61 protein-coding genes and 1 tRNA gene (1 of these 62 cut by a window edge) are annotated in these 55,741 nt (G+C 62.1%); 8 read left to right on the top strand and 54 right to left on the bottom strand.

Translation table 11 applies throughout. The features are described from left to right. The 8 genes from Q0602_RS18020 to Q0602_RS17985 all read right to left on the bottom strand — a co-directional run. Positions 1-1,195: the 5' portion of a nuclease-related domain-containing protein gene (locus Q0602_RS18020; protein WP_298846208.1), read on the bottom strand. 248 nt of this gene lie to the left of the window's left edge; the window shows 1,195 of its 1,443 coding nt (coding positions 1-1,195); the start codon lies at positions 1,193-1,195; its stop codon lies beyond the left edge, outside the window. A gap of 53 nt (positions 1,196-1,248) precedes the next feature. Then, a complete protein-coding gene (locus Q0602_RS18015; protein ID WP_298846205.1) occupies positions 1,249-1,767 on the bottom strand; it encodes a hypothetical protein in 519 nt (172 codons plus the stop codon). Positions 1,768-1,822: 55 nt separating this feature from the next. Then, complete coding sequence (locus tag Q0602_RS18010; protein ID WP_298846203.1) at positions 1,823-2,065, bottom strand: hypothetical protein; 243 nt, start codon at positions 2,063-2,065, stop codon at positions 1,823-1,825. Next, the gene (locus Q0602_RS18005; protein ID WP_298846201.1) at positions 2,062-3,426 is read right to left on the bottom strand and encodes a hypothetical protein; all 1,365 of its coding nucleotides are present in this window, start codon (positions 3,424-3,426) and stop codon (positions 2,062-2,064) included. Before Q0602_RS18005 ends, Q0602_RS18010 begins: the two co-directional genes overlap by 4 nt. Positions 3,427-3,471: 45 nt before the next feature. Next, positions 3,472-5,016 (bottom strand): hypothetical protein, encoded by a 1,545-nt coding sequence (locus tag Q0602_RS18000; RefSeq protein WP_298846199.1) that lies wholly within the window; start codon positions 5,014-5,016, stop codon positions 3,472-3,474. A gap of 138 nt (positions 5,017-5,154) precedes the next feature. Further along, the gene (locus Q0602_RS17995) at positions 5,155-5,472 is read right to left on the bottom strand and encodes a hypothetical protein (RefSeq protein WP_298846196.1); all 318 of its coding nucleotides are present in this window, start codon (positions 5,470-5,472) and stop codon (positions 5,155-5,157) included. A 66-nt stretch (positions 5,473-5,538) separates the two neighbouring features. Further along, positions 5,539-6,327: a hypothetical protein gene (locus Q0602_RS17990; protein ID WP_298846193.1), complete on the bottom strand. Its 789-nt coding sequence runs from the start codon at positions 6,325-6,327 to the stop codon at positions 5,539-5,541. A 1-nt stretch (position 6,328) separates the two neighbouring features. Continuing rightward, positions 6,329-6,964, bottom strand: a complete 636-nt coding sequence (locus Q0602_RS17985; RefSeq protein ID WP_298846190.1) for a hypothetical protein — start codon at positions 6,962-6,964, stop codon at positions 6,329-6,331. A 234-nt stretch (positions 6,965-7,198) separates the two neighbouring features. Here Q0602_RS17985 and Q0602_RS17980 point away from each other — a divergent pair, with 234 nt between their 5' ends. Beyond that, a complete protein-coding gene (locus Q0602_RS17980) occupies positions 7,199-8,725 on the top strand; it encodes a hypothetical protein (protein ID WP_298846187.1) in 1,527 nt (508 codons plus the stop codon). Positions 8,726-8,770: 45 nt separating this feature from the next. On the opposite strand, the gene Q0602_RS17975 is transcribed toward Q0602_RS17980, so the two are convergent. The 7 genes from Q0602_RS17975 to Q0602_RS17945 form a co-directional block, all read right to left on the bottom strand. After that, positions 8,771-9,709, bottom strand: coding sequence for a hypothetical protein (locus Q0602_RS17975; RefSeq protein WP_298846185.1), 939 nt, complete (start codon positions 9,707-9,709; stop codon positions 8,771-8,773). A 222-nt stretch (positions 9,710-9,931) separates the two neighbouring features. Beyond that, entirely contained in the window at positions 9,932-10,519 is a 588-nt protein-coding gene (locus tag Q0602_RS17970) for a hypothetical protein (RefSeq protein WP_298846182.1), read from the bottom strand. Between the two features lie 46 nt (positions 10,520-10,565). Next, positions 10,566-11,186, bottom strand: coding sequence for a hypothetical protein (locus tag Q0602_RS17965; protein WP_298846179.1), 621 nt, complete (start codon positions 11,184-11,186; stop codon positions 10,566-10,568). Positions 11,187-11,196: 10 nt separating this feature from the next. After that, entirely contained in the window at positions 11,197-12,444 is a 1,248-nt protein-coding gene (locus Q0602_RS17960; protein ID WP_298846176.1) for a thrombospondin type-1 domain-containing protein, read from the bottom strand. A 77-nt stretch (positions 12,445-12,521) separates the two neighbouring features. Further along, on the bottom strand, positions 12,522-12,998 hold the full coding sequence (locus Q0602_RS17955) for a hypothetical protein (RefSeq protein ID WP_298846172.1): 477 nt from the start codon (positions 12,996-12,998) through the stop codon (positions 12,522-12,524). Positions 12,999-13,006: 8 nt separating this feature from the next. After that, the gene (locus Q0602_RS17950; protein ID WP_298846169.1) at positions 13,007-13,228 is read right to left on the bottom strand and encodes a PadR family transcriptional regulator; all 222 of its coding nucleotides are present in this window, start codon (positions 13,226-13,228) and stop codon (positions 13,007-13,009) included. Beyond that, positions 13,225-13,401, bottom strand: coding sequence for a hypothetical protein (locus tag Q0602_RS17945; protein WP_298846167.1), 177 nt, complete (start codon positions 13,399-13,401; stop codon positions 13,225-13,227). Before Q0602_RS17945 ends, Q0602_RS17950 begins: the two co-directional genes overlap by 4 nt. Before the next feature lie 67 nt (positions 13,402-13,468). Between Q0602_RS17945 and Q0602_RS17940 the strand changes: the two genes are divergently transcribed. Next, positions 13,469-13,951 (top strand): hypothetical protein, encoded by a 483-nt coding sequence (locus tag Q0602_RS17940; RefSeq protein ID WP_298846164.1) that lies wholly within the window; start codon positions 13,469-13,471, stop codon positions 13,949-13,951. A 24-nt stretch (positions 13,952-13,975) separates the two neighbouring features. Here Q0602_RS17940 and Q0602_RS17935 read toward each other — a convergent pair whose 3' ends face one another. From Q0602_RS17935 to Q0602_RS17810, 26 genes are all read right to left on the bottom strand, one after another. After that, entirely contained in the window at positions 13,976-14,641 is a 666-nt protein-coding gene (locus tag Q0602_RS17935; protein WP_298846161.1) for a hypothetical protein, read from the bottom strand. 121 nt (positions 14,642-14,762) lie between these two features. Further along, entirely contained in the window at positions 14,763-15,707 is a 945-nt protein-coding gene (locus Q0602_RS17930; RefSeq protein WP_298846158.1) for a hypothetical protein, read from the bottom strand. A 178-nt stretch (positions 15,708-15,885) separates the two neighbouring features. After that, entirely contained in the window at positions 15,886-16,452 is a 567-nt protein-coding gene (locus Q0602_RS17925) for a hypothetical protein (RefSeq protein ID WP_298846153.1), read from the bottom strand. A gap of 109 nt (positions 16,453-16,561) precedes the next feature. Beyond that, entirely contained in the window at positions 16,562-17,452 is an 891-nt protein-coding gene (locus Q0602_RS17920) for a hypothetical protein (protein ID WP_298846148.1), read from the bottom strand. Between the two features lie 49 nt (positions 17,453-17,501). Then, positions 17,502-18,320, bottom strand: coding sequence for an alpha/beta fold hydrolase (locus tag Q0602_RS17915; RefSeq protein WP_298846145.1), 819 nt, complete (start codon positions 18,318-18,320; stop codon positions 17,502-17,504). Positions 18,321-18,351: 31 nt separating this feature from the next. After that, positions 18,352-19,227, bottom strand: coding sequence for a hypothetical protein (locus Q0602_RS17910; RefSeq protein WP_298846142.1), 876 nt, complete (start codon positions 19,225-19,227; stop codon positions 18,352-18,354). Continuing rightward, on the bottom strand, positions 19,227-19,940 hold the full coding sequence (locus Q0602_RS17905) for a DUF4145 domain-containing protein (protein ID WP_298846139.1): 714 nt from the start codon (positions 19,938-19,940) through the stop codon (positions 19,227-19,229). The genes Q0602_RS17910 and Q0602_RS17905 overlap by 1 nt, the downstream gene beginning before the upstream one ends. 138 nt (positions 19,941-20,078) lie before the next feature. Continuing rightward, positions 20,079-20,810, bottom strand: a complete 732-nt coding sequence (locus Q0602_RS17900) for a hypothetical protein (RefSeq protein ID WP_298846137.1) — start codon at positions 20,808-20,810, stop codon at positions 20,079-20,081. Between the two features lie 173 nt (positions 20,811-20,983). Then, positions 20,984-21,481, bottom strand: coding sequence for a hypothetical protein (locus tag Q0602_RS17895; RefSeq protein WP_298846134.1), 498 nt, complete (start codon positions 21,479-21,481; stop codon positions 20,984-20,986). After that, entirely contained in the window at positions 21,478-23,103 is a 1,626-nt protein-coding gene (locus Q0602_RS17890; RefSeq protein WP_298846131.1) for an SDR family oxidoreductase, read from the bottom strand. The genes Q0602_RS17895 and Q0602_RS17890 overlap by 4 nt, the downstream gene beginning before the upstream one ends. Then, positions 23,100-23,519, bottom strand: coding sequence for a thiol-disulfide oxidoreductase DCC family protein (locus Q0602_RS17885; protein ID WP_298846128.1), 420 nt, complete (start codon positions 23,517-23,519; stop codon positions 23,100-23,102). The genes Q0602_RS17890 and Q0602_RS17885 overlap by 4 nt, the downstream gene beginning before the upstream one ends. A 37-nt stretch (positions 23,520-23,556) precedes the next feature. Further along, positions 23,557-24,873, bottom strand: a complete 1,317-nt coding sequence (locus Q0602_RS17880; RefSeq protein WP_298846125.1) for a hypothetical protein — start codon at positions 24,871-24,873, stop codon at positions 23,557-23,559. An 81-nt stretch (positions 24,874-24,954) separates the two neighbouring features. Then, positions 24,955-25,842, bottom strand: a complete 888-nt coding sequence (locus Q0602_RS17875) for an ADP-ribosylglycohydrolase family protein (RefSeq protein ID WP_298846122.1) — start codon at positions 25,840-25,842, stop codon at positions 24,955-24,957. Beyond that, positions 25,839-26,654, bottom strand: coding sequence for a hypothetical protein (locus Q0602_RS17870; protein WP_298846119.1), 816 nt, complete (start codon positions 26,652-26,654; stop codon positions 25,839-25,841). Before Q0602_RS17870 ends, Q0602_RS17875 begins: the two co-directional genes overlap by 4 nt. 32 nt (positions 26,655-26,686) lie before the next feature. After that, entirely contained in the window at positions 26,687-27,355 is a 669-nt protein-coding gene (locus Q0602_RS17865) for an RNA methyltransferase (RefSeq protein ID WP_298846116.1), read from the bottom strand. A gap of 23 nt (positions 27,356-27,378) precedes the next feature. Further along, positions 27,379-27,999, bottom strand: coding sequence for a DUF3841 domain-containing protein (locus Q0602_RS17860; protein ID WP_298846114.1), 621 nt, complete (start codon positions 27,997-27,999; stop codon positions 27,379-27,381). Positions 28,000-28,042: 43 nt separating this feature from the next. After that, positions 28,043-28,261: a hypothetical protein gene (locus Q0602_RS17855; RefSeq protein ID WP_298846110.1), complete on the bottom strand. Its 219-nt coding sequence runs from the start codon at positions 28,259-28,261 to the stop codon at positions 28,043-28,045. Between the two features lie 34 nt (positions 28,262-28,295). Then, positions 28,296-28,895, bottom strand: coding sequence for a GcrA family cell cycle regulator (locus Q0602_RS17850; RefSeq protein WP_298846107.1), 600 nt, complete (start codon positions 28,893-28,895; stop codon positions 28,296-28,298). A 64-nt stretch (positions 28,896-28,959) separates the two neighbouring features. Beyond that, a complete protein-coding gene (locus Q0602_RS17845) occupies positions 28,960-29,244 on the bottom strand; it encodes a hypothetical protein (RefSeq protein WP_298846104.1) in 285 nt (94 codons plus the stop codon). Between the two features lie 23 nt (positions 29,245-29,267). Continuing rightward, the gene (locus Q0602_RS17840; protein ID WP_298846101.1) at positions 29,268-29,477 is read right to left on the bottom strand and encodes a hypothetical protein; all 210 of its coding nucleotides are present in this window, start codon (positions 29,475-29,477) and stop codon (positions 29,268-29,270) included. 65 nt (positions 29,478-29,542) lie between these two features. Further along, the gene (locus Q0602_RS17835; protein WP_298846098.1) at positions 29,543-29,773 is read right to left on the bottom strand and encodes a hypothetical protein; all 231 of its coding nucleotides are present in this window, start codon (positions 29,771-29,773) and stop codon (positions 29,543-29,545) included. Beyond that, positions 29,773-31,053 (bottom strand): helix-turn-helix transcriptional regulator, encoded by a 1,281-nt coding sequence (locus Q0602_RS17830; RefSeq protein ID WP_298846095.1) that lies wholly within the window; start codon positions 31,051-31,053, stop codon positions 29,773-29,775. Before Q0602_RS17830 ends, Q0602_RS17835 begins: the two co-directional genes overlap by 1 nt. Positions 31,054-31,186: 133 nt before the next feature. Next, complete coding sequence (locus tag Q0602_RS17825; protein ID WP_298846092.1) at positions 31,187-33,610, bottom strand: hypothetical protein; 2,424 nt, start codon at positions 33,608-33,610, stop codon at positions 31,187-31,189. Between the two features lie 141 nt (positions 33,611-33,751). Beyond that, a complete protein-coding gene (locus tag Q0602_RS17820; protein ID WP_298846089.1) occupies positions 33,752-34,972 on the bottom strand; it encodes a hypothetical protein in 1,221 nt (406 codons plus the stop codon). Between the two features lie 170 nt (positions 34,973-35,142). Then, complete coding sequence (locus tag Q0602_RS17815) at positions 35,143-37,047, bottom strand: PEP/pyruvate-binding domain-containing protein (protein ID WP_298846086.1); 1,905 nt, start codon at positions 37,045-37,047, stop codon at positions 35,143-35,145. Further along, positions 37,047-37,403 (bottom strand): hypothetical protein, encoded by a 357-nt coding sequence (locus Q0602_RS17810; RefSeq protein WP_298846083.1) that lies wholly within the window; start codon positions 37,401-37,403, stop codon positions 37,047-37,049. Before Q0602_RS17810 ends, Q0602_RS17815 begins: the two co-directional genes overlap by 1 nt. Positions 37,404-37,633: 230 nt before the next feature. Between Q0602_RS17810 and Q0602_RS17805 the strand changes: the two genes are divergently transcribed. Beyond that, a tRNA-Asn gene (locus tag Q0602_RS17805) sits at positions 37,634-37,708 on the top strand. Here the strand turns inward: Q0602_RS17805 and Q0602_RS17800 are convergent. From Q0602_RS17800 to Q0602_RS17785, 4 genes are all read right to left on the bottom strand, one after another. After that, entirely contained in the window at positions 37,687-38,634 is a 948-nt protein-coding gene (locus tag Q0602_RS17800) for an alpha/beta fold hydrolase (RefSeq protein ID WP_298846080.1), read from the bottom strand. The two genes, Q0602_RS17805 and Q0602_RS17800, sit on opposite strands and share 22 nt — an antisense overlap. 57 nt (positions 38,635-38,691) lie before the next feature. Continuing rightward, entirely contained in the window at positions 38,692-39,420 is a 729-nt protein-coding gene (locus tag Q0602_RS17795; protein ID WP_298846077.1) for a hypothetical protein, read from the bottom strand. 65 nt (positions 39,421-39,485) lie between these two features. Further along, entirely contained in the window at positions 39,486-39,863 is a 378-nt protein-coding gene (locus tag Q0602_RS17790; RefSeq protein WP_298846074.1) for a hypothetical protein, read from the bottom strand. Positions 39,864-39,943: 80 nt separating this feature from the next. Next, positions 39,944-40,561 carry a TetR/AcrR family transcriptional regulator gene (locus Q0602_RS17785; RefSeq protein WP_298846071.1) on the bottom strand — a complete coding sequence of 206 codons (618 nt, stop codon included), beginning with the start codon at positions 40,559-40,561 and terminating at the stop codon, positions 39,944-39,946. Positions 40,562-40,679: 118 nt separating this feature from the next. Between Q0602_RS17785 and Q0602_RS17780 the strand changes: the two genes are divergently transcribed. From Q0602_RS17780 to Q0602_RS17770, 3 genes are read left to right on the top strand one after another with little or no spacing between them, the layout of a single operon-like run. Then, positions 40,680-43,223 (top strand): DUF2339 domain-containing protein, encoded by a 2,544-nt coding sequence (locus Q0602_RS17780; RefSeq protein ID WP_298846068.1) that lies wholly within the window; start codon positions 40,680-40,682, stop codon positions 43,221-43,223. Positions 43,224-43,277: 54 nt separating this feature from the next. Next, positions 43,278-46,697 (top strand): acyl-[ACP]--phospholipid O-acyltransferase, encoded by a 3,420-nt coding sequence (locus tag Q0602_RS17775; protein WP_298846065.1) that lies wholly within the window; start codon positions 43,278-43,280, stop codon positions 46,695-46,697. 44 nt (positions 46,698-46,741) lie between these two features. Next, entirely contained in the window at positions 46,742-47,383 is a 642-nt protein-coding gene (locus tag Q0602_RS17770) for a hypothetical protein (protein ID WP_298846062.1), read from the top strand. On the opposite strand, the gene Q0602_RS17765 is transcribed toward Q0602_RS17770, so the two are convergent. From Q0602_RS17765 to Q0602_RS17735, 7 genes are all read right to left on the bottom strand, one after another. Next, the gene (locus Q0602_RS17765; RefSeq protein WP_298846059.1) at positions 47,384-47,632 is read right to left on the bottom strand and encodes a hypothetical protein; all 249 of its coding nucleotides are present in this window, start codon (positions 47,630-47,632) and stop codon (positions 47,384-47,386) included. A gap of 98 nt (positions 47,633-47,730) precedes the next feature. Further along, positions 47,731-47,988 carry a hypothetical protein gene (locus Q0602_RS17760; protein ID WP_298846057.1) on the bottom strand — a complete coding sequence of 86 codons (258 nt, stop codon included), beginning with the start codon at positions 47,986-47,988 and terminating at the stop codon, positions 47,731-47,733. 32 nt (positions 47,989-48,020) lie between these two features. Then, the gene (locus Q0602_RS17755; protein WP_298846054.1) at positions 48,021-49,988 is read right to left on the bottom strand and encodes an ATP-dependent helicase; all 1,968 of its coding nucleotides are present in this window, start codon (positions 49,986-49,988) and stop codon (positions 48,021-48,023) included. A gap of 100 nt (positions 49,989-50,088) precedes the next feature. Next, positions 50,089-50,730: a uracil-DNA glycosylase family protein gene (locus Q0602_RS17750; protein ID WP_298846051.1), complete on the bottom strand. Its 642-nt coding sequence runs from the start codon at positions 50,728-50,730 to the stop codon at positions 50,089-50,091. A gap of 51 nt (positions 50,731-50,781) precedes the next feature. Further along, positions 50,782-51,528: a peroxide stress protein YaaA gene (locus Q0602_RS17745; protein WP_298846045.1), complete on the bottom strand. Its 747-nt coding sequence runs from the start codon at positions 51,526-51,528 to the stop codon at positions 50,782-50,784. Between the two features lie 43 nt (positions 51,529-51,571). Continuing rightward, positions 51,572-52,540 carry a hypothetical protein gene (locus tag Q0602_RS17740; RefSeq protein ID WP_298846042.1) on the bottom strand — a complete coding sequence of 323 codons (969 nt, stop codon included), beginning with the start codon at positions 52,538-52,540 and terminating at the stop codon, positions 51,572-51,574. A gap of 8 nt (positions 52,541-52,548) precedes the next feature. Beyond that, positions 52,549-52,926, bottom strand: coding sequence for a VVA0879 family protein (locus tag Q0602_RS17735; RefSeq protein ID WP_298846039.1), 378 nt, complete (start codon positions 52,924-52,926; stop codon positions 52,549-52,551). Between the two features lie 56 nt (positions 52,927-52,982). Between Q0602_RS17735 and Q0602_RS17730 the strand changes: the two genes are divergently transcribed. Both Q0602_RS17730 and Q0602_RS17725 read left to right on the top strand, forming a co-directional pair. Next, complete coding sequence (locus tag Q0602_RS17730; RefSeq protein WP_298846035.1) at positions 52,983-53,288, top strand: hypothetical protein; 306 nt, start codon at positions 52,983-52,985, stop codon at positions 53,286-53,288. Next, on the top strand, positions 53,225-53,449 hold the full coding sequence (locus tag Q0602_RS17725) for a DUF805 domain-containing protein (protein WP_367276989.1): 225 nt from the start codon (positions 53,225-53,227) through the stop codon (positions 53,447-53,449). Before Q0602_RS17730 ends, Q0602_RS17725 begins: the two co-directional genes overlap by 64 nt. A 14-nt stretch (positions 53,450-53,463) precedes the next feature. Here Q0602_RS17725 and Q0602_RS17720 read toward each other — a convergent pair whose 3' ends face one another. After that, on the bottom strand, positions 53,464-54,075 hold the full coding sequence (locus Q0602_RS17720; RefSeq protein ID WP_298846028.1) for a hypothetical protein: 612 nt from the start codon (positions 54,073-54,075) through the stop codon (positions 53,464-53,466). Between the two features lie 131 nt (positions 54,076-54,206). Beyond that, positions 54,207-55,741 (bottom strand): hypothetical protein (locus Q0602_RS17715; protein WP_298846025.1); only part of this gene is annotated, 1,535 nt, incomplete at its 5' end.

Here is a 55,741-nt window from a genome sequence, read left to right as displayed (position 1 = left end):
CCCACAGGTTGTGCTTGCTCGGAACCTTGCGCAGGATGGATTCGCCGCCGGCCTTGGGCAGCGTGCCCATCGCCTTGTCGGAGATCGCGATGGGCGCCTGGGTCCTGCCCCTGATCCTGTTCACCACCTCGGCGCACTGCTCGTAGGTCAGGAGCCAGAACCTGCCCGGAGGATTCCATTCGCCTCCTGCATCCTTGCACAGCGACGAGATGTGCCGGCGCATGTCGTCCGGACCTTCGGCCCTCACCGTGCGCATGTCGTCCGAATGCCGCCGGATGAGGACGATCCCTCCCGGGACCTCGAACCTGCTTGTGTCGATGAACTTGTCGAAGTAGCGATCGTATATGGCCTCCTCGGGCGTCGGTGCGGATGCCGTCGGACGGGAGGAGGAGGATGGCTTGCGACCGTCGGACCGGGGCGATGGGTCGCGCGGCTTCGATGCCGGTCGGGTGGGAACCTTCGGCTGCTTCATGTTGAACCGTCCGCGCCAGTCGAAGAGCTTGGGCGTATGGGCGCGTTCGAAGCGCGAGGCGAGACCGAGCATCTCGTCGTCGTTGAGGAAGGTGTTCTCGTTCTGCTCGACGATGGAATAGGCGGATGGGCTAAGCATGGGACGGGTCGCGAGCCAGTCCGGGAAGCGGTCGGCCGAGACGATCTGGAAGTCCTCGTCCCTTCCCTTCTTCGCCTTCACGGCGGCGGTGTCCATGACGACCATCACGGGATAGGTGTAGCGGGCTGCGGAGCCGTTGAGCATCTCCTTCACGACCCTGCAGTGCCGCATCCCCTGTGCGATCGGGCAGGGGAGCTTCTTCCTGTAGAGACCTCCTCCGTAGAGCTGGAACCAGTCGCCGTTCTCGTCCCTCTCGATGCCTCCGAGCATGCCCTTCGTCTCGAGCAGGTATATCTCGCGCCTGCGCGTGATGACCACGTGGTCGATCTGGGCGACGAGGGGGTCGGCGTCGCTGCCGCCCTCCAGCTCGAGGCGTATGTCGTGAAGGACGAGGACGTCCTTGTCCTTGCCGTATGCCTGGTTGAGGAAGAAGGCGACCTGCTGTTCACCGCGGAGGCCCGCGCGGATCTTCTTCATCTCGACGTTGATCTTGTCGCGCACGTGCCTGTCGTCGGTCTCCTTCATGAGGGACTCGAGCACGATCAGGTCCCTGCTGGCCTGCTCATCTGGGGTCTTCAGGATCATGGCCCCATCCTTATAGTCGGAAATCCGCGCGTTTCAAAACGGTGCGCCGGTCCTCATGCCTGCGTGCGGTAGTTCTCGAGATTCCTCCTGGCGCGTTCGAGATGCTCCCGCTTCTCCGCGAGCTCGCTCTCCGCGCGTTCGACGTTCTCGGTCCATCCCTTGACCGCGTATTCCCCGTTCGTGACCGCCGCGCGGACGGCATGCTCGCGTTTCTCGAAGAAGGTGTTCTCGTACATGAGCCGGCCGTCATGGGTGACATTGGGCCATCCGTATTCCTCGCAGCGGAGTTCGACGATCTCCCCGTCCTCGTAGGTCCAGACGGGAAGGGATTCTTCGAAGCTGTCCTTCGCTGCGAGCAGTCTTCGCAGCCGACCGGGATCGGATTCGAGTTCGTTGCGGATGCGTCCGATCTCGCCATCGTGTCCGCGAGCGATGGAACTGAGTGTGATCGAGGCATCGGGATGCACGGTGATCAGGTCGCCGACGTATCCCGATCCGATGAGCAGCCTGTCGCCCTCGAGCTTGACGATGTGCTCGATGCCGTAGGCTTCCTTGACGCTCTTCCAGCCCATGTCGTTCTCCCTGTCGGTGCGATTCTATCCTGCAATCCCCGTGAAGCGCAATCGTTCATGCGCCGGCGCGCTTCTTCAGGATCGCCCATATCCGGTCGCAGGCCTCGGGTCTGACCGACTGACCGTACTTGCGGATCTGGCGCCTGTGCCTGTTCCATCCCCGCCGTTCGTCCTTCGTCAGCAGACTCCAGTGCCTGGCGCATATCCATTCGGTGTAGGGTCGTGGAGCGCCCTCGGGATGCCTCTTGCCCGTCCTCCGGCAATCGGGGACGCAGCACCCTATTCGCTCTTCGCTCATGCGGCCCTCACGACGATCTGCTCCGGACGACGCTTTCCCTCGGGGGCCCTCGTGACGCTGGTGATCACGGCGTCCTCCAGGCCCGGCATGATGATGAAGTCCCGCAGCGGACGTCCACGACCGCACTTGAGGATGGAGTGGGAGGACGCGATGGGGAGTCCTTCTATGCGCATGGCCCCCTTGCGCCAGAAGACGCCGGGGGCGATGGGACCGTCGCAGTCCAGCCGCCGCCCGTCGGTCGTCAGCCTGAGATCATGCCTGACGAGATCCTGGCAGGGCGTCTCGCTGATCATGCGCTCCGAGACCTTGGTGATTCGGGATGCGCATTCGGATTCCTCCATGCGCGCCAGGGCGATGCGCGCACCGGGTGTGATGTGGTCGAAACGGGCGATGGCATCGTCCAGGATCCGGTCGATCTCTTCGCGTGCGAAAGGGACCGGATCGACCTTGATGGTCAGGGGCATCGGATCGATGCGGTCGAGGGTGTGGATCGATCGACGGTCGGATTGCCGCACACCGGTGATGACACGTCCCTCGAGAGCGGGATGATCGCAGAGGTCGGTCGCGGGCAGGTCCCTGCGCTCTGACAGTTGCGTCGTGGTGACGGCCGGAGCGGTGATGACCTCCTCGCAGAAACGGACATCGCCCACGTCGAGGGTGCACGAGAGCCTGTCCGGACGCCATGAGATCTCTGCCCTGTCGCAGGGTCCGGCGACGTCATGCGAGCGCAGAACGAGGCGCTTGTCCATGTATCCTGCCTCGAGATTCCTCTCGATCCACTTCTCGTAGACCCTTGCGGCATACGGCCTGAGGCGTGCGATCGTCCATGCGGCGATGCTCGTCATGGCGGGGCCGCAGAAGGGCGGGGGATCTGCGAGGCGCGCATCCTTCTGGCCGGTCAGGTTCCTCAGGGCGTTACGGATGGCGAGGCGCAGTCCCTCCGGATCATCGGGGATGCGGAAGCTGCATCGTCCTTCCTTGGAGCGCACTTCGCCCTTCTCCGGCCAGATCGCGTATTCCACGGACCCGAGTGCGCTGCTCTCCGCGATCCAGACGTCGTGCGGCAGTTCGTAGTGATTGGTGGTGAGAGCGACCCGTGCGCCGTGTCGGCTGCAGGCATCGGCGTAGACGCCATCGAGACCGGGGCACACTTCAAGGAGGCCGATCAGCGGCATGTCCATGGTGGAAACCTCCTCCAGCTCCTCGATGCCGACGTCCTCGACGAGGATGTCGGGGAGGATGAAGCGGCAGGGACCGGTCGCGATCCTGCCGCGCTTCCACCCCAGGACCGCGTCGGTGTCCATCTCTATGAGCGTGTAGCCGCCGTAATCGTCGTGATGGCTCTTCGTCATCTGGACCATGGGAACTCCTTTTTTCGGCTATTCGGATTTGAGTGTGTAACGCCGTCAGGCGTTTGCCACCCGGTCCGAACTGTCTCGAACCGTTTCGTGAGGGACCGGGCAGGCCGAACAGCTTGCTCCTTTTCCCTTCCCAAGCCGGTCCACTGCGTAACTCCGACCATGTAGGTCGAAGCTCCCGGAGCCCAGCTGCGCAGCAGTTGGGTGCAGTCGGCGGTAGCCAATACCATGTCGCTGTCGCGGACCGGTCTGCGCCGATTTCACTTTCCGGTGGATCTCCTGCCACGTTTCCGCCTGATCGAGATCGATCCTCGGTCCGTCATCCTTCCATCGGCGACGGTCGAGTCGGGGCGGAACCGCCGGCAGGCGGTCCTTGATGCCGGCACGGGCTGCGAGCCCGCGCCGGGCGATCTCCGCTGCCGCGCCGCAGGCGTCGGGCAGGTCGAAGAAGAGGTTGCCGACCGTCGAGGAATAACCTCCCCAGACGGACCGGAGTTCGATGCCCGCAAGGCGGCAGCGACGGGCAAGGCCGCTCAGCAGCGTATTGCGGGACCAGTAGTTGATGGTCTGTGTCGAGCGAGACTTCTTGGACCAGGCGAGCTTGCCGAGTCCTTCTTCGTGGACGATCAGCCCGACGTTCCAGGCACGCGCTAGATTGACGGCTTGCACAGCCACGTTGGCCATTGTCTGCTGCATGGACTGGTGGGCACCGAAGGGGATGGCTATCCTGTGAAGACGGTGGTCGAGGATTTTCGTCTGCTCGAGGTCGGCAGGATCTCCACCGATCTCGACGACGGAAATGCCGATCCAATTAGGATTGAGGTCGATCCCGATTGCTCTGTTCTGCAGAACCGGAATGGCGTCGCGCCATTCCGGATGCACCGGCCATTCCTCTGCGGGAATACGCCTTTCGCGATGCGCGGCGTAGTGCGTTGATGCGTCTGTGCGCTTGCGACCCCTGCGGCTCTTACCCTGTTCGGCGATCTTGGCCTGTTCGAGCGTCTGTCCTGGTGCCAGCTTACGCAGATCCATCTCGTCGAACGTCACCGAGAGATGAGTTCGGCCAAGTGTAAAGGTCACGGATATCTGGCAGGCGTCCGCCAGCTTCGACACGCTGCGGAGCAGTAGGCCTTGCTTGCCGTTCATCTCAGGCAGTTCGAGGATAACCTTCTGTTTCAGGAAAATTACCTCGCAGGCCTGCGCATCCTTGGTGAGGCGGAAATGTCGGTTGCCCCATCGTGTGCGATCTCCGACGATCTCGATGGCGCGCCCCCGGCGCCGGGACTTCCATTCGGAGTTGTCGATGTGGCCTTTCTGTCGTCGCAGCAATGTCGGCTTTCCGCCGAAGATCATCTTCCCGTCAGGGACGGCTGCTCGCAGGCGCATGCCTTCTCGCGCGGCGCAATGCAGGTCCCAGCTTCCAAGAGGGTGCTCCGGGAAGCGCGCCTTGAGCAAGTCGCGCAGGTCCTTCTCGGATTGTCCTTTGGCATTGGTGTAGGCCGTGCGCGTGGCGGCTGCCCGGTGGCGCTGCCATTCCGCGATCATGGCGCGATCTGCGTCGCTGGCGCGCCAAGGGATGCGGATGGTCTGCATGGCTGTTCTCTAGCCGCTCCGGCTGGAGAACATAAGAGGAATTCCACGCGTTGATTCGAATAGCCCTTTTTCCTTCCTCCCTACGGGCACGGTAATCCCCCCACGCTCGTCGGGTATAACGATCCGGATGCGGGTATGTCAGAAGTAGGCGCTGATGAACGGTGGGACCGCGAGCAGCAGGAGAAGCACCTGCGTCATCTGGATGCGTCGCTTGCGCGGGTGACGACGATGCGAGATGTCGTCCACCGCCACGCTCAGCAGGAACTGGATGAAGAGGTGGGCCAGCATGGCGCCGACGAACAGGAGGAAGCTCGCACTTGTCCTGGTCCCGATCATCACCGGCACCATCATGAGGTCTGTAATGGCGAGCAGGCCGGCCATGCCCCAGACCGAGAAGACGCGGGCCTTCATCATGGAGAGATCGAATCTCGGCGGTGGCGGGGCGGGATCGTTCATCGCGCCGCGATTTTAGGATGAAACGGTGAGTTGCGAAAGAGTCTTCGTGATTCTTCGCGTCGTTTGTCAGTCGAGTTCCACCTGCAGGACCCTCGGTGCTCCGTAGAGGACGTGCATGAGATTGTAGAGCTGGTAGTCGTGGACCTGCCCCTTCATCTCGTAGCACCACGGATTGTCGCCGTGCGCCTGCTGGATCAGCTTCAACGGGACGATCATGCGCAGGCGCTGTGCGACATGGCGATCGCACCAGACCTTGCCATGCACGTGGATGCCCTTCTCGTTGTGGCTGATCTTGAGATCCCCGGCACTGGCCTGTGCGGCTCCGACCTGAGCGGGAGGGCGGGCCGGTGATGCCGTCGTGTCCCCGTGCGGAGGAGGTGAGTCCTGTATCGTCGTCATCTTGCGGGCCTCCTCCTTCTTCCTGCGCGCCTCGCGTTCGGCACGCTGATCGTCCATCGCCCATGGGATGACCCTGAGATGGAGGGATGCGTGCCTTGCGTCGACCCCGATGATGGTGGAGAGCATCTCGATCTCCTCCTCGTCGGGAAGATGCGTGCTCTTCCTGCTCACGGCGTTGGAGAAGGACCAGGTCTTTGGATCGCGCCTGCGCTCGAGGTAGAGCGAATGCATGAGGGCGTTGATGCGATCGTTGTTGATGCCGCTGCGGTTGCGTGCCTCGATGAGCCTCTCCGCGACCAGGGAGTGGACGACGCGGCGGATCTGCTTGGCGACGGCCGCACGTGCGGGACGATCGATTGTCCGGTCCTCCTTCTCGCTGCGCAGGACGATCTGTGCGATCTCCCGGTCATCGTAGTCCTGTCCGGGGACGATGGCCCGTGTCTGAGTCTCTCCCATCTCAGCGTCCTCCGTAGATGGCGCGCATGATGAGCTCGGCCTGGTAGGGGAATATGGGCACTCTGGCCTGACAGCGGATGACGCCCCCCGCGCGCTGGATCCGCATCATGTAGGCCGGCACCGCGAGTGTCAGGCGATCGAACTGCGTGGCATCGAGATCCATGTCGATCGCGATCTGCAGGGAGCCCCGGACCTCGAAGAAGCTGACTCCGGGCGCGCCGTATGTGCGGACTGGAAGAACGTCCTCTTTCTGCGTCCCCGTTTCTTCGACCCGGGGCCCTGGATCCGTATGCGGAGTGCGGTCCGTGTCGACCGTTTCGTCCGCGGCATCGGGGGCTGACGCAGCATCCTGACCTGGTGCGCTTCCCGATGCATCACGGATCAGGACGACAGGGTCGATGTCGAGGGCCAGGGCCAGGCAGCGGGCTTCGACTTCATCGAGGGAGAAGACCCGCCGCTTGTCGCGGACCTTGGTCATGATCGACTTGGGCGCCTCGCGTTCGGCCTCGGCCATGTGACGTCTGAATTCCCGGTTGACCTGCTTCTCCGTCCGGCCGCTCGACTTGCGGGCGTCGACGATGATGTCCCTGATGGGGCGCGGTGCATCCAAGGCTCTCGTCGGGCTGTCTGTGTTCACGAATCGTTCTCCGTTCGGTGTGATGCCAGTGGTCGATCCTCCGCGCAAGTCGGATGACGTCGCGATGATGGATCGGGTCTGTGGATAATGGCGGAGCGTCGGCAGGGCGCCTTTTCCCTTCCTGCGCGGATCTCTTTCTGATTCCCGAAGTTGTCGGGTCGTTTCTGTTTCCGGTGGACTTTCCTTGCCGATCGCGGGATGATTCCATCCTGAAAGTTTCCAGGAGGATGTGTGATGGCCGAATTCAGGCAGATAGATGATCGTTTCTACGGGCAGGCGGGCAAGGCGATCAGCGCGGCATCAGACGCCGGGGTGGTCTATCCTGAATACGATAACGCGGAACTGGTCGCGGCCGCCGCGTCGGTCGCTCTCGAGCGCGGCGCACCGAGACTCATCGCGCAGACCTATGACATAGGTGCGGACAGCTATCTGAAGCAGGGGTCGCAGGCCTGGCGCAAACTGCATCCGGCGGTGGCGCGGTTCGTGGAGACCGACCTGAACGAATCCGAGGCGATCCCGTCCCGCGGCGAAGGGGTCCGGATGGTGGTCGCCGATGTGGTCCAGGCGGAATCCGCTCGCAAGGTCGTCATGGCGGCCGGCAACAGGGACTTCGAGGACATGCTCAATCCGGAGCAGACCGAGCTGATGAGGATGGCGAGGAGCGACCAGTCCTTCCTGAGGGACCTGTCGAGCATCTCGATCGGATCGCTCGACCGGCTCTCGCCGGAGACCGCCGGCTCGCTGAAGGAGGCGCTGGACGCCCCGATACCGGGCAGGCTCGGTCAGGAGGTGTCCCTGCTGTCGCGTGCGGTGGACGGGATCGTGGACCGAGAGGAGGCGCTCGACGAGCGCCTGTCAGGAGCCGAGGGAGTGCTTGGTCGGTTCTCCGAGATCCCTGACGAACTTCGCGAACGGGTGCAGGATTTCCACAGGAGCGGTGTGTCTACCGGGACCAGGGAGATCGATTCCGCGATGGTGCTTCTGAGCGAGATGGGCAAGGTCCCCGAGAATCTGCATCCCAACGACCCGATCATGATCGCCCAGGCGAGGCTGCTGCACGAGTCGATGGAAGGTGTGTCGACATCTTCTTCCGAACTGGCCTCGATGGCCCTGAGCGATGCCCAGATCATGATCGAGGGACGCCGGGAATACATGATGACGGAGATGATGCCGGGTATCGATTCCGACATCAGGGGACAGGGGCAGTATCATCTGCTCGAGGAGCGGGATCAGGCCCGGATCGAACGCGATATCGTCTATGGCATGAAGACCGCCCCGATCGAGAAGATCCGTCTCGAGGTGATGGCTCTCGAGAGCTCGGGTGTGGCCGCGATCGACAGGGCGAGGGTGAAGCAGGACGAGGCCCGGATCGATCCGGTTCTCGCCGACGAGGTGGCCAAGGCCGCCGGTGCGGTCATGGATCGGCATCCGGAGGACGAGAACCATGCCTTCGTCCAGATGGGGCATGCGCTGAGCGACTTCCATCACGGGCGGCGCGATGATAGGGCCCTCGTGGAGGCCGCCGAGGAACTGGCGCAGTCCATGGATGACAGGTCCATGTCCGGTGGCAAGGAATGGGAAGGTCTGAGCGTGGCGGTCGACAGAGCGTTGGGACGAGGCGAGTCCGAGACCCTTTCCCGCGCCGCCCACGTCGCCGCCTTCGAGGCCGGTGCGAAGAAGGACCCCGTCGAGCACGAGGAACAGGTGAGGCTCTCGCGTGCGCAGCACATGGCGGCCATGAACAGCGGAATGGGGATCTGATCTGATAGGGACGTCGTGCGTGATGCCCCCCCGCCATCCCGGCGATCAGGCGGGTTCGGGTGTCCTCATGATCCTGCGCAGACCGGTCATCTCGTGTCGGCATATGTCCGCGAAGATCTCGTAGTCGGACGGACAGAGGTCATCGTTGGTCCTGTCGGTCACGGGCCATACACCCTCCGCATCGAGACGCCCGAAGATGCGCTCTACCCAGGGAAGCGGCAGGAGCGCAATCCTCGCGATCTCCGCGACGTCCCTGGAGGTCTCCTGGGCGCAGAGGGCGAGGAGCACCATGAGATGCTCAGGCTCGTCATGACGGATATCGGTCTCGAGCAGGGATCGGGCTTCGGCCATGATGCGCTTACGCACGGCGATCCGTAGCTGGGACGCGTTCTTGCGATCCTTCCAGCCATGCTCCTCGAATCGTCCACGCACCAGCTCCAGATCGACACCGGTCAGCTTGGCGGCCTCGTAGGGCGGGATGCCAGACAGGGCCATGACGCGGATCCTCTCCTCGTCGATGCCGTCTCCGGCGATGATCTTCCTGTCGGACGCATCGTCCTTGTCCTCGGGTGGCGAGGAGACCAGTGCCGTCGTCCTGTTGGCGGACCGGGATTTCCTCGGTGTGGTCTTCGGAGCCGGCGATGAGTCGGTCGGGGCGGAGGACCGCTTCAGGCCCAGCGATCCCGCCTTCACCTGGATGGCCTTGAGAGTCCTCTCCGAGGAGAGCCGTGAGCGGATCTCGGTGAGGGTGAGGTTGTCGGCGTAGCTCTGCCGCAGGACTTGCATGTCCTTCTCGGTCCACGGCCCTCCACTGCCGGATCCGGCTTCGGGCTTACCGCCTGCCTCGATCTCCATGAACTTGTGCCGCACCGTCTCGTGGCTCACGCCGATCGCCTTCCCGATCGTCTTGTTGGATTTTCCCTCTTCCTTCATCCGCTTCAGCGTGTCGATCTCGTCGGGAGTCCATTCACGGCCTTTTCGCATGTCTCGATCCTTCGTCTGCTCGGGTGGCCTCCGGCTCGGCCTGAAGGTATTATAGGATACAGGGAATGACTGCCCAAACCGAGCGACGCGGATCCTTGCATCGCGTTGACCGTCATGGTGAATACCGTAACTATGCCGCTCATCAGGATGGTGAACGCTATCCTGAGATCCGCTGATCAGCCTATTTGTCAGGCGTCGCATGATGTGCCGCCCTCCTTCATGTCAGCAACCCGAGAGCAGGCGTTCCATGTCTCCTATCCTGCGCTCCAGCCGATGGCGATTGCGACCGTTGACGTCCTCGAGCGAGAGACGGCTTCGGGCCAGGGCTCTGGCGAGGCCTTCGGTGGTCTGGTTCTCGGGGGCACTCATTATCCAGTCGAAATGGTTGTTGAGTGCCATGGATTCGGTGAGATCACGGATCTGATCGACGGTGTTGACGGTCATGCCGAGCGAGTTGATCTGACGTTTTTCCATCCTCTCCATGTCGGCGACCTCCTCGTCCGTGGGATCGGGAATGTCGGATGGTCTCAGCCTGTCGATGGCTTCTGTCATTGCCGCTCCGATGAGAGCCATGGGCAGATGGGCGATGAGTGGCGGCGTCGTGTGTAGATCCAATCCGAATCTCGCACCGGTCTCGAGGACCCTGTCCACGACCTCGTCATGCGCCTCGTTCCTACCCGGCCTGTAATACCACAGAGTGGAGGCCACGCCTTCGCGGGTCGGGCGGTGGCCGGTGTGCCTGTGATCATGGGGAAGATAGGGGCGCCGTCCTTCGGCATCCTTGAACATGAGGGCGTATTCGGTCTGCATCGTGGGTCCGTTCTAGGATGGATGGCGGTTCGGACCAAGCCGACGACTATTCGAGTTCGAACGGTCCCTCGACATCCTTGGCGATCGTTCTCGGCGGCTTGGCGGGATTGGGAGAACCACGCGTCTGGAGGACGATCATGGGTCCGACCCCACTGGTGAGCACGGACGCCGTCAGATTGTAGATGTCGGCAGGCGGTGTCTCGTCGCAGATCATGGGGTAGTCGGTGGGCGCACACCAGAACCCGCTGCCCTTCCACTGGAACCGCACGGCCCCTTCCTCGGTCCCCAGCGGATAGGCTCTTCGCAGCAGTGCACCGTGCCTGCCGTTCTCGACCGGCGGGTCACGGCCGATCCTGCTCTCGATCGGGGACAGGTAGATATTGAGGACCGCATCCTGCGGCATGCCTCCCCATGTTATGGTTCCGGCGATCGGCTCTCCGACCCGGTCAGGGACGTTCTCGATCTCGAGGCAGACACCGTCGCATGATCTGGAAGGAATGATCGGCCGGATGACGGCCCCGTCCTCTTCCGCCGTCTGCACGGTGAGACCCGTCGTGATGGAGACCGGGGGAGGACCGTCAGTGCTCGTATCGGGGTCCTGACCGCATCCGAGCATCAGGAGAACGAGTGGAGACAGGAGGAGCATCGTCATGTCGCGAGGAAGCATGGAGAGTATCTCAGTTCGCCTCCTTGATGCGCACGTCCTCGATGAATCCGAGGCCCTCCGTGACCGATATCCTCAGCACGGTCGAGGAGCCGGCGACGAAGGTCTGCGTCATCTGTTTCCATTCCCTGTCGGAGGAATACCTTGTGAACGAGTGGTTCACGGGACCCACGGACACCTGGATCGTCGTTCTGGGAGTACTCGAGGAGACGAAGTGGTGATAGGACAGCTGATAGGTCTTGCCCGGGGTGAGCCTGGTGGCGACGTTCTGCGAGATGGAGTCGTTCGCACGCAGGGCCGCCGACCATGCTCCGGCGAACTGCGGACTGGTCGCCTGCATGTAGGGTGATCCGGTGGTGGTCCAGTCACCCAGACTGCCGCCGCCGTCTTCGAAGGATCCGTTGAGGACGACCACGCACGGCTCGGTGAGGGTCTCCGTGACGGCCGGCTTTTCTGCGGCATCGCAACTGGATGCATCGACCTCGACGATCTCTCCGGAGGCGTTCGTGCCGTAGCAGGCGACCGTCCTCGTGCGCGTGGCGGAACCGCACGTCCTGGCCCAGTCGGACCATTCGCCCTTCTTCCAGATGAAGGGACATGCGCTGTAGACGGCCATCTCCTCGGAGATCGTCGGCTTGGGTTCAGAGCATCGTCCGTCCGCGACCTCTACCGCGTAGGGATCGGTCTTGCAGACCGCGGTCCGGGTCCTCGTGGCCGAAGAGGAGCATTCATCGCTCCAGCCGCTCCAGCCGGATGGAACCCAGAGGGTGGAGCAGGATCTCGTGTCGAGATAGGTGTTACGGTTCGCGGGCTTCGAACCCGAACAGCGGGCAGCGGGGACCTTCTGGTCGCCGGCCCGGCATTCGACCGTCCTCGTGGCGGTGACATCGCCGCAGGAAGGTGCCGGATCGGAGTATTCGCCCACATGCCATGCGGAAGGACCGCATCCATCGTAGTCGACCTGGGTCTGTGTGGCGGCTGGCCTCTCTCCGGTGCATTCGGAATCCGGAACGGAATCGCCCTTCTTCGTGCAGGTCACGGTCCTTGTGGAGGTGTATTCGCCGCATGCCTGCTGCTGCGACCACTGGCCGGTGATCCAGGATGCCCCGTTGAGGGCCTTGTCGGGCTTGGCGATGCTCCGGCGCATGATGAGGACGTCCTCGCCGGGACCGACCTCCTGCGCCTGAATGTGGAGAGGCGTCGAGAGCGCGGATGCGCATATCAGGGCGGTGAGGAGACGGGTCCCGAATGAATTGGTCATGCTGTGCGAATCGTCCAAGACCGGACCATGGGTCCTGATTGTGGGGAAGGGGATCTTATGCAAGAAGGCAAGAACCGTCAATCATCCTGAAAATCGATGTGTTCCAGCCGTCGTCTATGGGCGAGCGCGCCTGCGAGGAAACCGATGGGCAGGCAGACGAGGCCTATCAGGGGACCGGCATCTGCGGACATCCATGAGCCGGTCAGACCGGTCGCGATGCCGATGGCGGTCGCCCACACGATCGTTCCCGCGTCCGCTCCGAGACGCTTCTCGAAGAGGATGACGAGGAAGAGCGGAACGAGGAGGAGGATGGTCATCGCCGCGCTGAGTACGAGCATCAGGAGCATGGCGATCGCTATCATGCCTGAATCGTCCATTCCGGACAGGAGAGCAGGCACGGAGAACGCGGCGACGAGTGCCGTCGATCCCGCGAGGAATCCGAATGCGAGACTGGCCAGGCAGTCTCCGAACTGGGCGAACAGGGACAGGTGACGCACGCGGTCGCGCGGCCAGAGGCCGGTGCGGCTTCGTGGGGCGGCGCGCAGGGCGGGCATCGATTGCGTCATCGGACGACCGAGTAGAGTCGCCGACGCGGCTGCCCGTCTTCATGAGGGAGGGGCGTCTCCCAGTCACTGGTGACGGCTCCTGCTTCCTCCAGACGGGAAAGGGCGGGGTAGAGCGCACCGACCGGTATGCCCGTCAGCTCGTGCAGTCCGCCTCCCGAGAGCGGTGTGACGGCGCCCAGCGTGTCCATGATGCGCTTCTCGACGTCCTCCTCGCTCATGAGAGTATCCAGGCCATGAGGGCGACGAGGGCGATCATGAAGATCGCGTAGCAGAGGAGAGCCAGGCCGGCGAGGACCCGGGCCCACGCGGAGGACTCCCGGTCCCTCAGTGTCCGGACCGCCTCGTCCGGGAAGATGGCGAGGCTCATGACGATGTCGGCGATGATTTCCATGATTCGGATTATAGGATGACACTTGTTCTCGACGGAAGCGGTAATCCCATCCTATAAGGACACCATGATGATCCGCTCCCTCCTCGTCCTGGCCTCTGTGTCGTTTCTGTCCTCATGCGGCTCGATGACGCCGAGCTGCGAGGGGCCCGACCCCCGATCGATCGTCAGGGCCCTTGATTCGGAAGGCCTGCTGGGTGCTTCGGTGGCGGATCTCGCCTCGGTGGAGGACCTGGCTCCCGAGACACTGGCCGAACTCAGGGCGCGCGGCGATGATCCCAGCGGTCTCGTGGGCCGTTTCGAGTCGGCCGTCGGGAAGCTGGTCGATCTCGATGACCCCGATCTGGAGGAGGCGCTCGTCGCCGGATACTCCCAGGTGGACCCGGCGACCCGTGCCGCCATGTGCGACGCCCTCAACGGCAATGACCGTGAGGCGATCATGAGGATCAATGGACAGCTGGCGCCGATCCTGGGACCCGAGGCCATGCCGATCGTGGAGGCCGCGGGCGCCGATCTGCTACGCGTTCTCGAGCGGGGCGAAGCGTCCGAATGACGTGATCGGAGGAGGGCGGGAAGCCTACTTCCCGGGACCACCGGAACTTCCGAGCGGACGCATCCTCCCGACCCGCCGCACGGGTATGGCCCGATCCTGCAGGAACAACTGGTAGTTGGCGACGACCCGCATTCCGTCCCGGTGTATCCTCGCCTCGGAGCGCGGCCAGCCCCAGTCGATGTCGGGATCGTCTATGCGCCACAGGGAGAGACTCCCGTCCGCAGGGGAAGGAGCGAAGGCCTCGTCACCGAACCGATCGGCCGCCTCGAGGGCGATCCTCCGGTGGAAGGCGATGGCCTCGTCCTCGTCTTCGAGATCCCTGATGAGCTGGAGGGTGCGGGCGGCGACGAAGCGGTTACCGGCACCCTGGTTCCCGAAGCCGGTGTAGATCACGGCCTTGTCCCATTCGCCGCGAGGGACTTCCAGGACGTCGGAAGGACCACCGAGATCGGCCGCGAGGCCGTCCGTGGTCGGCATCCCCTTGGGGTCCATGAGATCGTGTCCGTGCCAGATCCTGAAATCATCGATGTCGACATCGGTGACCGGTCGAGAGAATCGGCGCGCGTTGTGCTGCGGATCATCATCGATCATCACTGCGGATGCGGTGGTCGGCGCGACGGTGACGGGATCAGGATCGCTGCCGCATCCTGCCAGTGAAAAGAGGGCGATGATGGGTAGAGCGTGTCTCATGGGCAGGTTGTAGGACGGATGTCCGCAGACGAAAACAGATGTAATCGAATAGACGTCCATGATCCTGCGGATGTAGCGTGAAAAAAGGGGGCGGGCCCGGTGGGTCCTTGGGGCCCGTTCGTCAGCGCTGCAGCTTCGCCAACTCCTTGGTGACCTCGTGGGCGGGATCGTCGGGGTCGGAGAGTGCCTTCTGCCTTGCGGCTTCTCTCTCGGCTTCCTTGTCCTCGATGGCCTTTTCTATCTCCTCCTCGAGCCGGGCGAGAGCTGAGCCGTCATCCTCGATGAGGATGATCTCCCCGCGTTCGAAGTCGTAGTCCTCTCGTGGCGGTATCTCGCGCTCGTGGGGATGGATCTCGCGCATGGCGCAGCCGAGGTCCTTCATGTGATACATGTCCGTCAACTGGATGCAGGCCTTCGGGCGGAGCATCTTCTTCACGACCCGTGCGTTCCAGTCGTATCTGTATCTCATTTCGTGGACCTGGCTCCGGGGAGGTTCGTGGACCCTCTCGAAGGCAGCCCTCATCGCATCGAATTCTTCCGGACCGTCCCACCGGCGGGAGAGCGAGAAGGCCACGTCGACATCGCCGAGGTCGGGGCTGTCCGTGAGATAGCTGCCGTAGAGGCACACCTGTTCGACGTCGTACATGAGGACGGGGTCCGAGTTGATACGGTCGATCGCCTCGCGCAGTTTCCCGACGGCCGCATCCGCCGCCTTGCGCGTGATCCTCTTCGTCTTGGTCGCCCGCATGAGACCGAAGGCGTCGGGCGTGAGGCCGTATCCGGGATGGTGGTCACGGCTGGCGATCAGCATCCCTTCCCCGGTCGGCAGCTCTATGAGGCCGCTCGCCGCGAACATGGCGAGGAGGCGGCGGGCCTGGAGGGCCCTCTCCTCCCTCGCCTGCTCGATCTGCACGAGGGAGAGCGAGTAGTCCGGCCGTCTCGGTTCGAGACGCCTGGCTATGCTGGAGACCGAGGTGATCCTTCCCCAGTGGTCGACGGAGCGGATGAGGTTCCGTATCTCGAGAAGGGACAGGCCGCATGCACTCTGGTTCCAGTCGATCTTCATGTCTTTTCCCCTTTCCGAAAGACGTATCCCCGAGACTTCTCCGCGTCGGGTCCGCGTCGCCCTGAAGGGTCCTCGGACCCTCTGTCCGCGGAAGGCGTTTCAGACCACCTGCAGGATACCCGGGAGCGGGCACCGGGCGGAATGGGTCCGAGGGGACCGGGCCGGTCCCCTGTTCCTTCTAGCTGTGGGCGGGACCGCATTCCTCGATGTAGTCCTCGAGGATCTTCCTGTTGTCAGGAGCTAGCCACGTTATGTGTGGTCTCGTTGCCTCGATTATCCTGGCCTGGACATCGATGCCTGCGACCTTCCTTGCCCCTTCAAGGAGATCTATGAGGTTGGAGCAGGCTGCGATCTGGATGAGATTCTCCATGTGCCGGAGGACCTCGGCTAGGCGACCGACGGAATCCATCTCCATGGCCTCGATCTCCTCCCTCTGATCACTGAACGGGGGAAGGCTCTGGATGATGCCGGTCCTTCGCACCACGCGCGAATGGATCACGAGGACGATGAGGCTCGTGTCGATGTCAGGGAACCGGTGGGCATCGACGCCGTAGCGCATGCCGATGTCTGCCAGCCTGCTGACGACGTCATGTCCGACCTCGCCGCTGTCCGGCATCGCTTCCGCGAGGCGTGCGCGGATGTCGTCTTCCTCCGGTCGGTATTCGATGTGCCGCGGGTCGCAGGAAAGATAGGGCCGCCGGCCCTTGCTATCTGCATAGTTCGATATTCTGTCGTCGATCGTCATGCCGCCCTTATAGGACGCGCGCAGCTTCTGGACCAATCGAACCCGCCGTAGGGGTCCGAGGGGACCGTCAGGGTCCCCTTCTCTTCCCTCCAGGGGCGGGCGAGGGTGGTTAGATGCTAGACTGGCGACGTCTGCGAATGAGAAAGACGGAAAGGGATACGGCAACGATCGACAGAGGGATGAGAGCCCATGCCTTAGAAACCGATCCCTCTTCCGCTTCGGCGATCTTCATAATTTCAGAAGTTGATCTGCTGGTTTCCCCGGGAGCGCATTTGGCAGCTGTGTTTCCGAAAGGGCATATCTCGACGGTGTCGACTTGAGTGATCAGAGGCAGCGTAATTCTCTTGCGCTGGTTGGGGTATTCATTCTTGAGATGACGAACCTGACCGCGGAAACGAAATATCTCAGGATGGAAAGAGACGCCGTCGTCCCCGATGCGGGAAACCAGCAGATCCTTGAATTCGAAATCGCCGTCATCGATCGCGAAGCTGTGGGCGGAATTTCGATCTCCTTCGCCTTCCCAGTTCATCTCGAATGACCATCGGCCTGATATGATGAAGGTCATCTCCAGCGGATCTTGATAGGCCAGGTCAACGAGATCGGCCTTGCTGATGGAGGAGCAGTCGCCGTCGCATTCGGCGTAGGTCACGCTGCCGTGATCCTGATCGGAATAGGAGGGCTCTTCGGCCTTGTCTGATCCTCTGCACCAGGCTTGGCTCTGCCGGAGTGATGGGGTCGGTCCCCTGACGATGCTTCGGGATAGCGCGACATGGTCCTTGGTGCGATCTGAGCGGCGAATTCCAAGGATCATAGATTGTCGAACGTCTCCTGTATTGACCTCGACCCGGTCGAGCCTTTCAGGCAGGCTTGCACTCCAGTTGAAAGGGCCTGGCAATCCGGTGTGCTTGCACGTGCCTGTATCGATTGTTGCCTGCGACTCACCCAGAGGAATGAATGCAATTGCAAGCGCTGACAGCGTCAGGAGGGGAAGTCTTTTCATGGCTGGGCTATCATAGGCAGCGCTATTGCAAGGGATAGGCGGAGGTGGTTCATGCCGGTGACCTCGGTCCGTTGCGCTCGAGCCATCCAAGAACGAGGTTCTGCGCCTTGGCTAAGAACACGATCTCGTGGCCTCCCTCTGCAGTGACTATTTCACCGCCGGATGCCTTCGCAAGCCTGGCGCCGTGGCTCGCAGGGATGAGATCGTCATTGTCCCCGTGGACGATCAGGACCGGCGCATCCACGTCCATGATCGCGGCCTCGTTCTCGTAACGGTCATGGAGGAGGAAGGTGGGGATGACCTTCAGGCGCCGGCTGACCAGATCGGGGAGATCAGCCATGCCGGACACGATGACCAGCGCACCTGCTCCATTGGCCGCGGTTTCGATGGCCGGGCCCGAGCCGATCGAGTTACCGATGATGATTACTTCCGATCGCGGAGTGCCTTGGTCCTCGAGCCATTGCATGCCGGCGCGCGCCGAAGCGGCGAGGCTCTTCTGGCCGGGCTTGCCGGGATTCCCCCAGTAGCCGGGGTATTCAGGCATCAGGACGCCATATCCTGCTTCGACGTATGCGCTGGTGGCAACGACTGTGTCCGAGATGCCGCCGCCATTACCGTGAAGGAAGAGGATGACCGGGCGATCAGCATGAGGCTCCTTGTAGAATGCCTCGACGTTGCCGGCTCCCTTGACCGGCAGTTCAATCCGCTCCCAGGCTGGTGGTGCGTCCTGCGGGTCCATAAGGGACGCGGGATAGAGGAGGTAGCCTTGGAAGAAGTAGGCGGCTGTGCACACGATGATGTAGATCACCGCGATGGGGATGAGGATGTCGGCGGCGAGCTTACGTTTTGTGGTGGAAGAGAATTTCATCGCTGCTCCATGCAGGGACGGGCGAGGGCGGTTAGTTAGTGGATTTTCGACTATCTAAAGCTTTTAGCAATTGGTTAGATAAGACCTCATCTCGCTCTTTAGCGGTAAGGCCGTCTGATGTCATATCCGAAAGTGCCTTAAGGCCATCTTTTATGGATTTCATATTAGATATACAGACAATTATACGCAGACAATCGTTCTTCGTAGCTTTTTCTATGTCATGCCCGTGGAGTATGCGATTTCTAGCTATGTAACCCTTATACGAGTTCGACTGAGTGAAAAGGGAGTGTAAGGAGTATAGGCCGAATACGAGATCGATATATTTGTATGCAACTGTTCCTGGCATAAAATGATAGCTATCATAACCATAGCCATTATCTATGTTCTTCTTGATCTTATCGTTGAATTTTTTTTCAGAATAAATGCTATTACGGCCGTCAGGATGTATATTCTGATATAGAAGCTCTAATATGCAGAACAATCCAGCGCACGATAATGCATATTCTCCCCTGTGGAAAGCATCTATACAACTATCCATAAACTCTGATACGCCAAGATACTCGATCATTTCATTAGAAGAACGTATTAGCTCGTCTAGCAATCCTTCTTCTAGCATTTTTAGTAATGCATCTTCGAATAATTTACCGTCATTTCTAGACAGAGAAGCAAGCTTGATTGTCTGATCGACGCCAAGTGAAGATGGTATGGCCCAACCTTGCTTAGCGACAATTGGAGATAATCTGATTAGCCTTTCGGTGGCGGCTGCGTAATGCCTGCGCGATTTTTGCATCTGCCGCATAACACGCGGAAAATTCTCGGCTATCTTCTGTATTTTAGAAGCACGCCTCGAAAGGTCAGAGACGAAATCTTGAAAAGCATGGAAGTCGATTAAGTTACGCTTGGGCATTAGGGATTCTTAGGGGGTATGTTGGATAAGGCGGAAGGATCAAGCTTTGTTAGCTGAACCATGCTTGTGATGACTTCTAAGGCCACCATCATAGATTGGGCATCTTCTTTCGAAGGAACCCACGACCTGTGAATTGCCGCGTGACCAGCATTCACAATCTTATCTAAGAGATCGTGGAGCTGAGGAGGGACATATCCATCTGTTTTTAGGCGCTCAACGCGAGGAGCCAGAGGATGACCGTTGAAGCCCATGACCAATGTAAGCCTATCGATATAGGCTCTAATTGCCATTGCACATGAAGCATACAATTCATGTGACAAGCACTTAGATGCTTCGTCTATGAGATGACCAAGATGATCATCGAGATCCTTAGATTTCCTGAGTGATTCGCTTGTTATATGTGATGACTTGGGGAAGGTGTAGAATGACATCTGCCATCCAAGTTGAGTTCCTGGCCCTCTTGGATCTTCGAATCTTTCTTGATCGAAATCATCCCAGACGAAAACGGCCAGATATGCCCCGTTGCATCCCTGACATACCGCTAGGCAGCTTTTCGCTAATTCAGTGTAGTGCCCATGTTCATATTCATGTCGTTCTTCATGGGGAACGCTCAACCTAGTTTCTGAGAAACTTCCGCATCGAGGGCAAGGAAGCTTAGTTTTAAGGGGAAGGTGTTCAGGAAGAATGTAATCTATCCGGGTATCTCTTGGCACCGAAACATTCTCCTTAGTATCATCCTTCTAAGAGGATTGGATATTTTCGATCTGCCATCCTGAAACCGCCCGGTCAATCGGGAAAACCACTCTTCCCTCGGAAGGCGGGGCGGAGCCCCTCCCGATCCCCCGTGGACCTCAGTCGTATCGGGAGGATTCCGCACTCGCTATGAAGCGCCACATCACCAGCATGGAGAAGAAGAGGATGATCCGCATCACCCGCTCGTCCTTCGCGGTATGCCCGCCGATCCACGAGACCCGGGCGCGCTCGAGCCTGCATTCCAGAACGACGATCGCGCTCATGATGAGATAGACTAGCAACCCGAAGAGCGTCTCGCCCTTCGGGAAGACGAGGCTCATGAGGACTGCGGTGACGGCACCGGCGAGGACCATGACCAGGGAGATGCGCAGGGTGCCGGGCCTGCTGGTGAGGAATTCACTGACCGAGAGCACACCGAGACCGATTCCCGTCATGGTCATGAAGATCAGGAGGGACGATCCCATTTGCTGTTCGGAGATCAGGATGAAAATGGCGGCCATCACGCACAGTAGCCGCGTGATCCAGGGCGTGGACGCTTTCGGTGGTCGTTCGGTCGGGACGGTGGCGGTCATCTCTGCGTATTCCCGTCCGGACGCGTGGAGCACGAACATGACGCTGAGGCAGATGATTGTGATCATGATGACGAGCAGGACGCTCGCCACGAGGCTTCCTCCCTTGATCTCCTCGGGCAATGCGACCCCGGGCGAGGACAGGATCCCCGCAAGGAGGGCGATCGCCATCATGTGGAGGCCGGCTTCCAGGTGCACCTCCGCCGATCGGTGATTGAGATCTCCCAGTATCTCCTCGTCGAAGATCGGCCAGCTTTTCATGGGGGAGGGTCCTGTCCTGATGTCCGCTGGAGCGGAACGTGTGATGATCCGTGATTATCGCCCCTCGGGGAGCGGAGGTCCACTGTTTCCGACGAAGGAGCCTTTTCCTCCCTGCTCGTTCTCTTCCATTCATCATCCGCATGTCGGGCCCGGCGCCGGACCTGACGATGGGTTCATATGTAGGCCGGAGGAGGTGCTTTCCGGTATGTGTCGATTGCCCCCGTGCCTATCCACGCGAGACCGGTGAGGGTGAGCAGTGCTGATGCGATGAGAGCTGCTGGCCGCGGCCGTGATCTCTTCCACCGAGTGACGACGGCATCGACCATCCAGCCCGTCACCGACACCAGACCGGCCAGACCTGCGATGACGAGTCCGTCCGGCCTGAGGTCCTGCACGAAGATCGAACGGATTGCGAATACGATTACGACCGTGATCAGGATGGTATAGGCCAGTCTGACGGGCAGTCGCCTACGTCTTGCCATCATGGCACCGATCGATCCGATGACGGGTGGGAACATGACCGCCGGAAGCAGCCATACGGAGAGGTCCTGCAGACCATGGACGAAGGCGCGCCCGAGCGCGTTCCCGTGATCACCGATCGATAGGCAGAGGACCGCGAGGAGCGGCCCGCCCAGGGCGTAGCGCAGGAGTGCCTGGGGTATCGTGATCATGCCGGTGTCCGATTGATCGGCTGGTCGCTCTCCAGCCAGCCGCGGTAGTGCACGATCGGCCCGACGAACGGCAGGATGATGGGGACGTCGAAACGGAACCTGCCGTCCTCCTCGTATTCGGTGGCGACGCCCTTCGGCATGAGGAAGCGCGGCAGCGGTATGCCGAGCATGGACCAGCCGGCGGGGATCATGCTCAGACGCGTGTCCTTCTCCTCTAGGTCGAAGTGGAAGGAGAAGGGGCCGAAGCGCTCGCTGACGCCGCTGTCGCGCGGGGAGAGGACGCTGGAGAAGGTCGATCCGCCGAAGTCGCGGATCCAGCGTTCCCCCTGTCCGTGTTTCTCGAAACGGACCGTGACCGGAACGTCCGGGGATGCCGGAGGGAAGCCGAAGACGCACGCTATCAGCGTGGCGATCGGCGACCTGCCTTTCATGACGCTTGCGCGGCCGCTGGCGGTGCCGGGAAGCCGCTGGTCATGCATGGCGCGCACGGAGGGCGCCGTCCGCCCGAAACCGGGCATGGTCCGGGCGTAGAGCGAGGCGGCGTTCTCGCTCCTCTCGATGGTGAGGGAGTCCTCCGGCATTCGTGCGAGGATCTCATCCGGTGAGAGGACATCGATCCTTGGGCCCGCGCCTGCCGGAACACGCCCTTGGCCGATTGCGTCGATCATCGCGGGAACGGCCATGCAGGGGATCATGGGGCCGGTGTTGCGCGCGGCGACGACGTTCCATACGCGCGTGACACGTCCCTCCTGGGAGAGACCCGTCACGCGGACCTCCATGGCGGAGCGCCCGTCGCCCATACCGAGGCTCAGTCTGCGTGCAAGGCCTGCCAGGCGGACGAAGCGCGTGCCTGTGGTGATGTGTCCGCGCGACACGAGCGCGGCGACGGCGCGGATGGCCTGGTTGTGGATCGCGAGCTCGCTGCCGGCATGGAAGCGGATCGCGGGTTCGCCGGGCAGGACCGAACGCAGTGTGTCGTGGTCGGGCGTATCGACCTCGAGGACTGTCCTGTCGATGACGGTGTTCCCGCCCCGCTCGATGCGGATGGGCCGGGGTGAGGACATGGCCGTGCCGTGCGTCCCGTCCGAACGTGTGATCCGTCTGCCGGCGCCTTCGAGCATGGAGAGCAGAACGGCCCGTCCGAAGGCTGCGCGGCTACTGGCGGTGATCGCGATCTCGATCGATTCCGGATCGCTCAGCCCTTCTGCAAGTTCGAGGACAATGGCCCCGGACAGTGTGGGGATGCTCGAGACACCGGAGAGGATGCGCACGCCTGCGCGCCTGGCATCCGCATCGAGATCGCGGACCCTCCTGACGAAGTCCCGATCATCGGCGATGTCGAGATAGTCGATTCCCGCTGCTATCGCCGCATGAGGAAGGGAGAGACCAGCGCGCTGGAAGGGCCCGGTCGCATCGACGACCGCGTCGTATCCGGTGAGATCGACCGGTGTGATGTGCGATCTGTCGAGCGGGACATAGGTCAGGCGTGGCTCGGCGAGGACGGCCGCCGCACCGCGGGTGCGATTGCGTCCGGCGACGACGATATTGTGTCCGTCGTCGAGGAGCTGACGTGCGATGATCGAGCCGAATCCGCCCGTGCCTCCGACGACGAGGATCCTCATGCGATCATCCGGCGGGTCATCTCCCGGCTGGGCACCGGACAGTCCCCCTTGACGAGTCGGCGCCGGTTGCGTGCCGTCCAGTCGTAGACGACGTTGCGCACCGGATCGGGGATCAGCCCGAAGACGCGCAGCGGCTGTGCCCTGACATCGAGCAGCGGAACCAGCTCCAGCATCGCACGGGACCGGACGAAGGGCCGCCCCTCGATGATCACGAGGAAGGTCGAAGGGTCGTCTGGATCGATGCCGTGCTCGCGCATCAGGTCGGAACCCAGGGGCGATGTGCAGGGCGTGAGCCGGATGCGGTCGTGGACGTCATGGTCGACGATCCAGGCCATGGAGCGCGAGCAGAAGACGCACTCGCCATCGTAGACGATGATGACCTTGTCGCTGAGATCGGATCGATTAGACTCCGTCACGTGATTGACCTCTGGAAATGGCATGAGACATCTCAGTTCATCTTCGTCTGACGAAATAGAAGACGAGTCCACCGAGCACCAGCGCTAGAACACCGAGAGCTACAGCGAGAAGCCAGGCCCATGATGTTTCTTCCTCTCCATGAGCTGGGGAAGCGGAGACTTCCATTTTCGGGAAGCTTATCTCCACCTTGTCGCCGCTCCATGTAGCCTCGAATGCATGTCTGGGTTCTTCCTCCTCGTATCCGGAAAAGGCCTCGCGACGATCAGGCTGATCCGGAGCGGAACCGCTTGTCTGGATGTTCTCCGGATCGAGACCGGAGAGGCGGTAGATCGCGGGCAGCATTCCCAACCGATCGTCCGTGAGGGTGATTTCGGCATCTGGAGCAAGGACGATCGCGTTGTTGGGTGACGGGCGAAAGCCAGTCGGGAGAGTGAATTTGGAAGAAGCGAAGTAGCCTGAATATACCTGTATGTTCTTGTCCTGGCTCGCGATGCGATCGCGCATCTGCTCACGCATCTGTTCAGGTGCTCCGGAAGGAATCTGCATGAGAATGCGTTCATCAATGCTGAAGGCACTGCTCAACGATCCGCCTGCTGCGGCCCAGGATTGCGCATCTTGTCTAGTGAAGGGCTTGAGACTTCCTTGCATGACGAGTTGGTGAATCCCGGCTTCTCCAGGCAGTATATCGAGGGTCTTCACTGGAAATATGGATCGGACAGCCTCGGGGACGGGAGCCTCGACTTCGATTGGATCGATGATGCCTTCATCAAGATCGAATGCATCACCATCGGGGGTGGCATACATGCGAGCGGGTGACTTTCCGAACCGCACGTTCATTGCCTTGGTGAGGGTTGGAAGAGAATTGAGATCAGCCAATGCCGGAACTTTCAGGCACTCGATTTCATAGGCATGATAGCGACCGGTTATTCCTGCACCGTATTCGATCGGAACATCGTCGGAGAGACCTGCAACACCTGAATAGACATTGCGCTCGGAGGTATAAAGAAGAACGCCTTTTATTCTGCTCGATGAGACTTCACGAAGATCCCAGACGACGGACCCCTTGGATATGAGGTGGAGCACGATCGGAGTTCCGGAGCCGCCCCTCACAGTGACAAGCGAAGCAGGACCGTCTGGCCGGGGACCGAACTGCATCATGAGTGGAATGCGGTTGGGCTCTTCGACAGCGAGTGTCACGATCTCAGCCTCGTCCGCAGCTTGGGAAGGGAGACAGAATTCGGCGTCCTTCTGATCGACACCGGGCGGAGGGGACCCGGGACCGAACATGCCCTGAGCCATGAGCGCGGCAGGGAATGAAACCAGCGCTGCTACGAATAATGCGACCTTCTTCACCTGTTCCTCCTGTTTTTGAGGATAATTATAGGATGTTTGACAGGATACGCATACAGGGCGGTTATGTGACTTTCGTGGAATCTAACGTTCTACGAACGATAGCAAGCGCTCATCCATCTCCCGGAGCATGGCGCGTCCGTCCTCATCCTCGATATGGTCGTCCAATGTCGCCGGCAGATCGTTCGGGATCTTCCGTGAGCACGAGCACAGTGCCATGGTCACCGCACCGAGCGAATCGGTGTCCCCGCCGCGACTGATTGCGAACTGCAGCCGATCGGCCATGCCGGTGAAGCCGGTGTCGGTGAGGATGAAAAGGGCACCCGCCGCGATCGTCCAGGCGGGCATTCCTGGGACAGGCAGTGCGGCTGTCCCCCGTGTGAGGATGCGCCGCGTCTCCTCCTTGTCCGTCCAGTCGACCTCCCGTTCGAGATAGGCTTCCATCTCGCCCTCAGGCCCCTTGTCGTGAATAAGGTAGTGGGCTGCGAGTGAGACTGCCTGCGCGGCCGGGACCGTCGCGCCGGAATGGGTGGAGACGCACTGTGCGATGGTGGCAAGCCTGACGGCGTTCTCGTCGGGCAGGTAGCCGAGGGGCGCCACACCCATCACCGCGCCGTTGGTCGCCCGCCGCCTGAGGGCCAGCATGAACTCGAGGGGAGTGGAATCGCGGTGCGCCTTCAGGTGCGCCTGGAAGCCGCGCGACCAGCCGTCACGGGGATCGGCAGCGTGGATGCGCTGGTAGGCTGCGACATAGGCGGCGGGATCATACCATCCGCTCTCGGGGCCGAGCACGATCTCGGCGTTGGCGAGGGAACGCAGCGTGTCGTCGGTGTAACGACCGATCGGGTATTCGGGATACCGTGGATTGACGTGATAGCCGGAGAGGTCGTTCGCTGCCGTCTGGACCTTGTCCCCTCGTGCGAACTCCCAACCCAGTCCGTATGCATCGCCGATTGCGGTCTCGTAGATCATGATGTCGTCCTCGTTTCCTGGGTGCCGGGCAGCGGTCGTTCATGCCCCTTCACGGTCAGGACGGTACCGTCGATGCCGTTCTTGCGGACCTGCTTGGCGGAGGTGATCTCGAGAGTGCCGTCGATGAGGGGATGATCCATCGCGGCGGACAGCGGACGTCCACGTAGTCCCATGAGCACGCTGTCGGGGGCGGTGCCGCCCGTGAGGATGCTGACGCTTCCCTTCTTCCAGACAACCTGTCCGGTGGGCAGCACCAGGGTGAAGGTCCCGTGGATGTGCGATCGATTGACGTCGAGGGAGAAGTCCACGATGTCGTGCTCCCTTAGCAGCCTGGCGAAGTTCTCGATCTCCATGTCGAAGCCGTGCTCGCGCCGGAGCGCCCTCATGACGAGATCGTCCCTGATGTCCGGACGATAGCGCTCGATGAGTGCTAGAACGGGTGCATCGACGGTCACGAGAGCAGGGTCGAAGCAGCTCGCGTCCTTCCTTACCGGTCCGTGGACGTCGGTGAGTTCGCGCTGCCTCTTCAGGATTCTGGAGAACCGGTTGGTGACGGCTCGCTCGACCTCGCTCTTCTCGAGGTCGGTGCCGGCATTGAGGGTCTTCCTCCCGAAGCTGACGGTATGGGCGACGACGGTCGACAGCCCGTATGGCTGCCACTGGCGCAGGGTGATGGTGACGCCCCGCCAGTCATGGGAGGATCTCACGATTTCGACGCCGGCCCCGGTCGCCTCGATGTCCGTGACGAGCTGGTCCTTCGCCCAGGTGGCGATCTCGCTCCATCGTGTCTCGCGGGCGTCACGTCTGTCCATCGGCCTGTGTTCCTTCATTGCACTGATCGCGGTCATCGTCCGTCCTCGCCCATGACGACGGGCAACGGTTCGGAACGCTCGCCGCGCTTGCCGCGCTTGGCATAGCGGCTCTGGTATTCCCTGCGCTGTCGGGCGACCTCGTAGAGGACGATGCCCGAGGCGGTGCCGAGATTCAGGCTCTCGACCATTCCGAACATCGGGATGGCGACGCACTGGGAGGCGCGTTCGACCGCCCGCTCGCTGATGCCGCGCGATTCGCTGCCGAACCAGACAGCGAGCTTGGTCGCCTTCGTGTAGTCGCCCTCGTGCAGGTAGATGCTGTCCTTGCCCTTGACGTGCGGGGATGTGACGATCGAGGTGAAGTTCTTCGATTCGAGGTAGTCGAAGCAGGCGTCCGTGGAATCGAACCGCTTCACGAAGCTCCATTTAGAGGCCGAGACCGACAGCTTGCTCATGTTCTGCCGTTGACGGAATTCCTGCCAGTCGTCCGGGATGAGGCCCTGGGGATCGACGATGTAGACCTTCTCGACGCCGAGCGCGTTCACGTTGCGGATGATCGCGGCGATGTTCATGATGTTGGAGGGGTTCTCGATCACGGCGATGAGGTTGCGACAGCGGAACTGCCTGATGGCGTCCGCGCGCTGCCGCATCGAGCTCTTGCCCTTCTTCGCCTGCTGCCCGGCATCAGTTTCGTCTGTCATGGTCTGTTCCTTGATCGGATGGTTCATGGGTATGATCGCATGGCGATCACCTCGTCTAGATACAGTCGGTCCACGCAAAGCTGAGGCGTGACCCGAAGGTTGGAACCGCGCCATTCGATCATGGCGGCGTCCCTCGGGAGATGGAGATCGAAGACCCTGCTCCAGGTGCCCTGGACGTAGAGGCGGTGCTCCTCGCATCTGTCGCTGATGGGAAAGGCCTTCTCGTATGCGTTCCATTCCTCCTCGCCGTGCGTGATCGGCATGCCGTTGAGACAGTCGTGCCAGTCGTGGAAGCAGCTCACGAGGATGCGGCGCCGTGGGACCATGGCGGTGACGCGGGTCCGCGTCTCCCTGAGAGATGGATCGCGGCGCCTGCGGACGATGGGCCTGCGCGCCCAGGCCCATACGGGAAGATCTCCGCTGAAGTCGGGGATGCGTTCTGCCATCCGGCCCCTCATCCATTCGTAGGCGGGGAGGAACCAGTCGGTCTCGATCGAGTCCCGGTCTCCCGAGAGGAAACCGCGATCGCGTGCAGCGGCGATGCCCTCCGCCGATTGGAGGGTGTGGATGCGGACGGGAGCGTCGTCCGGGAGATCGATCAGTCGCCGCAGACGCGAGAGCGGCAGCGTGCGCGGTTCGGGCACGGGAATCAGGCCGGGGACCGTGCCGGCATGGCAGTGACGTTCGTCATTTCGGAATCCTTTTCCCTTCCCTCAGATGATCATGGTGCATGGTTCCCTCATAGGGGGATTGCCCTGCGTAGACGATGAAGTCGTATCCCGCTTCGGGTGCGTCCTCGTGGATCTCTACGGGTCCCGAACCGATATACCGGCTCTCGGCCAGGCTCGCGCTGGACATGGCGGTGCCCGCGAGGGCCAGTGAGCGCACGCTGATCTTTTGACGCATGCGCTTCTCCTGGGTCGGGTCGTGAATGCTGCGGTCAGGCGGCTTCGGTCATGTGCTCGGGATGCGTGTGGCGGGATAATCTGGAGAGGACCAGGCCTTCGTCGGTATCCTGCCTCTTGCGGTAGAGGCGTTCACTGCCGCGCTGCTCGAAGCCGATGAGACGCGCCGTCACCATCGCGTCCAGGAGGAAGGCCATGTTTCCCTCCTCCTCGCTCCACCAGATGGCGGGCGGTCGTTCTCCGAACCTCCACGAGCCCGTGGAGTCCATCGCGACCAGGATCTCCGCCACCTCCTCTACGGGACGATCGATGGCATCGGCGACGGATTGGGCGTGCTGCCCCACGAACAGGGAGATCATCTGGACCATCAGGGACCTGTCCATGCGGTCCTTCCAGTCGAAGGCGGAGCCGGTGAGATCGGCGAGTTCCCTCTCCACGACGGCCGTATCGACCTGAGCGCCGACGAGCCGGGCACCGAGGTAGTCTCCGCCGCGCTTCATGAGACCGAGGCGGTTGAGCTTGCCCATGACCGCATTGCGGGAGGGGAATCCCAGGGTGAAGGCGATCGTCCCGGAGGAATGGCCCCAGAGCCACATGGTCTCGAGCGTGTCTATCGTCTGCGGTGTCCAGCTCATGGCCCCGTTCCTGTGTCGGAAAACGATTGCTGTCCAGAGGAATCGCGCGCTCGGAGACGCGGACTCAGGCGGGAGCGGACATCTGTTCGAGCGTCCTGCCCATGACGAGGCGATGGACCGGACGACGTCCCAGGATGTAGCTGTCCCCGAACAGGGTGTGACCCATGAAATCGTCCCTCCTGATGTCCCTGCGTCCGACGGTTCTGACGCGGCCCTCGTGGAAGACGGTGTCCTCCGGTCGGATCTGCGATATGTGGGCTCGCCGGACATCGATCGGTCGACCCAGCTGACGCGAGGATTCCCGTTGGATGTGCTCGTCGCTGTGCGGCTGCATGAATGCGGATGGCATGTGCTTCTCCTTGTCGTCGATGTTCATAGATCGGCACTGCTGTGCGAATAGCGGCGCTGCGACTCGTCCTCGACACCCGGCGCACCGTCGAAGAAGACGATATGGCCGGCCCTCCGAGCCTCTTCGGCCATGCTGGGACCGTCCTCGTAGAAGAGCCGTTCGCTAGTGGGATACGCCTTCTCCAGCATGACGGGCTGGCCGCGGTCGTTGCGGGTGAAGCCTACGGATATCATGATGCTTTTCCTTTCCTCTGCGTGCTCGCTATGATCCTTGCCTGTCGGGAAGCATGGCTGCGGCCCTATCTCGCCAGCACCTGGATGATCCGTCTCATCCCCGCCGGGCGTATGCGTCCGCTGGCCACGATCATGATCCGCTTCATGGGAAGGTTGCCCAGTTCGGAATCCACGCCCTCGTCGTCCAGCACGCCCGCGATGGCCTCCGCCTTCTCCCGTTCGAGATCGGCGTCGATCTCGAAGGCATAGCGTCGACCGTCGGCAGTGAAGGACAGTCTCCTCACCGGATTGGTCATCAGGCGGCCCTCCTTCCGCTGGAAGTGTTGAAATCCTCCCATAGAGGATCCACCGGGACGAAGTCCTCGACTTTCGTCATGATCACACCTGGGAGACCTTCGGCCCTGACCCTGTGCCGCAGCTGCCGCAGTCTCTCGGGGGTGATCCGCAGGGTGCGCGCGAACGCGGCCGTCGGCGAGCCGGGATGGATCTCGAGATAGCGCACGCACATCATCCTGTGAAGGGTGACGCGCGCTGCTTCGTCGCTACCGATGGCGAGGATCGCGTCACGGTGCTTTGGGTGGTATTCCAGCAGCGTCGCGACGGGGTCCTCGTCCTCCTTCACCATCTTCACGATCAGCTTGGCGTCGTTGTAGTTCTGGAGGAACATCCGCGTCCGGTTCTTCCTCTCCTCGAGGATCTTGGCCTTCGTCGGAGAGATGCCGGGCGCCTCCGGATCGGTATAGGCGTTGACGAACTGCGTGCGCGGCTGATGGGAGCGGAAGGGGTCCACGTCGTATGTCCAGGGCGCCCTCTTGTCCGGATCCTCCGGGGCGTAGCGCACTCGCGGTTCCTGCACCTGCCGTATGCAGTCCGTCAGCAGCCCTCCTGCATAGTAGGCACGTGAGTCGATGATGACGTTGTCCCAGCTGGTGTTCTCGGTCAGCATCATGGTCGCCTTCATCGTCGTGTCGGGATAGCGGTCGATCGGCTTGGCCGCATGCCAGATGTGATGCATGGCATTGCTGGGGACCTTGGCGAGACTGCATATGCGAGCCTTGTTGAGGTGCCTCTTCGCCGCGTGATGGCGGACATAGGCAGCGAGGAGCACGGCATCGTGATCACCGCCCTCCTCGATCTGCGCGTCCTTGCCCCATGTCTCCATCCACTGGACGGTCTGGGAATGCATCAGCATGGGAAGTTGCAGGCTATGGACGGGGATGCCCAGTGTCCGCGCGATGAGCTCGTATTCGGAGTCCCTGACGACGACGAGACCGTTCTCGATCTTGTGGAGCCGGAGATAGGCCATCGATCCGATCCGCATGGCGAGGGCGTGCGTCGTCGCGTAGCCGGCTGCAAGACGACGCTCCTTGATCCGGTTGGGCTCGAGTATGCTCCATCCGCGCGGCAGCGATTCGTCGCGCGTGTTGTCGTTGAAGGCGTTGTCGTTGGAAGGACCCTGTGGCCCCTTGCCGTAGAGTCTTTCATGTGAGCTGGCCGAGCTGACCGGCACCAGCCTGCGAGGACTGTAATCCGTGCGTGGCGCGCGTCCTTCGTGTTTCCTGTAGTCTGCACCCATCGTGGTCTCCCTGTGCGAGGGAGGCCACGGTCATGGTCTTGAAGGACCCGTCAGGGACCTCCCTTTTCCTTCCGCCCGAGCGGAACACCCTTCCTCTTTGAAGTCGGGCTCAGGGAGATCCTCCGACCCGGAATCAGGAGGCGCAGAGAAGTCTGTAGTTCTGGTTGCTGACGTCGATCGTCAGATTCCTGGTGCACAGGTAGCTATTGCTGATGTATTCGTAGTTGGTCTGGGCACCGAGAGCGCGCATGTCCTCGATGTCGAAGGTGACGGTCTTTGCCGCGGAGTCGAAGACTGCGGGGAGCCAGACCACGTCACCTATCCGGACGACATCGGGGAGATAATTGCACTTGGCCGCGTCGACCACGGAATCGTTGGTCTTGTCGTAGCATCCGATGCTACGAACCCTCAGGCCGACCTGGGTGGCCTCAGGGTCCATGTTGATGTTGCGATCGGTGCCGTAGTCCCGGGGATCAAGAAGCACAACGGGCCTCGTCTCGTACTTGCTCGGGTCGTCGGGAGTGCCGCATCGGAAGTCCCACCCGGACTGGACGCCGTTGCTCACGACATTGACCGAGAATTTCTTCCCGTTGCATGCGTCATCGATATAGTTGTTGCCGATGATCGGCCTCTGGTTCCTGGCCACTTCCTGAAGCGTGGCGCGATCGACATAGACCTCCCGAAGATCGGTCACGTAGGTGGCCGGAACGGTGAGGATGTCCATGAACTTCGGACCTTCGGAAAGCCAGTCGCACTTGTTGTTCACCGAGCTTCCGGACGAGTTGGTGCAGCTGATCGACTGCACGACCAGCTTCAGAGAACCCGAGGAAGCCTGATTGGGAGTGCGGTCCGATCCGTATGTACTGGGGTCGTAGAATCTGTTGACGCCCCGCGTGTAGTTCGCCGGATCGTCCGGCTCGCCGCAATGGAAGGACCAGGGAGCGATGGAGCCGTTGTCGTTCACGGTCACATTGAAATACTGACCACCGCAGGTATCGTTGAGGTAGCGATTGTCCATGATCGGATTGACGGAACCGGCGGCCGCTTCCACGTCCGATTTGTCGACGTAGATCTCCCTCAGCTCCCGGACATAGGTAGCGGGGACGGTGGCGATATCGTAGATGCTCGGACCGCCGGTGATGTAATCGCACTTGTAGTTTACGGAGTTTCCGGAGGCATCATTACAGCGGGTCGTCTGCACGACCAGATTGAGGCCTCCGGAAGATGGATCGTTGGTCTCACGATTGACACCGTATCGCGATGGATCGTTGAATTTCGAGACGGTTCGGCTGTAGTTCCCAGGGTCGTCCGGAGTCCCGCACCGGAAGTCCCAGTTGGACTGCACCCCCTCGTGAACGACGTTGATGGTGACGTTGCGACCTGCGCAGGCATCGGAGATCGTCCGGTTGCTCATGTTGATGAGGCTGCTTCCGGCGGCGCTCTCGAGATCGGACCGGTCCACGTAGAGTTCGCGAAGTTCCGGCACGTAGGTGGCGGGAACGGTCACCATGTCGAAGATGTTCGGGCCTTCCGTGATGTAGTCGCACTTGCCGCTGACATCGTTGCCCTGCGAATCGAGACAGCGTGTCGCGCTCACGACGACCCGGAGACTCTCCGTCTCGCTCCTGTTCGGCTCCCGGTTGACGCCGTATTGCACGGGATCCTGGAAGATTCGCGTTACGCGAGTGTAGTTGCCGGGCTCGTCCGGCTCACCGCAGAGAACCTTCCAGTGATTGGCATCGATCACCATGGTGGGGGTGCTGCCGGTGCAGAAGGTGGAGTGGGATCTGGCGAGTATCGCGGACGGCGAGGGACTCATGGCATCGAGGTGGGCCTTGTCGATGTAGACCTCCCGCAACTGCGGGACGTACTTGGCCTGAATGGAGTAGATTTCACCAGGAGACTTGGTGATCCCTGTGCAGTTTGAGTCGGACACGACACTTCCGGTCTGCGTGCTGTAGCATCCGACCGAACTGACATAGAGATTCAGCACATCCGAGGATGAGGTGTTCTGCGGTCTCGACCGCGAAAAAGGGTCTACGAGTGCATTGATGTATCGTGCATAGGTGTTCACGACCGCTGCGGGATCGCAACTACCCGAGAATGCTGAACCGCTTACGAGGGCACTCCCCGAGCACAGCGCATCGATGCCTTGCGGGGAGAAGGCCGGCAGGATTTCCTCGTACTGCTCGCGAGGGACGTAGTAGGCCTTGAGATCGGGATCCATCTTGGCGGTGAAGTTGATGATGTCGCCGATCTGGGGACCCTGACCGATGGCGCAGGTGTCCTGATCGACGATGATGCTGCCGTCGGTGATCCGGCAGCCGACCTCCTCGACCTCCAGCTTCAGCGTCCCGTTGAGGGCGTATGTCGTCTCTCCGGAATCCTTGACCTTGAGAGGGACCCGGACGAAGTCGGGGCTCGGTGGAATCGTCACCTGTCCGGTGGGCTGGGAGATCGCCCTGCGCATGACGAGGACGTCGCCGTCCTGAGCCTGGGCCATGACGGGCACTGCGGACGATGCGCACAGCAGCGCGGCGATCATGAGGCGTTTCATTATCGGGTTCCCTGTCGGATGGTAATTTTCAGGATGGCTGATAGCCGAATTAGGCGTCACGAACAAGGTGCGCTCCCCGTAAAATCCGGGAATGCCCTTTTCCCTCCTGCCAGAGGACGCTTTCTGACTCCCTTGTCGGGATCACCGCCTAACGGGCCGGCGGCTCCTCATGACGAAGAACAGTGCGCCTCCGAGACCCGCAGCGAGGACACCGAACAGTCCGGCGAGAAGCCAGGGCCAGGTATCGCCTTCCTGATCGGCCTGTTCGACCGACACGATGTCCTCCTTGGGAAAGGTCAGCATGATGCCGTCGGAGTTCCATGCGGCTTCGAATGCGATACCCTGGTCGTTGGGCCTCTGGGACTGGCGCAGATGGTCGTCGATGGGATTGCCGCTGGTGACGAGTTCTTCGGCGTCGATGCCGCTCACTCTCAGAAGGAATGAATGCGGTCCGCGCCTGGCGTCCCCGAGGTCGACCTGGACACCGGCCGGTGCGACGATCGTGTTCTGTGGGCTGGGTCGGTATCCGGAGGGAATCGTGAAGGACGAGGTCGCGACGAATCCAGCTCGCGGGCCGAGATTACGGTCCTGGTTCTCGAACACGGTGCGCATGCGTTCGCGGATCTCGGGATTGGTGTTCCCGCCGACCTGCATGTCGATCCGCTCCTCGATGGAGAGGAGGTTGCTGAAGGTGGCCCCGGCCTGTGACCATTTCTGGGCGTCGGCCGGCCCGAACGGCTTCAGGACACCTCGCTCCACCAGTTGCTTTATTCCGGCCTCGCCAGGAAGCGTGTCGAGTGACGCGACCGGAACCGCGGCGCTGATCTGCTGGGCACTCGGAGCCTCGGGAGAGACCTCATCGACTATGCCGTCGTCCAGATCGAAGCCGAGGGCGCTCCCGTCGGCGTACATACGGTCCGGAATCCGTCCGAATCGTGCGGTCACGGACTTCGTCAGAACGGGAAGCCCTTCGAGGCTGTGGCTCACGGGAATGGCCAGGCAGTCGATATCATAGCCGCGCGAACGGGCGTTCGTGTAGTTGGCGTATTCGATGGCGACGCCCTGCGGAAGTCCGGCGACACCGGATTGCGATGATCCGGCGCTGGACACGATGACGCCCTTGATCCTGTCCGCCGGGATGCCGCGAAGGTCCCATATCACGGATGCCGTGGATCCCAGCAGGAGGACCACATCGCGACCGGAACCTCCGGTGACGGTGACCAGGTTGGCCGCATCGCTCTGCTGACTTCCCATCCGGATCATGAGCGGGAACCCGTCGGGCTGATTGACCGCGAGGGCCACGATGTCCGCGTCCTGCGCGATCGCCCGCGGCAGGCAGGTCCCGCCCTGCGGATTTGGCATGGTCGGCGCCATCATGTCGGAGGAGAATGCGTCCTGCGCAGAGGCAGGAACGGGATTAAGTGCGATGCTTGCGAGAAGAAGGGGAAGAAGGCGCTTCATTGTGTGGATCCCTGTTGTTCGTCTGTCCGTTCTAGGATGGAATGCCCGTATTTCACAGGAAAGGAGGCAGATCACCTCGAGGATGTGCGGTATGGACGGACCTGGACGAGATGGATCTCGTCTCCGACGACCAGCCATTCGATGTCGATCGGCTCACGGTATCTCTCCTCGATACGTCTGGCGATCCGCCCCAGACGCAGGTGCATTCCGTCATCCAGGACTCGCTCTCCCGCGCGCGTGCCGCGCTCGCGGACACCTCCGTCCCTGTCGAACTCGAGGAGGACATCGTCCTCGGACAGGGAAAGGAGATCAATGCTTTCCGAGTCCTCGTCGAATCTATAGATCGCCTGCTCTGGCATCCTCCTGCCCTGGACGACCCGGATACCGAGGCCCTTCTTCGCGGAGATGAGGATACCGTTCGTCCCGTCGCTCGAGTATGCGTTGCGAGTGAGCATGACTCCCGCAGCATCGGCGTCGATCCCGCGCTGGACGATGACGGCGGCCTTCACGGCTCGATGATCGATGCCGGCGGCCTCTCGTGAGAGGAAGGCGGCATCGTTCCATATCGACCCCCAGACCTGCCTGACGGCTTTCGCGAGATCCTCGTCCGTGACGACATTGGGGACGGTGTCGTATAGTCCTGCGCCACTGAAGCCGGGAAGATCCTCGGCATTGGTCGAACTGCGCGCGAACATCCCCGCATCCCCCAGCACTGTCTGGCGGCGGGTCGATATGCGTCGCAGCACCTCGGGGGATATGGGTCGATCGAGGAAGGCCCTCCGAAGCCTGGCCAGTTCGACCTTGAGGGCGCGCCGGTCGTTCCTGATCGCTGCGTCGGCGAGCAGCTCGTCTATTTCGGCATCGAGACCGCTTTCCCGGAGGTGTCTCTCGTAATACGAGAAGGGGATGGTGAAGCCGTCCGGGACCCTGTAGGCGCCGCCCGCCTCTGGAAGGAGGGAGAAGAGGAAGCCGAGGTTCGCGGACTTGGCGCCGTATGCGAGGGAGTCCGAGCGGTCCTGATCGGAAAGCGCGGCCATCCGGTCATTCGTGAGATCGGCCTGGGGCACGAGAGGTGCCCGTTTCTTGCGGTCGCCGTCATCGTGCGCGATCTCGCGGTCGGTCGCGGCCCTGATGGAATAGGACGCGCCCTTCGCCTCGAAGACCACCTTGCGCCCGATCAGGTCCGCGAAACGTCTCCCGGCCGAAGGGTCCTGCACGTTGGGTATGCCCCAGGTCCGAGACAGGACATTGATGTGCGTCGTCGGTGAGACCGTGTTCGTGCTGATGATGCCGCCGACGGGATCGAGATCTATCGGAGTCCGGACCAGGATCACGATATCGGTCGGAAGGACCTCATCCGGATCATCCGCCTCGAACAGACGCAGCGTCCCGATCGACCGGCCCTCGTTGAAGACGAACCTCCCGTCGGCGACACCTGGTCCGTCGTCGATGGGAAGGGAGATGGCCTCGGCGACGGACCGTTGATGAGGAGATCCGGGCCGGAAGAGCAGGCGCCTATGGTAGGCGCGGCCCAGCCTGTCCATCGTGAGGGCGAGTCTGTCCGCAGTGATGGTGTCTCCGTCCCACAGTTCGACGACATCGCGCCCCGGTCCGTATCTGACGACGGAACCGAGGACGAACCGCCGCTCGTCACTCGTGTAGTTCAGATGGTTGAATTCCTCGACAGGAAGATGCGTCAGGCCTCGCTCGGTGAGATATTCGTAGTGGAATTCGGTCTCGTTGGCGTCCATCCAGATGACCGGTGTCTCGTGGCTCTGGAGATCGATGATGAAAGGCACCCGCTTGATCTCCTGCTCGCCGGACAGGGGAAGCGTGATGGCGAGTCTTGCGAAGTCGTCTTCCGTTGATATTCGATGGATGTCGACGGGATGGGCTCCGTCGCCTGCTTGCCACAGAGCGAACGCGCTGATGCTCGCAAGACCGACGAGGCCGATCCCTGTCAGGGACTTCCTCATCAGAAGTCATCCCCGGTCCAGACGGTGCGGACCGTCTGGACGAGCATGAGCGCGAGGATGAGATAGGTGAGGACCATGGCGGGGATGCCTCTGCCCAGCCTGGGAAATCGGAACAGGAGGAGCACCTTGGACAGGGAAGGCCAGAAGATGACGCAGAGTGCCGTCACGTATTCCTCGTCCGGATAATGAGCGGTCTCGAGCTGGACGAACGCGATCATGGTCATGGCGAGGAGGGTGGTCGCCGATATCGCCGCGGCCATCGTCACGGGTGATGCGTGCTGGGCCTTGGATTCCTCGATCAGCCAGAAGAGCGTGGAGGTCGCGAGTGCGAGATAGAGGAAGGGACCGATGCCCATGTCCCAGATCGTGTCGAACCCCGATTTCTTCGCGTATGCCCGAGCTATGATGGCCAATGCCGGTGTGGACCACAGAGCGATGACCGTTGCCGAGAGCATGGTGACGAAAAGGGTCGGTGCGTATGGTCTCTGCGTTCGGATCGGATCGGAAGCCTGCCTCATGGAACCGTTGTAGGATGAATGCGCTTGTCTGGCGAGGATTTCCGCACTATGAGGCGCGTCCTGCATGTTCCCGGGTAGCTCAGTGGTAGAGCGTCTGACTGTTAATCAGGGGGTCGGAGGTTCAAGTCCTTCCCCGGGAGCCATTCTCCGTGATCATCGATGACTGCCGGGCGGCTTCTCGTGCTCGCTCCATCTCGTCCTGCGCTATTCCCGCTGCCATGGCGCCGACCGCGTGACCCCGGTCGTCGTATTCGATGTAGCGCGCACTGAGCGCACGGGCCATGTCACGACCCTGTTCCACGGGAACGACGAGGTCGTCGGCCGAATGCACGACGATCGTCGGCGCCTCGTGGCGTGTCACGGCCATGTCCAGATTGTCCCAGTCGTCCCGAAGCAGGAACGCCGGATAGTATGCCGCGAAGTGTGACATCATCCGTTCCATCGTGGCGACCGGTGCGCTGAGGACGAGAAGCCCGTGGGGGAGCTGTGCCAGCTGCATTGCCGGCCCGCCTCCGAGGGAATTGCCGTGGATGACGATGTCCTGCGGATCGGTGCCGCGATCCACGAGGTCCTCGTGGACCCTGCGCATGAGCGTGCCTATGGACTTCTCGGAAGGCGTGCCGGCGAGACCGGCGAACCCCGGATACTCCGGAATGACGACCGTCCATCCGGAATAGGTGTAGGGGGCGGTGTTGTATCGGAAGATGCCGTGGTGCTCTCCGCGTCCATGGAGGTAGACGACCGTCGGCTTGTCGGGATCCCCGGCATGGACGTAGGATGCCAACTGCGTGGACTTGTCATGCGAGACGTAGCGACGGACCTCCCACCCTGCGCTCTGCGTCCAGTCCATGCCGGGGACTTCGTTCCAGTATATGAGCCTTGTCTGATACCAGGAAACGGGGAGAGCCAAAGCCAGATAGATGAGCAGGAGACCGGCCAGGGAGAGGCCAGTGACACGCGGGAGCGATCTCCTGAAGGACGCCATGCGGAGCCGACGTCGTTCGCGTTCGCTCTGACGCCATTCCCTCTCGTAGGACTTGATCTCCGCGACGATGCTGTGGGTTTCCAAGGAAGGGTCCTTTCCGCGACCCTTCTAGGATGGCAAGCCGCAAGACGGAAGTCGTGCTCAGCGACCGAAACGACCCTGGGCCTCGTAGGCCTGCGCCTGGGCACGCTGGAATCCGATGTCGCGGTCCTGGATCCCCAACGCCTGCATGACGGCCTTCTTCTCTTCCGGATTCTTGAGATTGGCAACGGGCACTCCGATGTCCTGAGCCATGCGGATGGCCTGTCCGGTTCCTCCGGTGGCCTTGCCGTCGACGGTCCATGCGACCACCAGGTCGGCAGGGCGATCGAGCTCCAGACCGACGACTTGTGGGATATTGCGCGTATGGAGGCTCTTGGCCCCGGGCGAGCACTTGTGCCAGGCGGGATGGTAGTGGGAGGCCTTCTCTTCGGCTTCTTGCCGCTTGTCCCACGGAAGCATGACCGGTGCTCCGGGTCCGCTCATGGGACGGGGCCTGCCGAGGAAGGCGTCGACATCGCGCTGCGTCATGCCCTTGGGAAGGAAGCCCTTCCACGGGACGATGACGTCGATGTTCCTGGGGTCGATGAAACCCCGCTCGAAGGCCAGATCCGCGCCGCCCGCGCCGCCCGATCGCCCACGCATGCCGCGCTTCTCTGCGGCACTCGCGATCCGGGTGAGGAGGTCCATCTCCGATTGAGGCGTCTCGCGCGAACCGATTCCGGTCACGATGGCCTGGGGACGCGAGAGAGCCTCGCGGATCGCTGCGATATGGGCATTGCCCTCGCTGCGGTTGGTCTGGGGAGCGTCGCCGCCGAGTGCCTTGAGCATGGATGTTCCTTCGGAAGTTCAGGATGGTTTCCGGAATTGTCCCATGTCCGGGGGCCATCTGTCCATCACGAAGTTCCGGAGCGCATAGGGGGTCGGCGATGCCGGATCCTCATGGATATCGCAGTGATGATCGAAAGCAGCAGCGATCCGGTCAGGAGTCCGACAAGGGCATGGGAGGAGACGGTATTCAGAGCTGCGGAGACGGATCCTGTCGTCGCTCCGGGTGTCCGCCACATGCCGAACAGTGTCGATACCCAGAGCAGGCCGTAGCCGATGGTGCTGAGAGTGAACGGCAGGAACAGGATGATCAGGATCGTCTGGGCGCACCTGTCCTCCTTGGTGGGCGCAGGGCCGATGACGGCGTATGTCCCGATGGCGCAGGCCACCAGCACCAGGAATACATCGAGGCCGCTCATGCCTGCGGGGAGGAATGCCATGCTCATGGGAGGCTTATAGGATGGCCGACTGTGGATGCAAAAAAAGGGCGGCGCCCGGAGACGCCTTTTCCTTCCCCTTCTCTGATCTACGCCTCTCGATCTCCGTCGGGTCGCCGACCGCGGGCGGAGAGTGTCTCCATGACCCTGTCGAGAGCTGCGGACCTCACGTCCTTCAGTCCCATGATCTCGGAGGTGCCCGTGATCCAGAGGTGGCAATGACCGTGGACGGTGTGGACGAGGGAGGCGGTGAGTTCCTCGATACCGTCCGCGCCTGCAGGCAGGACCGACGCGATCTCCCGGGCGACGATGGCCGTGAGCTGGGATCTCTCCTTCATCTGGTCCTCAGGGACGTCGTGATCGGTGGGCTTGTGCTCGTAGATCGATATCCACAACCGGGGATTGTCCCGGGCGAAGTCGAAGTAGGCATGGACCAGCGCGGCTATGCGATCATCGGGCTTCTCTGCCAGGGCCTTCTCGAGATGCCTGGCCCACAATCCGAAGGTGCGCGTGTTGACCGCGGTGACTATGGCCTCGGCGCTCCCCATGAGATTGAGAACGGTCGTCGCCGAGTAACCGATACCGCGTGCGACCTCGCGGGCGGTAACCGCGGATATACCGCTTTCGGCGACGATCTCGCTGCCCTTGTCGACGATGAGCGCGAGCATCTGCTCGGCCGTGTGATCTGATCTTCTTCCTCGTGCCATGGAATGTCCTCTGCCATGAAAATGGACGCTTGTCCAAAAAATAAGTGGACAGTCGTCCAATAAACGATATCCTGCGCTTCGAATCGGGAATAGCGTCATTCCCGCAGTGAGGTGTGAAATGGGTTTCGTCGTCGCATGTCTGATCGTGGCTCTCGCTGCCCTCTGGAACAGGGTCTCCTCGATGAAGAAGGAGATGGACCTCCTTCGCGCCGATCTCGATCGCGTATCGACCGGCAGGACGGGGAGCACGAAGACGGCCGTCATTCCTCCGGTAACTGTCCGCACTTCGCAGCCCATTGCGTCGCCCGTTGCGCCGGAGACGACCGTTACGGGCAAGGACGTCTCCGGCACCGGGGGCGATAGGCCTTCGCCCTGGGCACCCGCAGCGCCTCTGGTGATGTCCGATGAGAACGTGACCTCGCTGCCGGTGCCCTCCGGACCACAGAGGAAGGACGATCGAAGGGATGAGGCTGCGATTGGCTCGGGTGGGTTCGAGCATCTGTTCGGACGCACGCTTCCGATCTGGGCGGGTGGTCTGACGCTGGCGATCACCGGCATCCTCGGCGTCAAGTGGTCCATCGACGCCGGGATACTCACCGAAGGCGTGAGGGTGTTCCTCGGCGTTCTCTTCGGCCTCGGACTGATCGGCGGAGCGTTCGCCATGCGCGACAGAGACGATGTCCGCATTGCGCAGTCCCTGTCGGGAGCCGGCATCGCATCGCTCTACGGAGCGGTCCTTTCCGCTCATCTTCTATACGGTCTGATAGGAAGCGGCGCCGCTCTTTCCGGAATGATTGTCGTCACGCTCGCAGGCGGCGCCCTCTCCATGCTGTTCGGGGCTCCGAGTGCGCTGCTGGCCCTGGTTGGCGGGCTTGCTGCGCCCGCGCTCATCGGAGGCGAGGGCAATGTCCCGGCGCTGTCCCTCTATGTCATGGCGATCACGGGAGGGGCCTCGTTTCTGGCACGCCTTCAGGATCGTCTGTGGCTTGCAGGATCAGCGATGGCAGGCGGCCTGCTCTGGGCTGCCGTTGCCGAAATCGGGATGCAAAGCGGATCGATCTTCGTGGTCATGCTGGTCCTGTTCTCCGCTTTCCTCGTTCCGCTCGTATCTTCGAGGGATTCGGCGAAGGCACCCTTCGGCATTGTCGGCGCGGCGTTCGGCACTCTCCAGTGCGCCGGACTGGTCCTCTTGGGAGGCTTCGGTATCGTCCAGTGGACAGGCCTCCTTCTCGCGACGGCGGGATGTCTTTGGCTTGCCCGGAATGAGGCGTTCAGGATGCTTCCGGCCATGGCGGGCGGCGTGGCATTCCTCGTTCTCCTCGCATGGAACGACGCGGACAGCGCCGCTCTCGTCCTTCTGACGCTGCTCTTCGCAGGCCTCCATGCGATCCACGCGGCATGGCGGGTGTCCCGGTCGGAAAGCGGCATCCGTCTCGAATCCGCGCGCTTGATGGCATCGGCTCCGCTCGCCGCACTAGCGATCGTGGCTCACAGGCTCCCGGAGGCCGGCACGGTGTCGGGTGCGATCTGCGCGATCGCGGCCGCCCTCATGGCGATCAGTATCGAGTGGATCTCGAAGAGGAATCCGGATGAGGGCATGCATGTCGCCCGCCCTGTAGCGGTGGTCTTCGGTCTTCTCGCCGCATGGTGGATGGTCGGTGAAACGGCATTCCCCGTCGCGGCGGCAGGACTCGCTCTCGGTGCCTTCTGGCGCCGTGGATGGGAAGCGGCTGGCGGACTGGCGACGGGTGTCCTGACGATCTCGGTGCTGGTCGTCGACGCGGCGTGGTTCTCTTCGGCTGCAGGGTCACTTGCAGGAAGGCCGTTCCTCGTGACGGGTCTGCCGCCGCTTTCCGATCTCCTGCGCACACTGGTACCGCTGGCGGTCGTGACCGGAGTCGCGTTCATGAAGATGCGCGACGTGAACGTCATCGTGTCGCGCTGCCTGGTCCTGCTGGGCGCCTCTGCGGGGCTGGTGCTTGCGCACTCCCTGTGGAAGCAGGTCTTCGCCATCGACGGAACCGAGGCGTTCATCTCCTTGGGGATGGTCGAGAGGACGCTGTGGCAGTTCATCCTCGCCGCCGGTGCCGTGGCGGCCTTCCAGTTCGACCGGCGTCTGTCCGTCGCGCTGGGTGGCATGTCGTTGCTGCATTTCGGCTGGTTCACTCTGCTGATTCATGATCCGGCGTGGAACATGCAGCAGGTGGGGAGCATGCCCCTGTTTAATCTGATGAGTCTCTCCTGTCTGACCGCCCTTGCGCTCCTTCACCTCGCAGGCAGGATCGACCTCCTTCGACCCATGGAAGTCGCTCGCAACGTGGCGCAGATGCTGCTCATCACGATGACGGGTCTGCTCGTGTTGCGTCAGGCGTTCGCCGGATCGCTCATGGCGTCCGCGACGGTCTCGCAAGCGGAGGACATCGTGCGATCATTGCTGATCGTGTTGATCTCGATCGCGTTCCTCCTCCATGGACTGCGGAAGCAGGCCCTGCCCTGGAGGATCGGCAGCCTGCTCCTGATGCTGGCCGCGGTGATCAAGGTGTTCATCTTCGATGTGTCGGGTCTCGACGGACTGGCACGCATCGCCTCGTTCGCGGCTCTGGGCTTCTCGCTCATCGGGGTTGGCTGGCTCTACGCCAGACTGCTTCCCGAGCGCAGTTGATCCTTCTTCGAGATTTCCATCCTATAAGCACCCTGCAACGAACAGGAACACCACATGTCCGCTCCTTCCGCCTCCCTCCTCCTGCGCCGACGCTTCGGGCCGCTCTTCACGGTCCAGTTCCTCGGCGCGTTCAACGACAACCTGCTGAAGTTCGCACTTCTGTTCCTGGCGAACTACGCGCTGGTCGGAATGACGCCGATGTCGGCCGAGATGCTGGCGATCGTGGCGACGGGAGTGTTCATCCTGCCGTATTTCCTGCTTTCTGCGATGGCCGGACAACTGGCGGATTCGATGGACAAGACCCGGATCGCCCGCATCCTGAAGGGAGCGGAAGTACTCATCATGGGCGTGGCCCTTGCGGGCTTCGCGCTGGGTTCGGTCTGGACCCTGCTCGGATGCCTGTTCGCGATGGGAGTACATTCGACGTTCTTCGGGCCGGTGAAGTATGCGATCCTGCCGCAGCATCTGCGCAAGGACGAGATCATGGGCGGGACGGGCCTGGTCGAGGCCGGCACGTTCGTCGCGATCCTCATGGGACAGCTGGCAGGCGGCCTCCTGTCCGCCATCGACGCGGCGGTCGTGGCGTGTCTGGCCGCGGCGATAGGCTTCATCGCCTCGATGCTGATGCCTGCCGCACCGTCGCTCTCGAAATCGACCAGGGTCGACTGGAATCCGTGGAGATCGACCATGCAGGTCCTGGGGCGGGCCCGCGAGGTCCGTGGAGCATGGCTTGCGATCCTCGGCATCAGCTGGTTCTTCGCGGCCGGCGCGGTCCTGTTGGCGCAGTTCGCACCTCTCGTGAGCGGGACCTTCTCGGCGCAGGCGTCCGTCGTCACCATGCTCCTGCTGGTATTCTCCCTGTCCGTCGCAGCCGGTTCCGTGATCGTCGGTAGGATCCTCAAGGGCGAGGTGTCCGCCAGGACCGTGCCTGCCTCCGCGATCGTCCTGGCGTTCTCCCTCATCTCCCTGTGGGCAGCGGGAGAGGCCTTTTCCCCCATGACGCGCAATGCGGATGTCTCGCAGTTCGTCGGGAATCCGGGATCGCTCTGGATCATAGTCTCGCTCGCTGCTGCAGGCGTCTCCGGCGGCATGTTCATCGTGCCGCTCTACGCCATCCTGCAGACGGCCACGCCCGCCGAAGGACGATCGCGCATGATCGCGGCCAACAATGTGGTCAATGCCGGAGTGACCGTGCTGGTCGTGGGTGCCTCGGCGCTCCTGCTGTGGCTCGGAGCATCCGTAAACGGGATCGTCGGAGCTCTGGGATTCGCCACGCTCGCGGTGGCGTTGATCTCGTGCTGGCTCCTGCCCGATACGGTGCTGAAGGGTCTGTTCAAGGCGGTCTTCCGCATCCTGTTCCGGGTGGAGGTGCACGGAGCCGACAACATGCCCGGCGCAGGCGAGAAGGCGGTCGTCGTGGTCAATCACGTCTCGTGGCTGGACGGCCTCCTGCTCGCCTCGTTCCTTCCCGGCAAGCCTACCTTCGCGGTGAACACGCATGTCGCGGGAAAGTGGTGGATGAAGCCGGCGCTCAAGCTGTTCGACGCCTTCCCGGTCGACCCGACGAATCCGATGGCCGCCAAGGCGATGGTCAAGGCGGTCCGTGAGGGCCGGACGTTGGTGATCTTCCCCGAGGGCCGCATCACGACGACGGGCGCGTTGATGAAGGTGTTCGACGGTCCGGGCATGGTCGCCGACAAGGCCGATGCACCTCTGGTCCCCGTGAGGATATCGGGAGCGCAGTTCTCGATGCTGTCCCGCCTCAAGGGCAAGGTCCGCCGTCGGTGGTTCCCGAAGATCGATCTGACGGTGCTCGAGCCGCGTCGTTTCGAGACCGGTGACGAAGGGCTGTCCGCGAGGGAACGCCGCGCGATCGCCGGACGGCGTCTCTATGACGAGATGAGCGGGATGATCTACTCGACATCCGGCGGAGTGCAGACGCTGTTCGAGGAACTGAGGAATTCGACCGAACTCCACGGTTCGGACACGAAGGTGATCGAGGACGTGCAGCGCCAGCCGCTGTCCTATGACAGGCTGGTGACGGGGTCGCTCGCTCTGGGCCGTTTCCTTTCGCGTTCGACGCGGGAAGGCGAGGCCGTCGGTGTGCTGCTACCCAATGTGTCGGCGGTTGTGGTGACCTTCTTCGGCCTCCAGGCTTTCGGCAGGGTTCCGGCCATGCTGAACTTCACGGCCGGTCGCAGCGGCATGGAGGCGGCGTGCACCGCCGCGGAGATCCGGACTGTCGTGACTTCCCGCGCCTTCGTCGAACAGGCGAAGCTGGAGGAGATCGTCCACGCCCTCGAGATGATGGGCATCGTGTTCGTCTGGCTCGAGGAGGCCAGGGGTCGCATCGGTCCGGCCGAGAAGGCGAGGGCGTTCGTGGAGGCGCGCATGCGCGGGCTGACCGGGTCGTTCCATTCGCGCCGACCGGAGGATCCGGCGGTGATCCTCTTCACCAGCGGGTCGGAAGGCGTCCCGAAGGGGGTGGCCCTGAGCCATGCCAATCTGGTCTCGAACTGCCGTCAGCTCGCATCGCGCATCGCCTTCGATTCCTCGGACATCGTGATGAACGCACTGCCGGTGTTCCACAGCTTCGGCCTGACGGGAGGCACGCTTCTGCCGATCCTCTTCGGTATCAGGACGGTGCTCTATCCGAGCCCGCTCCACTATCGTCAGGTCGCGGCCTTCTCCTACGATGCGAACGCTACCATCCTGTTCGGGACGGACACCTTCCTGTCGGGCTATGCCCGGGTGGCGCATCCGTATGACTTCTATGCGATGCGCTACGTCTTCGCGGGCGCCGAGAAGGTTCGCGACGAGACGAGGCGGACGTGGAGCGACAAGTTCGGCCTGCGCATCCTGGAGGGCTACGGTGCGACGGAGTGCGCGCCGGTGATCGCGGTCAACACGCCGATGCACTTCCGGGCAGGGACCGTCGGTCGCATGCTTCCGGGAATGGAGGCGCGGCTGGACGACGTTCCGGGCATCGGGGAGGGCGGCAGGCTGTCGGTGCGCGGACCCAACGTGATGGCCGGATACATGAAGGTGGACCGGCCCGGCGAGCTCCAGCCGCCCGAGGAGGGATGGCACGACACGGGAGACATCGTCACGATCGACGGGGAGGGCTTCATCACGATCAGGGGGCGCGCCAAGCGGTTCGCGAAGATCGGCGGCGAGATGGTCTCGCTGCCGGCTGTCGAGGCCAACGCCGCCCGCATCTGGCCGGATGCAGAGCACGCCGTCGTGACCCGCAGGGATCCGCGCAAGGGCGAGGCTCTGGTGCTGTTCACGACCGGCAGGGATGTCGATGCGCGTAGCTTCGGTGTCTGGGCGAAGGAGAACGGGGTCACCGAGCTCTCGGTCCCGAAGGACATCAGGATGGTGGACGAGATCCCCGTCCTGGGAACGGGCAAGCGGGACTACGTCACGATGTCCCGCCTGGCGCAGGGAGAGGAAGAGACGGTGGCGGCGTGACGGGGACCGTGCCGCCACCTCTCCTCGGACTGGTCGGCGAGGCGATGGCCATGCGCCGCAGGCTTCTCTTCTCTGGAGTAGTGAATGCAGGACCCATGGCTCCGGATGAGGGTCGCCCCGTCATCATCTTCCCGGCCTTCATGGTGCATGAGGTCTTCTGCAGGCGGCTGTGCCTGTCCCTGATCTCGGCCGGATACGACGCACGGACGTGGGGCATGGGCCTCAATCGTGGCCTCGAGCCGGACATGATGGTGCGCCTGCAGGATCTGGTTTCTGAGACGCATGATCGCACGGGTCGCAAGGTTGCGCTGGTCGGCTGGAGTCTGGGAGGACTGTTCGCCCGCGAGGTGGCGAAGACCATGCCCCATGCGGTCGAGCGGGTGGTGACGATGGCATCGCCCTTCTCGGGGGACCCGCGGGCCAACAACGTGTGGCGCATCTACGAATGGAAGACGGGTCACCGCGTGGATTCGCCGCCCATCGATGTCGAGCTGTCGCGCAAGCCGCCCGTGCCTACGCTTGCGCTGTGGTCCCCCAAGGACGGCGTGGTCTCTCCGGATTGCTGTCGAGGAGCCCCCGGCGAAAGCGACCTGACGATCGAGGTCGACTGCAATCACACCGACTTCGTCAGTAACCGTCGCGCGATCTGCGCGCTCCTCGAGGCTCTTTCGATCAAAATCGGATGATCATCCGATCGCCGGGAGGACCGGCGCGAGGACGAGTTCGCGGAGCATGAGACCCAACGGAGCGAGCCAGGGAACGAGCGCGATGGGCCCGAGGAGACTGAGGCTTCCGAGGAGGAGACCCCACGAGAGGACGGTCAGGACGACGACGCTGGCGAATTGGATGCCCGGTGGATACCTGTCCGGTGCCGGGTCGAACATGAAGCGATCGGGGACCGGATAGGTCTTCCCCGAGGAGGTCATGCAGGTCATTGTCTTCTCCCGTTGTTGTCATGTCATTGTAGGATGATATCGGAGGGATAATGAACCTTTCCGGTATCCTGGCGGATGTGGATGCAAAAAAGGGGGCGTCAGCCCCCTTCCAGTGCCTCGATGTCCTCCGGGTGCCAGTTGCCGATGCTCTGCCGCTTGGGCATGCCGGCTTCGACATAACGAATGAAGTGCCTCGAGGCGTAATGTCCGAAGCGGCTCCATGGAAGATGGCGACGCTCTCCTGTCGGGGACACGGCATAATGCTCGTCATACCAGAAGCCGTCGCCGTCCTGGTCCTGGTCGATCTCGTGGGTCCATTCGACGCCGTCGGGATCGATCGCAGTGGTCTTTTCCATCTCTCGTCTCCTTTCGGTGTTCCTTCCGTTCATCAGGATCTTCCGAGCATCCTCGACTTGAGGTCGATCTTCTTGCTGGTCTCCACGCGCCCACCGGAACTCTCCTGCACCTTTCGGGCCCGGGCCTCCTGGTCGACATAGGGCTTGAACAGCACGTCGTATTCCGACGGACTGGTGAAGTTCCCTTGTCCGTTGAAGCGTGGACGATAGAGCGAAAGTGTCTTTTCTGCCCTGGAAACAGCGACATACGCGATGCGGAGCTCTTCGGCGTGATCGTCCTCGTTCTGGGCGAAGAGCGACGGTAGACCGCCCTGTACGAAGGCGGGAATATGGACGTGCTTCCATTCCAGACCCTTGGCGGAATGGATCGTGGAGATGGTGACCGGGTCCTCCTCGGTCTTCTCCCTCTGCCCCGTCCGGTCACGGTCCATGGATGCGTCAAGCGTGATGGTGGTGAGGAAGCCTTCCATGGTCGGATGCTCCTCCGCGATCAGCAGGACGGCTTCGAGATCGCGCTCCCGGCTGCTCCAGTCCTCGTCCCAGATGGACGCCCAGACCGGCCGCATGACCGCCATCGCCGACTCGAGACCCTCGGCGACGAGCTGGTTCGCCGCGACGGCCTCGATCGCCTCGGCGAGGGTGGCGAGTTCGGTCTTCCGCTTTTCTCCCTCTTCGCGCAGGATGGAGCAGGCCTCGTCGAGTGTGAAGGCGGTCATGGTGCGGGCAGCGATGGATTCCGCCGCCTTGGCGCCGATCTTGCGGAAGCGAGACAGCATGCGCAGCCAGGCGGGCTCGTGGCCGATGTTGACCGAGATGCGCCCGATCGAGAGGAGGTCCTTGATGTGTGCGGCCTCGTCGATGCGGACACCGCCCTTGACCGTGTGCGGAATGTTGCGGCTGATGAACTCCGTCTCGATGCGACGGGCGGAGGCTGTCGATCGGACGAGGACCGCGTGGTCGCTGATCTCCCCGCCGTTGGCCTTGTCGGCCAGGATGGCGTCGGCGATGGCCGCCGCCTCTGCCGAGTTGTCGGTCACGTCCACGATGACCGGACGCTTGCCGTTCGGACGGCCGGCCTTGAGGGTCCTGTCGAACCCGATGTCCATGCGCCCGTCGATCGCGTTGACGAGTTCGATGATCTCCGGCGTGGAGCGGTAGTTGATCTCCAGCGGGAGGATCTTGGTGCCGGGGTAGCTCTCGCGGAAGCGCGTCATGGTGGCGGGGGCACCGCCGCGGAAGCCGTAGATCGACTGCGAGGGATCTCCGACGATCATGACGTTGCCGTTGTCTCCGACCAGGCCATGGACGATCTGGAGCTGGAGCTCGTTCGTATCCTGGTACTCGTCCACCATGACGTAGTCGTACTGCTCGCGGATCTTCTGGCCGATCTCGTCGTCCTCGAGGAGCATGGCGAGATAGGTCAGGACGTCGTCATAGTCGATGAGGCCCTTCTCGATCTTCATCTCGACGAGTGCGTCCCGGACCTCGCCGATCTCGTCGGCCAGTTCGGCATAGTCGGGATACCGTCGTTCGATGACCTCCGCGATCGGCATGCGAGTGTTGGTCGAGTAGCTGATCATCTTCGCCACGGTCGAGGCGCGAGGCCAGTTCTTCTCGCCGCCCTTCAGGGGCTCCATGGCGCGCTTGACGAGCTCCGCCACGTCGTCCTGGTCGAGCATCGTGAATTCCTTCTCGAGGCCGAACACGTGGGCGTTCGCATTGATGATGCGGATGCCCCAGGAATGGAAGGTGCCGGCCGTGAGGAACTCCGCCCGCTCGTCCGCCGATCGGGCCCGCGCCATCATCGTGTTGGCCGCAGCGCGCGTGAAGGTCAGGAGCAGGATCCGTTCGGGCTTGATGCCTTCCTGGAGGAGAGCCGCGGACCTCGCCGTGAGAACGCGCGTCTTGCCCGCTCCCGGACCCGCGATGACGACTGCGGGTCCATGCCTGTGCGCCACGGCGGCCGCCTGCTGCGGATTAAGTCCGTCTAGGATGCTCATTGATCTGCCTCGGTTGTCTTGAATGTGGATTGTAGGACGAAGGGATCCGGATGACCAAGGCCCGACGTATCCTTCGTCTGACCGGTGTCGTCTGCGCGGGTCAGGCGGCTTTCCTGATCACCACGTCGTGGTTGAAGGCGTCCTCGATGACCGTCCGGAACCCGGGCGCCAGGCGCGGATCGTACATGACGGCGGCGTGGCACCAGTTCACGATGACAGGCACCTGCAGCCCACGCGGTGTGCGCAGCGTCCATGTGTGACCGACCCTTCCGGTGACTTTCTTGCTCTTCTGCGTGAGCGCCTCGTCCGCCTTCTGGCCGAGGGCCATGATGATGCGCGGCCTGACGATCTCGATCTCGCGCATCAGGAAGGGCCTGGAGATCGCCAGCAGCGTCGCATTGGGGTTGTTCTTCTTCGCCTTCCAGGGGCTTGCGCAGCTGATCCAGCATTCCTCGACATCGCGGCCCTGTGCCGCCATCTCGCTCCGCAGGACCTGCCCTGCGGGCCCGCAGAACGGGATGCGGGTCTCGCTCTCGGTCCATGCCGGCGACTTCCCGAGCAGCATGAGCGGGGAATCGTCAGTGCAATTGGATCCGGCCCGCGATGGAAGAGGTCGGGTCGCGCACAGTTCGTGCTCCTTGAAGCCTTCGATGGCGGTGGCGAGCTGGTCGAGCGTTTCGCAGGCGTCTGCAGCCGCGATGGCCGCCTGGACGGCCGGAAGATGTGACAGGTGGAACTTCATGATGTCATCCTTGGGTTGGAGTTCTCTCGAGGGTGCGGACCTGCGTCCGGATCAGGCGGCCCTTCGGAAGGTCCAGGTGTCCGCGTCGCTGTCCTCCTCGTCATAGACGTAGCCGTCGTAGTCGAAGCCCTTCATCGCATCGATGTCGGTGATACGGTTGTCGATCATCCAGCGGGCCATGGTGCCGCGGGCGACCTTCGCGTGCATCGTGATGAACCGGTCACCGGTCATGAACCTGATGTCGATGATGCGCACATCATCGGGGAGCCGGCCCTTGATCGAGGCGTAGTATTCCTCGCTGGCGAGATTGAGGATCGTGCGATCGCCGTTCTCGTCCATGTCGTCGAGCAGAAGATCGGCTACGGCGGTGTCCCACCAGATCGAGAGCTTGTGATCCTCGGGGAAGCGCTTGGTCCCCATTTCGAGACGGTAGGGACGCATCAGGTCGAGAGGACGCAGGGCGCCGTAGAGGCCTGAGAGGATGCGCAGATGGTCCTGTGCGAAGAGGATGTCGTCCTCGTCCATGCTCTTGGCGTCGAGGCCGGTGTAGACGTCTCCGTCGAACACCTGGATCGCGGGTTTCTCGTCCTGGTTCTCGAAGTCCTGCCAGCGACCATGGTTGAGCTCCGCCAGCGCCTGGCTGATCTTCATCTTCGACATGAGATCGTCGACGCTCATCTCCTTCCCACGCGCGACCAGCCGATCGGTGCGCTCATCGAGACGCGGCCGAGTGGGGGTCGGCATGCTGCGTTCGGTCTCGTAGTCGAGGCTCTTGGCGGGCGACAGGATCGCGATCATGGGAAATTTTCCTTTCTCAATGAAATTCTCGTTATTCTCTCACTCAGGAGAGCGATCGAGGTGCGGCTTCCAGAGGAAGGAAGGCGCACTCGGTCTCCAGCATGATGCGCCGGAGCGAAGGAGGCTGCTTCTCGGTGCCTGTTCTGACGACGGTCCAGGCGGGATCGATCAGAGGATGGTCGATTATCTCTCGCAGCCGTCTTCCCTCCATGGCCATGACCATGGAGCCCGGGACATGCTGCGAGAGCAGGACACCGGGACCGCGATCGACGGGGAGGGTATTCCAGTATATCCCTTCGGCCAGTCTTATGTTGGCCCTGACCATTCCGTCCTTGAGACTGTATCCAGCGATGCTCCTGTCGAGTTCAGGGGAGGAGGCCTCGAACGAGGGTGATCCTGAAGAGGCCTCGTGCTGCAGTCTGCGGACGAGATCGTGGCGCTGTGCAGGCCGCAGGAGAGTGGCCATGAGGGGGTCGATGAGGATACCGGTGTCGGCCCTCATCCTCCTGAGACGTCCCTGTCGCTCTGCCCATGCGGCAAGAGCACCCTCCTTGCCCACCCATGGTTCGCCTGCGGATGCTCCCGGAGCATCGGGACGGAAGTGTCGCTTCACGATCCGTCCGATGAGTCCGTCGTCGAGTTCCGTTACCTCGAATTCGATGGTCGGGAGGACGAGATCCCTTGCAGGGGCCATCGACTGCACACGCATGGAATGGAGGTCGATGCCCTCCCGATCCAATGCGCCGGACAGCATCTCGGTCGCTCCTCTGAGGAACGCCAGGTTCTCGGGCAGTCTCTTGGCGAGATTGTCCAGACAGAGAGCGAACAACTCGCCCTCCTGCTCCTGTCGCCCGGTCTCGGCGTTCCCTATCGTGATGTTGTCCGCGCTGTATCCGTCGATCCCGTCCACCAGAATGTGCTTTCCGCCATTCCGTTTTATCCGGGGCAGCAGATCCTTTCGATCCGGCTGCAACGCGAGGAAAGCGCTCGCGAAGGGGTGGCGGATGTCCATGGCGACCTTCAGCCCGATACGAGCGAGGATTCCAGCTTCCTAGCCTCCTCGGGACTGGCCACCTCGAACATCGGGTGGGAGACCCCGTCCTTCTGGACCTCGAGATCGTGGATCGAGAACAGTCCTCCGAGTGTCCAGTTGCAGCCGGGAACCCTGCGGGGAGCGGCATCGTCCTTGCGCGGTGGAGGGCCTGCGTCGTTCCAGCGCCCGACGCACGAGAAGCCGATCTGGCCTTCGATGCTGTCTTCCGGGCATCCCTGCTTCCTGAGAAGCGCCTTGGACTGCACGGTGCCGCATGCCGGGCACTTCACGGCCGCATGTTCGGGCGAGGACACACCCTGACCCTTCAGCTCCGCATGGAACTCTTCGAGAGCGATCTTCCTCATGCGTCTTTCTCCATTCTCTTTTTCATCCTACAATCGTGTCCTGACAGGAGGACAACGTGAAACCCATGGATTTGCTCTTCACCTTCCGCGGACGCATCTCCCGGATGCCGTTCTTCCTCGGAAGTCTCGCGATCGGCGCGATCTGGCTCTTCCTGGTGACGATCGGGATCATCGCCGCCTTCGGCATGGCTGACATGGATGGTGCATACGGCATGGATCAGCTTGTGAGGCTGTTCAGCGCTGGAGCAGTGGTATTCCTCCTGTTGACGCCCTTTTCCTCGTTCTCGCCTACTCGAACGTGTGCCTGGTGGTTAAGCGTCTGCACGATCTGGGTGCCTCTGGCTGGTTCGCGCTGCCCCTGATCTTCGGCGGCTTCATGCTGCTGCCCCTGATCATGATCAGCCCGGAGGTCTTCGTGACGACGTTCAACATCTTCGGTCTCGCCCAGCTGGTCGGTTATCTGGTCTTGCTTTTCATGCCGGGCCAGAGCGTGGCCAACTCCTATGGAGAGGCGTTCCATTGAAGCATGGAGTGGCGTCAGTCGCCGCCGCATCCTCCCCCGCAGGAAGATCCGCACGAGGATGTCGATGCGTCCGCAACCGAGCAGTCTGCGTCTGGAGTATGCCCACCGTATGATGGAGCCGTCGGCGATGCACAGGCATAGGCCGGACTGTCTGCGGAGGCGATGAGCCACAGGGCCGCGAGATCGACTCCGTCACCGTCATCGTCCCTCCTGCGGAAGATATCGGCGATCCTGTGCTCGGGCTTCGGCCAGACCAGTGGGGTAGGCTCACGTCCGAAGACCCGCTTGTATAGGGCCCATGTGTGCTTGTACTGCCTGCGGTGCCTTTCCTTGTCGCCATCGGCGCCCGGATCGTGGTGAAGACGTTTGCCGATGATCTCGGTCAGGACATCCTGGTAGTGGCGGGTATGCAGGATGTGTTCGTGCCATGCGATGTCCACGGCCTCCGGAGGCGTCATCGTCATGTCGGAGACGGCGCATAGCAGGAGGAAACAACGGTATTCGAAGTCGACAGCCTTGGCTGTGGCCGCATTCCATCCCGTCTTCCCCATGAGGCGCTGATGGAAGTCGGAGGAGATGTTCATGTCGATCAGATCGCGATAGACGGTCCGGACGTTGTCTCTCATGTGTTTTCCTCTCGTTGGGACCTGATGATACCACCGACTCCTCTTCGGGAGAACGAAGAACGGCACCGACCGCAGGGATCGATGCCGTTCAGCCCACCGGAGGACAGGGACGGGATTGCCCTTCCGGAAGATCAGTCGACGGTGAGGTCGAGATAGGCCTTGATGCCTCCGTTGTTGTGGCAGGTGACGGGGCGATAGTGGAAGTCGTAGAAGTTGATGTAGCCTCCCGCTCCTCTGGCTGCCGCCTCGTTGACCAGATAGTCGCACAGACCGTCATCGACTGGAGCGGTGTAGTAGGTCTTCCCACTGCGGACCGTGAGGACACCGTTGTCGGGGAGTGCACCCTGGAAATCGGGCTTCGAATGGATCGCGTAGGTCCCGCCGTTCTGCAGGATGGCGGCCCGCATCTTCTTGCGCTCCCGTTCGATCACGGCCTTCTGCTTGGCGCGGTACTGCTCGGAGATGTCGAACTGGTAGTAGTAGTCGCTGTACTGGTTGTACCGTCCGCACCACTCGGGTGTCACTGAGCGGGTGTTGTAGAAATTGCCGTCATTGGTCGAGTCCCTGAACCATCTGCAGAAGCCTTCGGTGGGGAAGTCGATCCTCAGGCTGACCGGTCCATGGGTCCAGCTCGCGATCTTCCATTTCGAGTCGGTGAACCCCTGCATGTCTGGATCGACGCCACCGCCCGAGCGGAAGACGTTGAGGTCGAAGCCCGAATAGGACCCCGCCATGAGGGCGTTGAATACGTTCGTCGCCTCTCTCTTGAGCTTGGCCTGCTGTTGTTGGCGGTAAGGCGTCGTGATATTCCGTTGGAAGCGCCAACCCTGGGATTTCGAATACCAGCAGTAGGAGGGATACTGGTATCCGGTATCGTACTGGTTGGCATTGATGCCCTGGTTCCCGCGGTACCAGGTGCAGAGACCCCCATGTGGGACCTGCGCCTGGATGTGGACGTAACGACCCACTTCCGAGATGATCCATGGCGTAGTGGTCTGCCCGTTCATCTGCGGATTGTAGCCGCCATAGCTCGACCAGAAGGTCTCGATGTCATAACCGTTGTAGCCCTTCTGGGCCATGGAAGCGGCGATCTTGTCCGCTTCGCTCTCGAGGAAGCCGATCTGCTGCTGTCGATAGGTGTCCGTGATTTTGCGCACGTAGGAGATGGGCATGTTGCGACCCTGGTAGCACTGCTCCTTCTTATCCTGAGGCATGGCATGGAAGGTGTTGAGGCCGCCCTGTGCGTAGTAGCCGATCTCATAGCATGTCGCGGCGTCAGGCAGCGTCTGCCGGTAGAACACGTTCCCGTTGTCGTATTCGAGAACATCGAGGAAGCTGGTGGAAGAGGCGGCGAAATCGATGGGAGGATTCCCGATATCCTCCAGGGACTTGAAGCGCTGCCCGGTGAGGGGCACGCGTTGCTCGACACAAGCTCCTGCCGCTCTTACGTAGGCGGCTCGCTGTGCGCTCGTTCCGACAGGCATGCTGCCGAGATTGTTGCAAAGGGTCGCGCGAGCAAACACGTCCTGTTCGGTTGCGACGCCTCCGGGCGCGACCTCTCCGATGCAGCACGGCTCGCGTCCACCGAGACGGCCGTTGGGCGAGTCGGTGCCGTCGCAGCGATAGACGCCCGTGGAGGTGTTCGCCGCGGGAAGATCGAGTTGCT

Source organism: uncultured Salinicola sp., assembly GCF_937921195.1.
GTDB lineage: Bacteria > Pseudomonadota > Gammaproteobacteria > Pseudomonadales > Halomonadaceae > Salinicola.
The sequence above is the reverse complement of the archived record's forward strand: the minus strand, read 5'-3'. Positions and strand labels throughout refer to the sequence as shown.

Coding starts and splice junctions, on each gene's coding strand:
- Q0602_RS18015 (WP_298846205.1), bottom strand. CDS start 1,767: ATGGGCTGGAAGAGCGTCAAGGAAGCCTACGGCATCGAGCACATCGTC.
- Q0602_RS18010 (WP_298846203.1), bottom strand. CDS start 2,065: ATGAGCGAAGAGCGAATAGGGTGCTGCGTCCCCGATTGCCGGAGGACG.
- Q0602_RS18005 (WP_298846201.1), bottom strand. CDS start 3,426: ATGGTCCAGATGACGAAGAGCCATCACGACGATTACGGCGGCTACACG.
- Q0602_RS18000 (WP_298846199.1), bottom strand. CDS start 5,016: ATGCAGACCATCCGCATCCCTTGGCGCGCCAGCGACGCAGATCGCGCC.
- Q0602_RS17995 (WP_298846196.1), bottom strand. CDS start 5,472: ATGAACGATCCCGCCCCGCCACCGCCGAGATTCGATCTCTCCATGATG.
- Q0602_RS17990 (WP_298846193.1), bottom strand. CDS start 6,327: ATGGGAGAGACTCAGACACGGGCCATCGTCCCCGGACAGGACTACGAT.
- Q0602_RS17980 (WP_298846187.1), top strand. CDS start 7,199: ATGGCCGAATTCAGGCAGATAGATGATCGTTTCTACGGGCAGGCGGGC.
- Q0602_RS17975 (WP_298846185.1), bottom strand. CDS start 9,709: ATGCGAAAAGGCCGTGAATGGACTCCCGACGAGATCGACACGCTGAAG.
- Q0602_RS17970 (WP_298846182.1), bottom strand. CDS start 10,519: ATGCAGACCGAATACGCCCTCATGTTCAAGGATGCCGAAGGACGGCGC.
- Q0602_RS17965 (WP_298846179.1), bottom strand. CDS start 11,186: ATGCTTCCTCGCGACATGACGATGCTCCTCCTGTCTCCACTCGTTCTC.
- Q0602_RS17960 (WP_298846176.1), bottom strand. CDS start 12,444: ATGACCAATTCATTCGGGACCCGTCTCCTCACCGCCCTGATATGCGCA.
- Q0602_RS17955 (WP_298846172.1), bottom strand. CDS start 12,998: ATGCCCGCCCTGCGCGCCGCCCCACGAAGCCGCACCGGCCTCTGGCCG.
- Q0602_RS17950 (WP_298846169.1), bottom strand. CDS start 13,228: ATGAGCGAGGAGGACGTCGAGAAGCGCATCATGGACACGCTGGGCGCC.
- Q0602_RS17945 (WP_298846167.1), bottom strand. CDS start 13,401: ATGGAAATCATCGCCGACATCGTCATGAGCCTCGCCATCTTCCCGGAC.
- Q0602_RS17940 (WP_298846164.1), top strand. CDS start 13,469: ATGATCCGCTCCCTCCTCGTCCTGGCCTCTGTGTCGTTTCTGTCCTCA.
- Q0602_RS17935 (WP_298846161.1), bottom strand. CDS start 14,641: ATGAGACACGCTCTACCCATCATCGCCCTCTTTTCACTGGCAGGATGC.
- Q0602_RS17930 (WP_298846158.1), bottom strand. CDS start 15,707: ATGAAGATCGACTGGAACCAGAGTGCATGCGGCCTGTCCCTTCTCGAG.
- Q0602_RS17925 (WP_298846153.1), bottom strand. CDS start 16,452: ATGACGATCGACGACAGAATATCGAACTATGCAGATAGCAAGGGCCGG.
- Q0602_RS17920 (WP_298846148.1), bottom strand. CDS start 17,452: ATGAAAAGACTTCCCCTCCTGACGCTGTCAGCGCTTGCAATTGCATTC.
- Q0602_RS17915 (WP_298846145.1), bottom strand. CDS start 18,320: ATGAAATTCTCTTCCACCACAAAACGTAAGCTCGCCGCCGACATCCTC.
- Q0602_RS17910 (WP_298846142.1), bottom strand. CDS start 19,227: ATGCCCAAGCGTAACTTAATCGACTTCCATGCTTTTCAAGATTTCGTC.
- Q0602_RS17900 (WP_298846137.1), bottom strand. CDS start 20,810: ATGAAAAGCTGGCCGATCTTCGACGAGGAGATACTGGGAGATCTCAAT.
- Q0602_RS17895 (WP_298846134.1), bottom strand. CDS start 21,481: ATGATCACGATACCCCAGGCACTCCTGCGCTACGCCCTGGGCGGGCCG.
- Q0602_RS17890 (WP_298846131.1), bottom strand. CDS start 23,103: ATGAGGATCCTCGTCGTCGGAGGCACGGGCGGATTCGGCTCGATCATC.
- Q0602_RS17875 (WP_298846122.1), bottom strand. CDS start 25,842: ATGATCTACGAGACCGCAATCGGCGATGCATACGGACTGGGTTGGGAG.
- Q0602_RS17870 (WP_298846119.1), bottom strand. CDS start 26,654: ATGGACAGACGTGACGCCCGCGAGACACGATGGAGCGAGATCGCCACC.
- Q0602_RS17865 (WP_298846116.1), bottom strand. CDS start 27,355: ATGACAGACGAAACTGATGCCGGGCAGCAGGCGAAGAAGGGCAAGAGC.
- Q0602_RS17855 (WP_298846110.1), bottom strand. CDS start 28,261: ATGCGTCAAAAGATCAGCGTGCGCTCACTGGCCCTCGCGGGCACCGCC.
- Q0602_RS17850 (WP_298846107.1), bottom strand. CDS start 28,895: ATGAGCTGGACACCGCAGACGATAGACACGCTCGAGACCATGTGGCTC.
- Q0602_RS17845 (WP_298846104.1), bottom strand. CDS start 29,244: ATGCCATCCGCATTCATGCAGCCGCACAGCGACGAGCACATCCAACGG.
- Q0602_RS17840 (WP_298846101.1), bottom strand. CDS start 29,477: ATGATATCCGTAGGCTTCACCCGCAACGACCGCGGCCAGCCCGTCATG.
- Q0602_RS17835 (WP_298846098.1), bottom strand. CDS start 29,773: ATGACCAATCCGGTGAGGAGACTGTCCTTCACTGCCGACGGTCGACGC.
- Q0602_RS17830 (WP_298846095.1), bottom strand. CDS start 31,053: ATGGGTGCAGACTACAGGAAACACGAAGGACGCGCGCCACGCACGGAT.
- Q0602_RS17825 (WP_298846092.1), bottom strand. CDS start 33,610: ATGAAACGCCTCATGATCGCCGCGCTGCTGTGCGCATCGTCCGCAGTG.
- Q0602_RS17820 (WP_298846089.1), bottom strand. CDS start 34,972: ATGCCAAATCCGCAGGGCGGGACCTGCCTGCCGCGGGCGATCGCGCAG.
- Q0602_RS17815 (WP_298846086.1), bottom strand. CDS start 37,047: ATGAGGAAGTCCCTGACAGGGATCGGCCTCGTCGGTCTTGCGAGCATC.
- Q0602_RS17810 (WP_298846083.1), bottom strand. CDS start 37,403: ATGGGCATCGGTCCCTTCCTCTATCTCGCACTCGCGACCTCCACGCTC.
- Q0602_RS17795 (WP_298846077.1), bottom strand. CDS start 39,420: ATGCTCAAGGCACTCGGCGGCGACGCTCCCCAGACCAACCGCAGCGAG.
- Q0602_RS17790 (WP_298846074.1), bottom strand. CDS start 39,863: ATGAGCATGGCATTCCTCCCCGCAGGCATGAGCGGCCTCGATGTATTC.
- Q0602_RS17785 (WP_298846071.1), bottom strand. CDS start 40,561: ATGGCACGAGGAAGAAGATCAGATCACACGGCCGAGCAGATGCTCGCG.
- Q0602_RS17780 (WP_298846068.1), top strand. CDS start 40,680: ATGGGTTTCGTCGTCGCATGTCTGATCGTGGCTCTCGCTGCCCTCTGG.
- Q0602_RS17775 (WP_298846065.1), top strand. CDS start 43,278: ATGTCCGCTCCTTCCGCCTCCCTCCTCCTGCGCCGACGCTTCGGGCCG.
- Q0602_RS17770 (WP_298846062.1), top strand. CDS start 46,742: ATGGCCATGCGCCGCAGGCTTCTCTTCTCTGGAGTAGTGAATGCAGGA.
- Q0602_RS17765 (WP_298846059.1), bottom strand. CDS start 47,632: ATGACCTGCATGACCTCCTCGGGGAAGACCTATCCGGTCCCCGATCGC.
- Q0602_RS17760 (WP_298846057.1), bottom strand. CDS start 47,988: ATGGAAAAGACCACTGCGATCGATCCCGACGGCGTCGAATGGACCCAC.
- Q0602_RS17755 (WP_298846054.1), bottom strand. CDS start 49,988: ATGAGCATCCTAGACGGACTTAATCCGCAGCAGGCGGCCGCCGTGGCG.
- Q0602_RS17750 (WP_298846051.1), bottom strand. CDS start 50,730: ATGAAGTTCCACCTGTCACATCTTCCGGCCGTCCAGGCGGCCATCGCG.
- Q0602_RS17745 (WP_298846045.1), bottom strand. CDS start 51,528: ATGATCGCGATCCTGTCGCCCGCCAAGAGCCTCGACTACGAGACCGAA.
- Q0602_RS17740 (WP_298846042.1), bottom strand. CDS start 52,540: ATGGACATCCGCCACCCCTTCGCGAGCGCTTTCCTCGCGTTGCAGCCG.
- Q0602_RS17735 (WP_298846039.1), bottom strand. CDS start 52,926: ATGAGGAAGATCGCTCTCGAAGAGTTCCATGCGGAGCTGAAGGGTCAG.
- Q0602_RS17720 (WP_298846028.1), bottom strand. CDS start 54,075: ATGAGAGACAACGTCCGGACCGTCTATCGCGATCTGATCGACATGAAC.